Consider the following 57,671-nt stretch of genomic DNA (forward strand, 5'->3'; position numbering starts at 1 on the left):
ATTTGCTTGGTGACAATAGCGTTTTGGACCCACCTGATCCCATGCCGAACTCAGTAGTGAAACGAAACAGCGCCGATGATAGTGTAGCATTTGTTATGTGAAAGTAGGTCATCGCCAGGCTCCAAATAAAGAAAGCCCGACTCATAGAGTCGGGCTTTTTTACGTCTGCAGGAAAGTGAAAAAGTGAGCAAGGTGCAAGGTGGTCAATGTCGCTCAGGCGTTCATCTGAAAGCAATACACCCCCATATATCGGTTGTCGCGATAAATCACGAGCTACATCGTACTGAGTTAATACCAATCTGCATAAAGATTAAGTCAATTTTATCCAATCTCTCATTTTTAACCGTACCAGGAACTGAGATGGATCCATTCCACGCTTGCGATACCTGTTCGACTATTTCTTCATAACCACTAAATACACGATTTGATAGACAGTGTTGCCGTAGCCAACTCCATACTTGCTCCATTGGGTTTAATTCTGGGGAGTAAGGTGGAAGCTTTATCAACGTTATATTATTAAATGGTTGTACAGTATCAATAAATAGTATGTCAACCAGCACCATCAACGATCACAACTACTGACGTCCCGGCTCTGTGGCTTTTGATATTAATTCCATTTATTGATACTGCCGCGTGCTGTATTTAGCCGCTTAGCAATATTCGTTCTGTCTTCGCCCTCAAAGAATAATGAAACAGCAAGCAAGCGTATACGCTGGCATTACATTTATGTCACCACAAAGGAATGCTATTAATACGTTAAGATTATTATTTGTAAATTGCTGATTTTTTTGCTTGTTTAAATTTGACTTTTACTTGTATTTTGTGTTATTTGGCAGAATCTTCTTTTGGGTTTATAATGGCTCTATCAGTGGTTAATAAGGAAAAATAAGTAATCATTTAAGTTATATACCATATCAAATTAATCAAGAAAGGAGGTGCTAACTAAAAATACCTCTAAGTTATCCAATCGTAATGTATCATTTCAATAGCCCACAAGCACAACTCTACTGCAAACAAAAATAAACAATACACGTCAAGGTAACCTTAATGTGGGTTCAGTTGTGCCTTTAAATAAGGAAAAATAATGGAAGAAAAGAATAATAAAAGTAATTATAAAGACTGTGTTTTCGTCACAATTAATACCTATAAGGAAAAACCAGAAGTAAAACAAGAAAGTTCTGATTCAAGTGGTTTTCTTGGTGGATATGAGGTTTTTTGTTCATTGTATTTGAACACATATTTGACTACATATTGGAATTAACATTCAATTGGGTTGGTTTTACTATCTTCCCTCATATAGTGAATTTCTTGATAATTAATATTCCTTTAGAGTATTTAGCAATTCTCCACAATCTGATTGTTTAATATGAAATGTTGGCACTTGTTAATAAAAAGTATCTAATTTTTATTGTAAAAATAATGTTACAAATTAGATGGTAGAAAGCCCTCGCAGTTAAGAGGGCTATTTCTTTCTAACCTAGCTTGAGTCTTTTTACCAAATCATCACTACAAATTCAGGATGATCGACAAATGGATTGCGATTACCTTGATGCTCAAATGCGGCTTGGTTTCTATCTAGTTCAAGTTGACTGACAGGATCACTATTATGCCAATTAACCAACATAGTTACCGCCCAGTTTTCAAACACTTGGTTTGATGTGCCATTAAGTACTGCGTTGCTGTAAGTGGTGTTATTTTGCCAACTACCAATAACGTTCTCATAACGTGTTGCCATATAAAAGTAGGCGCGAGCAAAGTCACCTTTAAATTCATCAATTGGCTCAAATACAGTGCCTGAATAATTTAATGAACTTGAAGCGGTGCCAAGTTTGCTGCCATTGCTTGAGGTATATGTTGCGCTGCCTACATCACCAAATGGAAAGTTACTGCGTTTTGAATTAACGTAACCATCGGTTGCAAAAATATGATGTACATCCGAGTTCATAGGTTCAACTTTACCGCCAAACCAGCTCTTAGGAAAAGAGTGTTCTCGATTGTAGCAATCGCCTTCACTGCGATAAGTTCCGCATTGATTAGTCACTGCTACATAATTAAAGCTATCTTGCCCGGCTGGTTTTTCTGAATAGCGATCGAGAATTGAGTTGTCATTTTCAAAATACTTATCACGAGATGCGCTATCGTAAAAACTCCAAATGGCAGAATAACCCTGTGAGTTATGACCTTTAATAATATTATAAAGCTCAGTTTTTAAAGCGTAGCCTGTAAGTCCCTGTGTAGTCACATAATAGCCTGTAGGGTCAACGGGTGGGGTAACAGGATCGGTATTGCCTAATGTGAAAGGTGTAGCTTGTGAGTGCTCAAAGCTAGCGCCGTTGGCAATGGCTGTTTGTCCTTGGTTTAATGTATAGCTGCCATTGCCAAATGAGCAGCAGATACCATCACCATAGCTGTCAAAAATACTAAAGGTGTAATCACCATCAATAAGGCAGGCTTGTTCGTTATAAGTTGTGTTGCCGGTATAACTGCTACCCGATGCAACCGTAATATTTTGGTGATTGGTAATTTGCCAGCTGGTTTCTTCGCCATAGTTATCGGTTGCGAGTGTTAAATCTACAGTATTATCAGCACAGCCTGGCGGTGGGGGTGTAACCGTTGCGGTTGGTGTGAAGCTATCTACATACACAGTCTCATTGCCATCAAAGCCATTTACATCGTAAAAACGCAGTCCAACAGCAATAGTGGTGTTGCTCGAAGCGGTGTATTGATAACTTATTTCTTGCCATTGGTTTAATAGTGCCGGATTTGAATAGCTTTGATAACCGTTGGCGAATAGGCGCGCTTTAACACCTCCTTCAGTGTGGTAAACCCACGTTGAGAATAAATAACTTTGTCCCGCTTCTACGTTAACTTGCTGTAATAGATCAGTGCTACTTTGGCTGGCGGTTGTGACGACTACTTTAGCAGCTAATACTCCCGAATTAACTACTGAGCTATTCGCTGAAAGAGCAATGCCAGAATCAATTGTACTCCAACCTTCTGGTGCACCGTTTACCCAATTTTCAAAGCCACCATTAGTAATGGTGGCTGCGCTTGATAGTGAAGTACACAATAGTGTACTGGCTAGTATGTGCTTTTTATATGTCCCGTGTGACATGGTGTTTCCTTTTATTTTATTTTTATGTTCTATAACTGAACCAGAATAATATACCTTACAACTTCCATGTTGCATAATTGTTAATGTTCAGCTGTTTGCAAATATAAGTGATTTAATTATGAACTATTTTTGTTACCGCTTTATTTACTATTTATAAGTAAAAGCTTAAATTGCTCAAATTTTAGCTTTTAATCTGTTTTTGAAGGTATTTATATAAGTTCATAACTAAATGGAATAACAAAGCAGATTCTATTCTTTTTTTATTCGCCCATACCCCGTTATTCTTCACACTCAAAGAATCCTCTAAGGCTAGATTGTAGCCATAGAGTTGAGGCAAATTTTAGGCAAAGTGATTAACTTAAATAGTGTCACTTCGCAGATAACTTTCAGGGTTACGGGGAATCAATTCATGTTGTTAGGTCAACTTAATGCGCTAGCAAGTCCGCTATCGCAAGAGCAAGTACAAAAGCTGCAAGGTTTAGTGGCTGAGCTTAATCCAATTCAGCAAGCTTGGGTAAGTGGTTACCTTGCTGCGAATGCCAATACGGCCAACTTAGGTGGTGTTGTAGGTGCTGCGCCAAGTGCAGGTGAGGCGGCAGCGTTGACCATTTTATATGGCTCGCAAACTGGTAACTCAAAAGGCGTTGCAACTAAGCTCAAAGAACAGGCTGAATCACGTGGTTTAGCCGTGAAACTAGTAAGCATGTCTGATTACAAACCAACAGCCCTGAAAAAAGAAAAATTCCTTACGGTCGTGGTTTCAACTTACGGTGAAGGTGAGCCGCCAGAAGATGCGGAAACATTGCATGAATTTTTAGCAACCAAAAAAGCACCTAAGCTTGATGGTGTTAAAATAGCGGTTATTGGTTTAGGCGATTCAAGCTATGAGTTCTTCTGCCAAACGGCAAAAGATTTTGAAGAGCGTTTAAATAAATTAGGTGCAGAGACTATTTATCAGCGCGCTGATTTAGATGTTGATTATGATGATGAAGCGGCAACGTGGATCACGGGTGCACTTGATGCGTTTGAACCTGATTTAAAAGCGCAGCAAGGTGCAACTGGTGGGCAAGTGGTTTCATTTGGTGCACCAGCAATTGCTGCCAGCCAATATACCAAGCAAAATCCATTTGCGGCAGAGCTGAGTTTAGTACAAAAGATTACTGGCCGTGATTCAACCAAAGATGTTCGTCACGTTGAAATTTCATTAGAAGGCTCAGATATTACCTATACGCCGGGTGACTCACTAGGTGTTTACTTCCTAAATGATGAAGCATTAGTTGATGAAGTGCTGACACTGACTCAAATTGATGGCGCAACGAGCGTAAAGTTAGGTGATGTTGAATTAAGTGTTCGTGATGCATTAATCGAGAAACTTGAGCTCACTCAGTCATACCCTGGCTTTGTTGAAAAATATGCAATCGCGACAGGTACGCCTGAGTTATTAAAGCTAGTTGAAGATAAAGCGGCAATGCGTGAATACATTGAACCTCGTCAAATCTTCGACGTGATCCGTCAAAATCCAGCTGTGCTTGAAGCGCAAACATTAGTTGATTGCCTGCGTAAGTTACAAGCGCGTTTGTATTCAATTGCATCAAGCCAAGCTGAAGTAGAAGACGAAGTGCACTTAACGATTGGCCTTGTTGAATTTGATGCATTTGGTAGCGAGCATTTAGGTGGTTGTTCTGGTTATTTAGCACGTCGTGCTGAAGAAGGCTGTAAAGTTAAAGTATTCAGCGAGCATAATGATAACTTCCGCCTACCAGCGAATGATGAAACACCGGTGATCATGGTAGGCCCAGGTACCGGTATTGCGCCATTTCGTGCATTTTTACAAGAGCGTGATGCCCGTGAAGCATCAGGTAAAAACTGGTTATTCTTTGGTAACCCACACTTTACGCAAGATTTCTTATACCAAGTAGAAATTCAAGGTTACTTAAAATCTGGTCTATTAAGCCAAGTTGATGTGGCGTTTAGCCGCGACCAAGCTGAGAAAGTCTATGTACAAGATAAGTTACGTAGTAACAGCAAAGCCGTATTTGAATGGCTAGAAGCCGGCGCGCACTTTTATATCTGTGGTGATGCAAACCGCATGGCGAAAGATGTTCATCAAGCCTTAGTTGATATCATCAAAGAAAATAGTGGCAAAAACGATGAAGACGCTGAACAGTATTTAAAAGATTTACGTAGCGCCAACCGCTATCAGAAAGACGTTTATTAAAGTTAAACGTTGCTTACTTTGTTAAAAGTTAACAGCCGTCACTGTAACTAATTTAGGATTTACCATGAGCGAACAAGATAAAAACGTAAAGCTTTCTGATAACGAGCGTTTGAAAAGAGAAAGTAACTTTTTACGCGGCACGATTGAGCAAGATTTACAAAATGAGATCACCGGTGGCTTTACTGCTGATAACTTTCAGTTAATCCGCTTCCACGGTATGTATCAACAAGACGACCGTGATATTCGTGGTGAGCGCGCCAAGCAAAAGCTTGAGCCACTTCATAACGTAATGCTACGAGCACGTATGCCGGGCGGTATTATTCAGCCAGCACAATGGCTAGCGATTGATAAATTTGCCGATGACAAAACCAGCTACGGCAGTATTCGTTTAACGACCCGTCAAACATTCCAGTTTCACGGTGTATTAAAGCCAAATATTAAAGGCATGCACCAAATGCTTGATAGCGTGGGCATTGACTCAATCGCTACAGCTGGGGACGTTAACCGTAATGTACTGTGTACAACTAATCCAGTTGAGTCTGAGCTTCATCAAGAGGCGTACGATTGGGCTGCGAAAATTTCTGAACATTTATTACCAAAAACTAAAGCCTATGCTGAAATTTGGTTAAATGGCGAAAAAGCACAGACCACAGAAGAGCCAATTTTGGGGTCTAACTACTTACCACGTAAGTTTAAAACTACGGTAACCATTCCGCCAAATAACGAAGTGGATGTGCATGCGAATGACTTAAACTTTGTAGCAATTGCTGATAACGGCAAGCTAGTTGGTTTTAACGTTTTAGTGGGCGGTGGCCTTGCTATGACTCATGGCGATACTGCAACGTACCCACGCAAAGCCGATGACTTTGGCTTTATCGCGTTAGAAGATACGCTAAAAATTGCTGAGCATGTGGTATCTGTTCAGCGTGATTGGGGTAACCGCTCAAACCGTAAAAATGCAAAAACTAAATACACGCTAGACCGTGTAGGGTCTGATGTATTTAAGGCCGAAGTTGAAGCGCGTTCAGGTGTTAAATTTGCACCGAGTCGCCCGTTTGAGTTTACTCATCGAGGGGATCGCATTGGTTGGGTTGAAGGTATTGATGGTAAGCATCACTTAACATTATTTATTCAAAGTGGTCGTATTTTAGATTACCCAGGTAAACCACTTAAAACAGGTTGTCGTAAAATTGCAGAAGTTCACCAAGGTGATATGCGTATGACGGCAAATCAAAATTTGATCATTGCCGGTGTGCCAGCAGATCAAAAAGCAGTGATTGAAGAAATTGCCCGTAACCATGGTTTGATTGACGACAAAGATTCAGAGCAGCGTAAAAATTCAATGGCATGCGTGGCACTGCCAACATGCCCATTAGCGATGGCAGAAGCTGAACGTTACTTACCAAGTTTAATTGAAAAAACCGAAGCGTTACTTGCTAAGCATGGTATTCCTGATGACAGCATCATTATGCGTGTTGTTGGTTGCCCAAATGGCTGTGGCCGCGCAATGCTTGCAGAAGCAGGTTTAGTTGGTAAAGGCCCAGGTAAATACAATGTGTACTTAGGTGGTAACCTTGAAGGCACACGTATTCCTAAGTTGTATTTAGAAAATGTCGGTGAAGATGTATATCTAGAAGCCTTTGATAAATTAATAGGTCAATGGGCGAGTGAACGTAATGACGGCGAATGTTTTGGTGATTTTGTGATCCGCAAAGGCATAGTCGCTGAAGTTAAAGTCTCAGTCACCGACTTTTACGCATAATTTAAAGCCGATGCAACACATCGGCTAAGGTTTGGAATTTACTATGAGTGAATTTAAAAACATTTTAAAGCTTGATAAAGAAAGCCAAGCAGCGATGCTGGCTGACGCAAATGGCATGCTTAAAGAGCTAACTGCTGAGCAGCGTGTAGCGTGGGCACTTGAAAATTTGCCTGACACACAATTTTTATCATCAAGCTTTGGTATTCAAGCCGCTGTGATGTTGCATTTAGTAACCTCGCAAAAGCCAGATATTCCCGTGGTTCTTACTGATACTGGTTATTTATTTCCAGAGACCTATCAGTTTATTGAGCAATTAACCGAGCGTTTATCACTGAATTTAAAAGTGTATAAATCGCACCTTAGCCCAGCATGGCAAGAGGCTAAATTCGGTAAGCTATGGGAGCAAGGTGAAGCGGGTATTAAGCAATATAATCAGCTTAATAAAGTTGAGCCAATGACTCGCGCATTAAAAGATATTGACGCAGGCACATGGTTTAGCGGCTTACGTCGTGATCAAGCATCATCGCGCGCTGATAAGCAAGTGATTGAAATTAGCCGTGGCACAGTGAAAGTTTATCCTATTATTGAATGGTCAAACCGTGATGTGTATCAGTACCTAACTAAGCACGGTTTATCGTATCACCCATTATGGGAGCAAGGTTATGTGTCGATGGGAGATGTGCATACTACACGTAAGTTAGAGCCGGGTATGACTGAAGAAGAAACGCGTTTCTTTGGCTTAAATCGCGAATGTGGTCTACATATTGACGGCGATGGAATTTAATTCTTTTTAATTAGTATTATTTTAAAAACGCAGCACACGCTGCGTTTTTTTGTAAATGTAGTATGCTTAATAACCAGTTTGTTATGTGAATCGCATTTATGAAACAATTCTGTCTGCTTTTTTTCTTACTTATGTCAGCTTCTGCAGTTGCGGATAGTTTTCGTATTGCATTGCCTGATGAAGACTACCCGCCCTATCATTTTGTGGACACGCAGCATAAAGGTATTTTAAACGAGCTTCTGGTTCTTTTTTCAGAGGCTTCAGAGGTAGATATTGAGTATATATTTGCACCGGAAAAACGATCTGCGAAGATGTTACAGCAAGGCTATGTTGATGCGCGGATGGAATCAGAGGTTTGGCTTATCGGTGATGAATCTTATTATTGGAGCCAAGAAATAGCGATAGTCGAAGACGTACTGGTAGTGTCTCATGGCACTAAGCTAATTGACTTTAAAGAGTTGAATAGTTTAAAAGACGGGATATTACTAGGGCGGTTTGGTTATGTTTATCCAAAATATGAATTACTAGTGAATAGTAACGTACTGCATCGTGAGAACTTTTATTCAGATCTAGATATACTGCAAAGTCTCTATAGTGATACACCTATGAGTAAGCGCTTTACCATTATGTCGAGAGATGTGGTGAATTGGTATATCAAAAAACACCCGCACCTATCGCAATTAGTTATAAGTGATTTCAATGTTGGTAAAGCACCACTTCAGTTGCAATTTTCATACACTCCAAAGGGAAGAAAGCTTGTTCGAGAGTTTAATCTTTTTTTAAAAGAGCTGAAAGAAAGTAAAGAGCTTGCTAGTATAATTAGCCGCTACCAGTAAAGGTAGTTTATGAATGGCTTACTTTTAACCCAAAGGATTGATTATGAAATATTTTGCGTACTTAGCAACAATGATCTTGCTAATTAGCATTACAGCCTTATTTTACTTACAGCGCCCAGATGGTGAAACGTGGTTAAATAGTGAAGATATCGGCAGTACATCGAACAATATTAAAGAGCAAATGGTCGCTTTGTCGAGCGGAGCTTTAGATCATGCGGTTGATGCTGTAGTAAAAACAAGTAATCAGGTTGTAGAAAAAATATCAGGTGATAGCACTGAAAAAGCCACTACAATTTACAAATGGCAAGATAAAAGTGGTCAATGGCATTACTCAGATCAACCAAACCCTGATGGTAAAAGTGAGCGATTAGTACTCGATCCTAAAGATATTACAGTCATTGCAGCCGAAGACACATCAATATTAAAAGGGAGTGCAAAAGCTGGTAATTTAACTCTTCCTAAAAGCTCAAATAGTGTTTATGACCCGGTGGTAATTAAAAAGTTATTCGATGATGCAGAGCAAATAAAGACAAAGTTAGAGCAACGCACTCAAGCTTTAGAGTCGAATAATTAAGCCTATAGGCTAGGGTTGGAGTGAGGCTGTATTGTTAGCAAAAAACTGATGATCATCGACGCTAGGAAGATTATACTGAGTTAACCATTGTTGGGTTAATTTATCCAATTCCCCTGAGTGCATCATTCTCATTAGAGCATCATCAAATTCATCTCTAAGGGCTGATTGTTGAAATACAATATATGAGCCGTCATAGTTTAAAATATCGCGATAAATAAATTGCTTAGGGCTTAATTGGGTTAAGTGTGCTGTATTCCAATAAAATACAAGGTAGTCACCTATACGTACATCAATACGATTAGTGTGCAGCTGTTTGTTAAGTGCTTGTTGGTTACCAATCTCTGAGTAATTTATGTTTTTTTGCTGCGTTAGTTTACGGTAATCATTACCAAATAATTGTGACGCACCAATAAAGCTCGCTACAGTGAGATCTTTTAAATCGCTTAAGTTGGTTATGTTTTCCGCCCATTCGGATGAGTGCATAATCACTCTATTCATAAACTTGATTCTAAACCGTGAAGGAAATGCTCCTTTGGGTGGCTGAGCTGTGTAGTTAATGGCAATATCTGCGACTTGATTATCAAAATAACGTTGAATTGCATCGTTATTTAACGGGATGATTTTTAGCTTGGTATAACCTTGCTTATTAAGAACGTCTACGACGACATTATCAAAGAAACCATTACCGATGATTTCATTTTGAATGAAATAAGGGGCGAAGTTTCCAGAAGCGATTGTTAGCTTTTCATGGGCAGCAATGGTATTGGATGAGAGCCCCAGCAGTAATAGACTAATAACTGAGGTGTTTTTAATAAGTCGAAATTTACTCATCTGTAGCATGCTTACTTGTGGGTGCATGTGTTTGGTGTTCAGTTTCTAACTTCATTAGTATGATGGTGAGATAGATTTTTGTTGGTAGAGAAAATAAAACCCCTACCGCAATGCAAATTGCACTAATCATAATGCCGCGGATACTATTTTGTTCGCCAAAAATGTCAGATGTTAATAAATAATGCCCAGCTAAAATAAGGCATATGCCAAGTATGATAAACACCTTAAGTACTTGTATCGTTTTTTGCTCTGTCATACTCGATGCATACCATTGATAACGTGAATTAAGTGTAGCTAATAATTTGTAGGCTGACTTGTTTTACATCAAAGAAATAATAAAGGGCTAAGCAGTCAAGCACTGCAAAGCCCAGTCATCAAAGTGTTTAGTTACTGAGCATATTACGCAGTACATATTGTAAAATGCCGCCGTGTTTGTAGTAATCCCACTCTTTGGGAGTATCAATACGTACATCGGCGCTAAAACTGACTTTTTTACCTTCGTTATTAGTGGCAATCACACACACTTCTTTAGTTTTATCGAACAGGTCTTCAATATCAAACTGCTCTTGACCTGTTAAACCTAAAGACTCGTGACTTTCTCCTGCTTTAAATTGCAGTGGTAGTACACCCATACCAATTAAATTAGAGCGATGAATACGTTCATAACTTTGCGCAATAACGGCTTTAATACCAAGTAATAAGGAGCCTTTTGCTGCCCAATCACGCGATGAACCAGTACCATATTCAGCCCCCGCTAGCACAACTAATGGCACACCTTGTTGTTGATAAGCCATAGCCGCATCGTAAATACTGGCCAATTCATCATCGGGTTGAGTACGAGTTACCCCGCCTTCAGTACCTGGAGCAAGTAAGTTTTTTAATCGAACATTGGCAAAGGTGCCGCGCATCATCACTTCATGGTTACCACGGCGAGATCCGTAGGAGTTGAATTGTGATTTTTCTACGCCATTTTCTTGCAAGTATTCGCCCGCAGGTGCGCTTGCTTTAATTGCGCCAGCAGGGGATATATGATCCGTGGTGACGGAATCGCCAAGTTTAGCTAAACAGCGAGCGCCGCTAATTGCAGGGATACCAGGAGGCTCAATGCTCATACCATCAAAAAATGGTGCTTTTTTAATGTAGGTTGAGGCGTCATTCCAGTCATACAGTTTGCCATCTGGAATTTTTATCTGCTGCCAACGATCATCCCCTTTATAAACATTGCCGTAGCTGGTAGCGAACATTTCTTTAGTGACGGTTTTTTTCACGAGTTCATTTACTTCGCTGACGCTAGGCCAAATATTTTTAAGATAAATATCGTTACCATTAGCATCTTGCGCTAATGGTTCGTTATACACATCAATATCTGTGCGTCCTGCAATTGCATAAGCGACGACCAGTGGCGGCGACGCCAAAAAGTTCATTTTCACATCTTGGTGAATACGCCCTTCAAAGTTACGGTTACCTGATAAAATAGAACTCACTACTAATTTATGTTGCTGAATTGCTTCACTGATTTCATCTGCAAGCGGGCCTGAATTACCAATACAAGTAGTACAACCGTAACCAACAAGGTTGAAGCCTAGTGCATCTAAGTCATCCATTAGATCTGCATTTTTGAGATAATCAGTTACCACTTGTGAGCCTGGTGCGAGCGATGTTTTAACCCATGGTTTAACATTAATACCTAGTTGACGGGCTTTTTTAGCAACTAAACCGGCAGCTAAAATAACACTTGGATTTGAGGTGTTAGTACAGCTGGTAATAGCAGCAATAACACAAGCGCCGTCTTTAAGTTCAAATTCTTGGCCTTTAAAGTTTACCTTTGCAGCGCCCATAAATTGTGCTTCGTTGATTGGCTCGTCAGGATTCGTTGTTGGACCTTCATCTTCAATACGAGCTTGTTGTTCATCACTATTGTCGCGTTTAGCAAGACGTTCATCTTGAAAACCTTTTAAATGCTTACCAATAATATCGCCAGCTTGATCGAGAGCAATTCTGTCTTGGGGACGTTTTGGTCCTGCAAGGCTAGGCACTACATCATTTAATGAGAGCTCTAATGTATCGGTGTAATTGGCTTCATCGCCATCGTTACGCCATAGACCTTGGTGTTTTGCATAATCTTCAATCAGCTTGAGTTGAGTTTCGTCGCGATTGGTTAAACGTAAGTAATTTATGGTTTCATCATCGATAGGGAAAATACCACAGGTTGCGCCGTATTCGGGGGCCATATTAGCTATGGTTGCACGATCAGCCAGTGGTAAATCAGCAAGCCCATCGCCATAAAACTCAACAAACTTACCTACCACCCCATGCTTGCGCAGTATTTCAGTTACCGTGAGTACTAAATCGGTAGCTGTGGTGCCTTCAGGTAAGCGGCCATTGAGTTTCATACCAACGACTTGCGGGATAAGTAAGCTAATTGGTTGTCCAAGCATTGCGGCTTCGGCTTCGATACCACCTACGCCCCAACCAAGTACACCTAAACCATTGATCATAGTAGTATGCGAATCAGTGCCGACTAATGTATCAGGATAAGCAAAGCGTTGACCATTGCGCTCTTCGTTAAATACCACACGAGCGAGATATTCTAAATTTACTTGATGAACAATACCGGTGGCAGGTGGCACGACCTTTAAGTTATCAAAGGCGGTTTGACCCCAACGTAAAAATTCATAGCGTTCTTTATTGCGTTCATACTCAAGTTTGGCATTTAAATCAAAAGAGCCATCTTCGCCGTAACCATCTACCTGTACTGAATGGTCAATTACCAGCTCTGCAGGTGAGAGTGGGTTTATTTTAGCTGGATCGCCACCGAGTCTTTCCATAGCATCACGCATTGCGGCTAAATCAACAATTGCAGGTACGCCGGTAAAATCTTGCATGACTACGCGAGCAGGCGTAAATGCAACCTCAGCGCTGGGCTTGGCTTGTGAATCCCAATTTAGAAGTGCTTTAATATCTTGTTTTTTAATATTAACGCCGTCTTCATTACGCAGTAAGTTTTCGAGTAGTATTTTTAGTGAGAATGGTAGTCGCTTAGCCTGATCGCCTAAACCTTGCAGTGAGTGAATATGAAATTGTTCGCCATTGATTGTGAGTTGTTTTTGGGTGTCAAAACTATTGTTCATTATGTGCCCCTTAATTAGATGAATATCCTTAAATAGTACTTATACCAATCGACTTAAATATTTAACCATTCTAGCGGGCTAAATAAAGCGCTAACTGCGTTATAAATTTTTCATGTAGAACAACTACATGTAAAAATTTCTGCCGTATTTCGCTATAAGTGGTCAGTAACTTAACACGATTGGTATTAAGTGTTATGAGCGTAACCTTTGATTGATTAATTGATTAAAATGCAAAGTGCATACCAGTCTATTTTTGTATTAATTTTATACAAGCAAGTATAGTAGAGATGATGCCGAAAATTGATATTTCAAGCATGAGTGATCAAACCAAGGTGTGCCTCTTAGGCTACTTTATTGTAGCCAAGCTTGTTGTTTGCCTGTGTGGCTCAGCAGTAGCAAAGTAATGGCAATAACGATTACAAATAGTGGCATAAATACGGCGCTGGCACCGAGCAATTCAATACTGTTAATAACGATGAAGTTATAAAACTGTTGAATGAAAATTGCAATAAGTGAAAGTGCAAAAACGTCTCGTGCAATGGCTTTTCTAAGTAATAATAAAATGCAGCCTAGTGCGCCGCCAAATACGGCTACCGCAAAGGCAATCGTTGACCAAAGGGGAATGTTTGAGTAAGCAGCTTGTTGTTCTATAGGCAGTTTACTGATCATATCAGGGGTCATAAATAGCTGCATAATAAACGCAATTACCCCGAGTAAGTTCCAAGCAAGGGCGGCCCAAGCTACGGATTTTAACCAGTCTGGAGGGGTCATAAATTACCTTTTTAATCATTATTCAAAAAGGTAATTTAAGTCGATTACGGCTACTTTTACAAGTCTGGAGTCGATTAACCAAATGAAATAGGACGGCGGCCTGTTTTTTCATCAACCTTTGGTTTTTTAACACGTTTACGTTTGGCTTTTGCGGGGGCATTAGCTGCTTGCTCAGTGTTCTTTTGTGGCTCAGGCTGTGTTGATGGAGCAGAGCGCTCAGCTGGGATTGCAGTTTCACTTAATGTCAGTTGAAAGTGCTCACCATCAAATTCAAGGATGTCGCCACTGTATAATTTTTTCCGCTTGATTGTACAAATTTCATGGTTAACGCCCACGTAGCCCTCAGTGATGAGATTTTTGGCTTGGCCGCCACCTTCGACTAAATCAAGAACTTTTAAGAGTTTGCATAGCTCAATTGGCTCTTCTTCTAATTCAATTTCAATATATTCTTGGTTCATGTTCGATCTCATTAAGGTAGGGCACAGCCTATAGTATAAAGGCTTAGTGTGATTTTTGCATCTAGCTGTCTCAAGTCAGCGAAGCATTAAATAAAATTAATGTGCAACTTTTTAGTGTTTTTCTCTGTCTTTAAGAAAACGGTAGTATTTCACGCGTAGTATCCGCCCGAACAGCTGGCCTGCAATTTGCTATTCGAGTCGAATTCGATATTTAGTTGGCCATTTAATTACAAATGCCGCAGTACTGGAGATTTAAAATGGGCGTTAGATCAGCCATGAAAAAAGAGCTAATGGGCTTGGAAGGTTCGGGATTTATGACCGCTGACGATGTACGATCTGAACTTAGCAAAATTGTAAAAAAAGTGCCTGATAGATCAGATCGTGGTTTTTCTTTAATTTCGCGTTTTAACGACAATCACAGTCAATTGAGTTGCGGTGAAAATAGCAAAGAAAAGCTACTTGAATTTCAGCGGCATCGTTTATTTAAAGACGTTTTGTATACGCGTAAAAGTGTTGATGCGTGGCTTGATAGCCAAGTAAATTAGGTTGCTATAAAAGAGAAACTCAAATAGACTACACTTGTAATCTATTTGAGGTGACTATGAAAAATGGAATTTTAATCGCCATGCTGTTATTACTAACAGCGTGTCAACAACCGACTGTTTATGTATATACGCAAGGCTTAACTGCAATACAAAAGCAGCAACTGACAAAGCAATTACAACTGCAGACATTACCTTATCAATTTACCCAATTGCCTATACCGAAAGAGTTTACTGCGGCTACATTGCTCACCTCACAAGATAAATTACTCACACATGAAACTCAGTCACTTGCTGATATTATGCAGTTGATGGGCTACCAACCACAGCTAAATTATGTATCAGTGGCAAACCATCATTATAGCGATGGTAACATTGGTTTTTACCTACGTGGTGAGCACATTGAGCCGGGCTTTAATATGCCTAAATTAATGCGTACAACTAACTGCTCCGAAGACAGATACAACGATTTACAAGTGACATTTCACGAAAACGTGGTCGCGTTTACATTATTAAATGGTACTCGTGCTCAGTTAGAGTGGGGGCGTTATGAGGACTATGTAATCATCAATTATAGAGGTACTTCGCAGTCATACACGCATTCAACCCCTTTGGTCGCCACACCTTTTGGGGAAAAACCCTCAGATACATTTCGCTATACTGCGCATGTTGGGAGTCCACAATGGCTAAATTGTTCATTACAGATTGTTTATATGGATTAAGGACTGATTGCTTTAGCTTGATCTAATAAACCTATGCTGCGTTTAACGCCTTCGAGCGCAGGTTTAAACTCACTGTTTTTAATTACGCTGGTGACCGGGTATTCAGCCAGCAAACTGGCGTACATTTTTTGTGCGCTGTTACTTATTAGGTATTCAATAAAGCGATTTGCATTATCAGCGTTTGGCGCATATTTGGCGATAGCCACAGTGGTTGTTGATATAGGTGTTAACCCTTGCTGATTTTTAAGCCAGTTGATAGAGAGTTTGCTGGCCATATCGCGATCGCGCTTATTCTGAGAGTTTTGTAACATTGCTAAATAGTAATGATTGGCGAAAGCAAACTGGCATTTTCCCTGCGCTAATGACCTTAGCTGATCTCTATCAGAGCCGCTGGGGCGTTTTACCAATAACTTATTTGCGTGTTGTATCCAAGCTGAGTCTTGGTTGTTATTACTGGCAAGTAGACCAGCAAACAAGGTTTGATTATAACTGTGCTGCCAGTCCCGTACGCAAAATGTTTCTTGGTATTGTGGTTGTTGTAAATCGCCATAGTAGATTGGTGTAGGCACGTGTGTTGTATCGCTGGTAAATAATGCCCGTCCTCGTATTGATACACTTAACCACAGATTATTAGTATCTCGCAGCTGGGTAGGTACATTGATCAGCTGTGCAAAATCGTTGAAAGGTTGTAAAAGGTGGCGATGATTATGCAATTGGGCCAAATCAGCGCTCAGCACTATATCAGCTAAGCTTTGGGCACCATCATTGCTTAAACGACGCAATAGCTCTTGAGATTTACCATTGACTAAATTAACTTTGATTTTAGTGGTTTGTTCAAAATCGTTAAGTAAAGGTGCAATGAGCTCCTGCTTTCGAAAAGAGTAAATGTTAATTTCGCTTTGATTAGCGAACGTAAAATCAGCACTTAGTACCGAAAATAGAAATAAAAGGTAAAGTTTACTTTTAATCATCGCAAATAAGAATTATTATCGTATTTAATTAGTGTACATAATCTAAATGATAAGTCTATATTGTGAAATTAAATATTTTGAAACAGCCTATGCAAATAGGTTACTTACTTTTCGCTTTGTATTTTTTCATGATGCTTTATGTTGGTTCTATATTGCATAGCTACTACCAAAATGAAACGCGGCAAACACTAGAAAAGCAATTAACCACCCATGAGCAGCTTCTAAAGACTAAGTTGTTACATATCTCGCATTTACTTTACTCAATTGACGCCTATCAGCAACTCAATGGATATGAACCTGAATTATTTTTACAACTGGCACAATCACAACTGCAGGGCATTGATGTTCCATTGCGGTTGGAGTCGTATGCGCTAATTAAGCCACAACAACAGCAAGTTTTAACGCAGGCGCTTAAAAAGGCTGGGCATTTTGATTTTAAAATTAAAGGTGTAGAAGCAAATGCCGAGCATATGCTCGTTATAAACCGCGCTGCACCAGTGGCAGAGTATGGCCATACAGTTGGAGAAAGTGTGGCACTTAATAACGCACATGTTGCGCGCTTGCAAGCGAGTAACCAGTTGTATCTTCTCGTCTGGCCAAACCGTGAGAGCAAATGGAGTATTTTGATCGAGCAAGGCGATGTAGATGGTTTTAGACACGTACTAGGGATTAGTTTTTTACTTGATAATCTACTCGATAGTCTTTTTTCAGATGTGTATTTGAGAACAGAGCAGCATTTACAAGTCGCTGTCGCAGACCGTTTGATTTTTAGCTCTGATTGGAAAAATACGTTTTCGTTATCTGAGTTGGCAGCTGGCGCGAGTAGTGAGGTAAATTTTTTTGGTGAGCCTATTAAGCTTACTTTATATAGCAAAGAGCAATTGTCACATTCATTACTCGATGACAGTATTTGTTTGATTATAGCGTTTGAAGTGATTGCACTACTTTGTGGTTTGATGGTGTTACTCCATGTAAGGGCGTTGCTTAATCGTAATGAGCTAGTGAACAAAACAGTGGTTGAGCGTACTGCATGTTTGGCAAAAACGAATCAGCAATTAGAGCGGGAATCCAGTCAGCGGCTTATTGCATTACAGCAGCAACTAGCGGCAGAAAAAAAATATAAAAGTGTGTTTTTAAATAGCCACGAAGGGCTGTTTGTACTAAATGAACATGGCTATATATTGGAGGCTAATCCGGCCTTCCAGCGACTATTATTAAGTAATCATAAGCAATCAACATCAATACGTTTTAGTCAACTAATGGCTGATGAACATTCTCAGCAACAGTGGCTGTCGTATTTACAACAGCAAAGTAATCATCAAGAATTTGAGTGGTTAGGGGTGAATGGTCAAGGCAAGTCGTTGTGGCTAAGGCAAACAGGTAATTGGGCAACACATGATGGGAATCGTCGTTATGAGGGGCGTTTGATTGATATCACTCAGCACACCTTGTTTCATGAGCAATTAAAGTATAAAGCACAGCATGATGGGCTGACCAATTTACTGAACAGGCAAACATTCTTAGATGCGCTTGAAGTAAAAAGAAAAGCCACCCAAGATGATTTTATTTTACTGTATATCGATCTCGATAGATTTAAATTAATTAATGATACTTTAGGGCATATAGCTGGCGATAAACTCCTTATTGAATTTGCCGCCCGAATGCAAATATTAATGGGTTTTTGTAGCTCAATAGCTCGATTAGGCGGGGATGAGTTTGCTATTTTAATTAAAACGCACAAGCTACTACAACCGCTCGAAGGGGTAATGGAGGATTTGCTGGGCGAGATCCGTAGGCCATTTACCTATCAACGGCAGCAATACACGGTGAGTGGCAGTGTTGGCGTGCGACCATTTAAAGCACCCTGTAATGAGTGCACGGCGGAAAAGCTATTGCATGATGCAGATGTTGCTATGTATGAAGCAAAGCGACGCGGTAAAAATGGTTATTATATTTATAGTGATAGTATTGCTGATGAGGTATCACGTAAATTGCAAGTTGAAAAAATGCTGCATGAATCCTCTGTGAGTGATGAGTTAGCATTGCACCTGCAGCCTATGTTTTGTAACCAAGGCCGTAAACTAAATGGTTTTGAAGCGCTATTACGCTGGTATAGCCCAACTTTAGGTCACGTGAGTCCTGCTGAATTTATTCCAATCGCTGAAGAGTGCGGGAAAATAGTTCAACTAGGTCAGTGGGTATTTGAGCGCGCTCTAAGTTTTATTGAGTCACTATCAGGAAATGAAGTATTTATAAGTATTAATGTTTCGCCTATTCAGCTACATAGTCAAGGGTTTTTAGATTGGTTAGAATCACGAATGCAACGGAGCTCTATCAGCTGTCGACAAATAAAAATAGAATTAACAGAGTCGGCAATGATGGCAGAAGAAGACAGTTTAATAGAGCCATTGCTGCGCTTGCATTCGTTAGGGTTTGGTATTTACATTGATGATTTTGGCACAGGCTATAGCAGTTTATCTCGGTTGACATGTTTGCCCGTGACAGGATTGAAGATAGATCGCTCGTTTATTAATGATTTAGAGCACCGTAAAGATTCTTTGCAATTAGTGGAGGCAATTTGTGCGATCGCAAAAAGCTTTAATTTAACAGTAACTGCAGAGGGCATTGAAACTGACAATCAACTTGAAAAAATATCTAAGCTATATTGCCACTACACGCAAGGGTACTTAATGAGCCGACCATTGTCAGAACAATATGCCGAGCAATTATATAACGAGAACTACGCATGTTTGAATATTGCATAAAAAGTATTGACCTCAACTTAGCTTGAGGTTTTAAAGTGTGTGCATACTCTAGATACCCTATATACCTTAAAGGACTAACTATGCCCACTTATATAAAAAACTACCTTGCGACACTATTAGTTAACACGCATGCTCAGCTTGATTTAGATTTAGTCTCACACATGCAAGCCGCGCATTTAGCGCAATACAGCTTTAGCAGCATCAATGCACTACAAGATAAAGTGCTAAGTTTAGAGCCTAAAATATTGTTTGAGCGTTTGATAGAGCAGCGCGAGGGCGGATATTGCTTTGAGCACAATAAAATTTTTCACCTTGCACTAGAGGCGCTTGGTTTTGATGTAAAAATACTTATTGGCCGTGTAATGCTCAATGGCCAAACACAAAACCCACGCTCACATCGTCTCATTCTGCTCACCTTGGATAACAAGCAATATTTAATTGATGTTGGCTTTGGTGTTAGTACACCAATTATACCGCTGCCTATTGATAAATCAGGGTTGCATCAGCAAGGGGTGAATACATACCAAGTAAAACGTACTGATAATTTCATTGAAGTTAAGCAAACTCAGCCAGAGCTCAAATATATTTATCGTATTGAGCTCGGTGAATTTTATGAAAGTGATTGTGAGATTGCTCACTTTTATAGTCATCAACATCAAAGTGCCGCATTTGTAAATAACTTAGTCGTATCGCGTATAGCCGACTCAGAGCGCTTTCTAATTCGTAACAATCAGTATTTTTATTGGAATGAAAAGAACAAGCACAGCACCGAATTAGCCATTACAAGTTCAGCACAATTGTATCAGTTGATTACAGAGGTATTTAAAATTCAGGTACCTGAGACATTCGTTGAGAAGCTGTTTAAATGCAAATTAGCCGCGTGATTCAAGGTAGTCATTTAATTTTGTAATGCGTTCACTCATGCCTTCAATAATACGATCTTTAATTTTTTCGCGGATCACATTAGGTAAGCGAGTCAGTGCTTCAGGTGTAATAGCAAGCACGATAGTGTCGCTTTTGGCGCGTGCACTGGTGCTACGCTCTCGGTTGTTAATAAATGCGCCTTCACCAATAAATTCACCAGGCTCAATTGTGCCTAAGTCAAGTAAGTGGCTGTGTTTATAGACAACAATGGCACCGCTGAGAACAATGTATAAGCGTTTGTCGTTATCAAACTGCTTAAATAAAAAACGGCTTTGGCTAATTAAATATAATTGACTGAATGATTCAAGCAAAACTTGTCGTTCGTTGAGTGAGAACTCTTTAAAAAAATTCAGTCTATTAATAATTTCCATCTGTTTTATGAGAGGAATGTGCTCGATTAACTTCATCAAAAACCAATATTGTTATTTTATGAATTAATATTGCGCTCTTTTAATTTTCTGGTCAATGTATTACGACCCCAGCCAATTTTTACTGCTGCTTCTTGTTTGTGTCCAGCGCAGTTGGCTAGTGCCGTTTTAATCAGGCGGGTTTCTAATTGAGCTTGTACGTTAGGCCAAATATTCTCTTTACCTTGTTTAAGCTCTTGATTCAGCCATTGCTGAAATGCATCGAGCCAGTCACCTTCTTGTTGCGACGCCTCTACTTCGAGAATCTCAGGAGGTAAATCTTGCTCACTGACTAATTCACCCGGTGCCATAACGGTTAGCCAGCGGCAAGTATTCTCTAATTGACGAACATTTCCGGGCCAGTTGAATAAGCGCAGTTGATCGGTTGCTTTTGGGCTAAGAATTTTGCTTTCTACTTGCAAGTCTTTGGCGCTTTTATGCAAAAAGTGTTGCGCTAAGCGTTCTATATCTTCGGTGCGTTCACGTAGCGCGGGAAGGCGTAACCTGACGACGTTTAAACGGTGAAATAAATCATCTCTAAACTTACCCTGCTTAACGAGATCTTCAAGGTTTTGATGTGTTGCAGCAATAATACGCACATCCACTTTAATACTTTGATGCCCACCAACACGGTAAAATTCACCATCTGCTAATACGCGTAATAAGCGTGTTTGCACATCCAATGGCATGTCACCGATTTCATCTAAAAATAAGGTGCCGCCATTAGCTTGTTCAAAACGGCCTTTACGTACGCTATCAGCACCTGTAAAGGCACCTTTTTCGTGCCCAAAGAGCTCTGACTCAACCAGTTCCTTAGGAATGGCGGCCATGTTTAAAGCAATAAATTGATTTTCTTTTCGTGGGCTATGGTTATGCAAAGCACTGGCGACAAGCTCTTTGCCTGTACCAGACTCACCATTAATGAGCACACTCATGCTTGATGCCGATAGTTTACCTATAGCACGAAACACCTCCTGCATAGCGGGGGCCTCACCAATAATGTGCGCACTTTTGGGGGGAGCTTGCTTACGCTTGGTCTTTTTTGTCGCATTCGCACGGCACGCACTTTCAACAAGGCTGACGGCTTCATTTAAATCAAATGGTTTGGCTAAGTATTCAAAAGCACCTTTTTGAAACGCATTGACTGCTGAATCTAAATCTGAATGCGCGGTCATGATAATAACTGGCAGCCCTGGGTTTTGCTCTGCTATTAGTTCTAACAGTGCCATACCGTCCATTCCGGGCATACGTACGTCAGAAATAAGCACAGTCGGTTGGCTAAATTTAAGTGCAGTGAGGACATCTTGTGCATTAGAAAAGCTTTCAGCGTTAAATCCTGCACGGGTGAGGGCTTTTTCAAGTACGAAACGAATTGATGCATCATCATCTACAAGCCAAACTGTTTTCATAGGTGCTCCAAAACCGCTTAATCTACAAACGGCAGATATATATTAAATTCTGTATGACCAGGCCAGCTATCACACTCGATGTAGCCATTGTGTTGGTCGATCAAGGTTTGCGCTATCGAAAGGCCTAGGCCAGAACCACCTTCTTTATTCGTGATCATGGGGTAGAATAGCGTTTCTTTAATGCTAGGATCTATACCTGGTCCATTGTCTGAAATTTGTATCTGCAAGGCCTTTTTAGGGGGTTTTCCGGGGCGTCGTTGGCGCTGGTTGATGCGTGTTTTAATTTTGATTACACCACCGTTCACTAATGCTTGCTGCGCATTACGTACGATATTGAGCACAACTTGCTGAATTTTACCTTGGTCAATAAACACATCGGGTATACTCGGGTCGTAATCTTTTTCTAAACTGATGTTGGCACAGTTGTCGAGAGTACTTAACCTGATAACCGACTCCAAGGTTTGGTGAATATTACCGTATGATTTTTGCGGTAATTGATTCGGCCCTAGTAATCTATCAACCAGTTCTCGCAAGCGATCTGCTTGCTCAATAATTAGCTCAGCGCATTCATCCCGTTCTTGCTGATCAACCTCATACTGCAATAATTGCGCCGCTCCACGAATACCACCTAAAGGATTTTTTATTTCGTGCGCAAGCCCCCTAATTAGGTTACGTGCAGCTTGATATTGGTGCATTTGATTTGAAGCTTGATCGTGGCGGATTTCATCATCCGTTTGCCGACATTCGAGCAAAATATAATAGGCATTTTCTAGCATAACGCGTCGTGCACTAATCGCTAATTTAGCATGGCGAGAATCAACGAAAACTACGTCAGCTCTGTGCTGGTGGCAATCTACACCATCAATTAAAGCGTATTGCGCTATTCGTTTTAAATCAATTGAGTGGTAACTAAATAGGCTATCGAAAGATTGTTTTAAAATACGTTTAGGGCCTAAGCCTAATAGCTCACTCGCACTGTCATTGGCGTACACAAGGGTAAAACGTTCATCAAGTAAAATAACGGCCGTAGTCAGATTTTGCCAAATACTTGCGAGGAGTTCGGGGCGGAAAATATTATTGTTGGGCATGGTTGCACCATTTTAGTGCGTTGATGATATTTAGCAGCTTATCACAGAGTTACGTACAAGAAATGTGTCGTGGTAGAAAAAACACTATTCTTACAAAGACGATGCCCTATGCATAAAAAAAGTGCTGCTTTCACTAACCGAGACCACAGAACCTTCGGAGTTAAATAGTTTCAATTGCAATGTGTGCTCACCGCGGTTTACATCACGAAGTGCAAAAGTACCCGTGTTGCTCGGCTTAGCGAATGCGACACCATCAACGAGTAATTGAATTTTAAAACCGCTCTCAAAGCGTGGAACTATTCTACTAGTAACGTAAACAGACCCTGTATTTTCACGGACAGTTTCTTCATTAGTGGGTGAAGCAATAACAATTTTAAAGTTGACCACCGCAGCGGGCTTGTCTTCATTTAACACGGTAATATCAACAGCGGGCATAGATAAATTTTGGCTTGATAATTTAATTTCTTGGGCTCCTGCTCTAGGGCTGTCAGAAAATACCAGTACGCCATGTTTGTCTTTCCACGAGTAGATTTTTTTGTCACCGCCGTAGCTGTTAATACTAACTAAAGACATGCTTAAAAGTAATAAAATTGTTTTTTTCACTGTACAGTCCTGCATTTTTTGCACTAATTAAACTGTAGTGGATAATGACCAAATTTACCATAAAAAAAGCCCGTAAAACGGGCCTTGAGAACACATATATATTATCTATTAGATAATTTTCTCTACAGCGTTATTAGCAGCTATAGTACATTTCAAACTCAACTGGGTGAGTTGTCATGTTAAGCTTTTCAACTTCCTGACTCTTAAGTTTGATGTAAGCATCAATTAAGTCATCAGTAAATACGTTACCTTGCGTTAAGAACTCACGGTCTGCGCTAAGTGCACAGAGTGCTTCATCAAGTGATGCCGCAACAGTTGGGATCTCAGCTGCTTCTTCAGCAGGTAAGTCGTATAAATCTTTATCCATTGCATCGCCAGGGTGAATCTTGTTTTTGATACCGTCAAGACCTGCCATTAACATTGCAGAAAATGCAAGGTATGGGTTAGCTGTTGGATCTGGGAAGCGTACTTCGATACGACGACCTTTTTCAGACGGAACCACTGGAATACGAATTGATGCAGAACGGTTACGTGCAGAGTATGCAAGCATAACTGGCGCTTCAAAACCTGGTACTAAACGCTTGTACGAGTTAGTCGACGCATTTGCAAACGCGTTGATTGCTTTAGCATGCTTGATAATACCGCCGATGTAGTAAAGTGCATCTTCAGAAAGGCCGCCATACTTGTCGCCTGCGAATAAGTTAACACCGTCTTTAGCTAAAGACTGGTGACAATGCATACCAGAACCGTTATCACCAACAACTGGTTTAGGCATAAAAGTCGCAGTTTTGCCATATAAATGAGCCATGTTATGGATAACATATTTCATCTCTTGGATTTCATCTGCTTTAATTACCATCGTATTAAAGCGAGTCGCGATTTCATTTTGACCAGCGGTTGCTACTTCGTGGTGATGTGCTTCTACTACTTGGCCCATTTCTTCTAGAACGAGACACGTAGCTGAACGCCAATCTTGGAAGTCATCAACTGGAGCAACTGGGAAGTAACCGCCTTTAACACCAGGACGGTGACCTGTGTTGCCATCTGCATATTCTTTATCTGAATTCCAAGCAGCTTGCTTAGAATCAATTTTGTACATTGAACCAGACATATCCGTTTTGTATTTAACATCATCAAATACGAAAAACTCAGGTTCAGGGCCAAATAAAACTGTATCAGCAATACCTGTAGAACGCATATACTCTTCAGCGCGTTTAGCAACTGAACGCGGGTCGCGCTCATAACCTTGTAATGTTGCAGGCTCAACGACGTCACAACGTAAGATTAATGTCGCTTCTTCTGTGAAAGGGTCTAGCTTAGCTGATTCAGCAACAGGCATTAATACCATGTCTGATTCATTAATACCTTTCCAGCCAGCAATTGAAGAACCGTCAAACATTTTACCGTCTTCAAAGAAATCTTCATCAACTTGGTGATGAGGAATAGAAACGTGTTGCTCTTTACCTTTTGTATCAGTAAAGCGTAAATCAACGAACTTAACGTCATTTTCTTTAATAAAATCTAAAACCGATTGTGACATGTGTCCTCCAACTGTTGGGTTTTATTTTTGCTGCATAATTGCTTTTGTTTATAGTAAGCGTTTTCTGTGCCATATTTATAAGTCTTTGTTTATAGGTTTAAAAATTATAGTTCTACGTTATGCTACCTATTGCGTTGCACCAATATGAAGCGTTAAAAGATCATTTTGGTGCGTAACGGGATTTGGTACGACTTGTATGAATTATAAACACAGCTGTAAAACTAACTTACTTATAAAATACTGTCAAAATATGGCATGAAATGTAATGAATGTACAAAATAAGAGTTAATTCAGAAATTAAATTAATAAAAATGTCATATATAAAACAGATACTTATTGGAACTATTAAGAAAGTTTTGAAATATATATTGGATAAACTTTCATCCATGTCATTTATAGGGGATAATATGCGCCCTTTTAAATCCAATGCTGGGACATCTCGTGAAAACGCGGGTGAGAGCGTAAAGCCCCTGCAGGATCATTGAGATTCAATTTCTCTGAGTGAATATATGAGCATCGAAAAGTTAAGAAATATAGCGATTATCGCGCACGTTGACCACGGTAAAACAACACTGGTTGACAAACTACTTGAGCAATCAGGTACATTAGAAACACGCGGCGGTAACGAAGAGCGCGTGATGGACTCAAACGACATTGAGAAAGAACGTGGTATTACCATTTTGGCTAAAAACACAGCCATCTCATGGAACGATTACCATATCAATATCGTAGATACTCCAGGACACGCCGATTTTGGCGGTGAAGTTGAACGCGTACTTTCGATGGCTGACTCAGTATTACTACTTGTTGATGCTCAAGAAGGTCCAATGCCACAAACGCGTTTCGTTACGCAAAAGGCATTCGCACAGGGCTTAAAGCCAATCGTTGTTATCAATAAAGTTGATAAGCCTGGTTCACGTCCTGATTGGGTTATGGATCAAATCTTTGATTTATTCGACAACCTTGGCGCAACTGACGAACAGTTAGATTTTAAAGTAATCTACGCTTCAGCTATCAACGGCTGGGCAACACTAGATTTAGACGAGCCATCAGACAACATGGAACCTATGTTCAAGATGATCGTTGACGAAGTATCACCACCGGATGCAGATCCTGAAGGTGACTTCCAGATGCAGATCTCTCAACTAGATTACAACTCTTATGTTGGCGTAGTTGGTATTGGTCGTATCAAACGTGGTTCTGTTGCTCCTAACCAACAAGTTACTATTATCAGTGCTGATGGCACAACACGTAACGGTAAAATTGGCGCAGTACAAAGCTACCTAGGTCTTGAGCGTATCGAAACTGATAGAGCTTACGCTGGTAACATCGTAACTGTAACAGGTATTGGTGAGCTTAAGATTTCTGATACAGTTTGTTTCCCAGGAAACGTTGAAGCATTACCACCACTAAGTGTTGATGAGCCAACTGTAACAATGACATTCTCTGTAAATAACTCACCTTTCTGTGGTAAAGAAGGTAAGTTTGTAACATCACGTAATATCCGTGAGCGTTTAGACAAAGAATTAGTACACAACGTAGCACTTCGCGTTGAAGATACTGCTAGCCCAGATAGCTTCCGTGTTTCTGGTCGTGGTGAATTACACCTAGGTATCTTAATCGAGAACATGCGTCGTGAAGGTTACGAGCTTTCTGTTTCTCGTCCAGAAGTTATCTTACGTACTGTTGATGGCGTTCTAGAAGAACCGTATGAAACAGTAACTATTGACTGTCAAGACGAGCATCAGGGTTCTGTTATGGAACAAGTTGGCCTACGTAAAGGTGAACTTACTAACATGACTCCAGATGGCAAAGGCCGTATGCGTTTAGATTTCATGATCCCTAGCCGTGGTTTAATTGGTTTCCAAACTGATTTCATGACGCTTACATCGGGTTCTGGTCTTATGTACCATACGTTTGATCATTACGGTCCTCACAAAGGTGGCGACATCGGTGTTCGTAAGAACGGCGTAATGATTGCAAATGCAACGGGTAAAGCACTTACTAACGCATTATTCAACTTACAAGAACGCGGCCGTTTATTCATCGGTCACGGTGTTGAAGTATACGAAGGTATGGTTATCGGTATTCATAACCGCGATAACGACCTTACAGTTAACGCCCTTAAAGGCAAGCAGTTAACTAACGTACGTGCATCTGGTACAGATGAAGCGCAAACGCTTTCTCCGCACCTTAACTACTCACTTGAGCAAGCGCTTGAGTTCATCGATGATGACGAGCTAGTTGAAGTTACACCACTAAACATTCGTATCCGTAAGCGTCACCTTACAGAAAACGAACGTAAACGTGCGGGTCGTGCACCTAAGTCATAATCTATTAATTTAGAATAATGATTTCAAAAGCCGCTGTATTGTAAGATACAGCGGCTTTTTAGTGGGTGAAAACAAGAGTTGTAAGCTATAAGCGGTCAGATTAGAACAAGCGTGGTTGGGTAGATTGGTGTAGGTGAAAGACAACCACATAAAGCTTTACCTAAAACAGATTTAGACACTAAAGCTAACACCATAGGTGGGAATTTACCTCGCGCAGGCGCTAACGTAATTACTTTTTCGGGATAAATCTCGACCTACAGTTTAAGTAACTCAGTAATTTCAAGGTGAATAATAACAGGGCAGAGGTTAAGCTAAAAACTCGGTTTTGGCTTGTCGTGAATGAATCACATTTTGAATGTCGAGTTGTTGGCTTTCTTTTGATGGCTTAACTTCAAAGCCTTCATGGCTGAGTAACCACAATTTACGCTCAATTCCTCCTGCATAGCCTGTGAGTGAGCCATTACTGCCTATCACTCTATGGCACGGTACAATTAAGCTAATAGGATTTCGGCCATTAGCGCCGCCAACGGCCTGAGAGCCTTTGGGCTTATTCACCATTTTAGCGATGTCTAAATACGTGACGACTTCACCATAGGGAATGTTTGATAAGCAGCACCACACTGATTTTTGAAAATCTGTTCCTTTAGGATCAAGGGGCAGGTCAAATTCTTTGCGTGCTTTTGCGAAATACTCATGTAACTGTTTTTTACACTCAGTTGTTATATCGCTGGCTATGACGTGGGTTTTTATTTCCCCAGAAAATATAACTTGAGTAATGCCTTTATCTGATGCTTTAAATTCAACACACCCTAGCGGTGTATCAATATAATCGACAAACATTGCAGTCGTTTCCCTCGTTGAAAAGTTAAGTGGTTTCGCTAAAACGTACATTGTCTGATTCGCTCAGTAATATCGTCGAATGCTCTACAGCTTGTTAATGACTACAATTGCACACTTTCACCTTCATTAAGAATATATAGCGGTACTTGTGAATCCATTTTTTTATACATATGCAATAAACGCAGTAACGCAGAATGGCTGCTGTGATCGCCCATCTGCCAACTTGAGTTGCCATAGCCCCACGGTATCATAACTTTACAATTAAGCTCTTGTGCTGCGTTTAGCGCGTCTTCCGGTGTGGTATGGACATAGCGATACCATTTGCCGTTTTCTTTATGATAGTAAGAAGCGATGGGTATTAGGCATACATCAATATCGCCATATTTTTGCTGAATGTCTTGAAAGTGTTTTGAATAGCCCGTGTCGCCTGCAAAAAATAAAGTTTTACCATTTTGTTCTAGCAACCAGCCATTCCATGAGTCTTTATTGTCATCATCGTAGATGTAGGGAATAAGTACTCTATTGCTAAAATGATGAGCTGGCACTGCGTGGATCGTTAAATCATCAATATTGGTTTTTGAGTACCACGGCATTTCGCTGATGTTAAAACCACCTGTAGGAAAGTTATCCGCCATACCAAGTGGCGTTAAGTAATAGGGCTTATTACCTATGAGTTCTATATCGGCTTTATTGAAATGATCATAATGGATATGTGAATACATAACGGCATCAATATTGGCTAACTCTTGCTCATTTAACCAAGCGCCAGGCTGACGGTAGATGCCTCCTGTAAGTTTAAATGCGATATCAACGGGGGAATCAAACTGCGCTTTTACAGGGTCAAATAATATATGCTGACCGTTTGGGGTATTGATCGAAAAACTAGCGTGACCCAGCCAGCGGACAGTGTAGTTGGTATTTAACTGTGGCAGTGTTTGCCTACCTTGATACTGGCAGTTTTCAGCGCTCGTTTCACACAGCAAATCGGGGTGAGCAGGGTAGCAGTCAGTTTCGCAGGTGGTCGGGTAATTTTGCTTTTTTGGGTATACATTATGGTAGCGACCAGCACGATCACCCTCTTTGTATTGTGCAATAACAGCATCTGGTGCGGTTATCTGGGTCACTTGATTGGGCGTACCACACGCGGCCAATAAGCACGAAGCAATGATTAAACCAACACCGTATACCTTCATTGTTTATTTACGCTTTGTAATTTTAACTGCATAAAAGTGTACCAAAAACAGCCGATTAAAAAACATTTTAAAAGTAACAAAAAATAACAATAAAAAAGCCCATTACAGTGAATGGGCTTAATAGTTTTAGATCCTAGGATTATTATCCTGCTTTATTCATTTGTTCAATAAATTTGTTTGAGTCAGCAATTGACTTGTTCATATCATTCATCAATATTTGAATATCGCGTTTAAGGTTTGTAAATTCACCTTTTATGGCGGTTACAGCCTGCGCATTTAAGTTATGCTTTAAGTACAATACATTATCTTTTAACGATGAAAGTACTGGCTCCATTTTGCTTTCGGCACTTCGCATTGAGCGCAGTAGTTGGTCAAATTGGCGCTTAGTCGAATTAAGTTTTTTGCTACTTTCACGCTTTAAAGATGCACTTTTGTATTGCTCAAGTTCATCTGCCCACTCGTCAAATAACGCGTCCGCAACGTCTTCAACTTTATTGATGTTGGTGGTTACATCTTCAGCAGCTTTCAAGCTTGACTCGTAATCATCATTAAGTTGGTTATAAGCCTCTTGTAACTCGCCACCGTCAAAATTAATTAAAGTGGTTAAGCGTTCTAATGCTGATTGAAATTCTTCTTGCGATTCCTCTTGTGATTCCTTTGCCTCTTCTACACGATCAACGAGTATGTCGCGTTTATGTACACCGACAGACTCCATTGCTGAGTAATAGGCAGATTGGCAACCCGATAAAGCTAGGGTGAGTGCTAAAAGTGGTGCGCTGAGAAATGTACTTTTTTTCATTGAGATCTCTTTTTAAATCCGTTGATACTGCAAATTATGTGGGCGATTGCTATGATAATCAAAATTATTTTGTAAAAAGTTAACTTTATGAACGATAAGGTCACGCACTATAGGCAGCAAGCAGCTTCGTTTATACGTCAACAACCTGGTTGGTGGATGCAGTATATAAATCGTTGCATTGATGACCAAATCACTGTTAATGCAGGTTATTTAGCCTATGTTACTTTGTTATCTTTAGTGCCATTGATAGCAGTTGGCGTGGCAATATTTTCGGCTTTTCCGGGGTTCGAATCTACAAGAATCGAAATAGAAAATTTTTTATTCACCAATTTTGTACCGACTTCCTCTGATGTGATTAAGGAGCATATTAGCTCTTTTGCTGGTAATGCCAATCAAATGACCGCTGTCGGTATCGGTTTTTTAGCCGCAATAGCACTGCTTTTGATCCGCAATGTGGACGCAACACTGAACAGAATTTGGCGCATAAAACATAAACGCCCAATGATGATTTCGTTTGCAGTTTATTGGATGGTATTAAGCTTAGGGCCATTGTTATTAGGCGCAAGTATTGGTGTGACTTCATACATAGTATCTTTAGTGTCGTTTGCTGATCAAGGGATTCCAGGATTCAGTGGGTTTTTACTTAAACTACTGCCTTATTTAATTTCTATGGCTGGCTTTATTATGCTCTATACTTTAGTGCCTAATACGCGAGTATCGTTTAGAGCTGCGATACCGGGTGCTTTTTTTGCGGCGTTACTTTTTGAGCTAACTAAAAAAGGTTTTGCACTTTATATTAGTCACTTTCCTTCGTACGAAGTTATTTATGGTGCGGTGGCTACAATCCCCATCTTATTTGTTTGGGTGTATTTGTCGTGGGTTGTGGTGTTGCTCGGTGCTGAGTTTACCGTGTGCATAAGCCCAAAAGATATCGAAGATACGCCTGAGATCATTCTTGATGAGGAGGAAAACATCCGTTAAATAGCAATGTGTTTTGTTAGGAGCCAGCAATATGCCGTTATATCCGAACATAACCCCCTACCACGATTTTCATTTGAGTGTGGGGGATGGACACCAGATACATGTGCAAGAATACGGTAACCCCAATGGTTTACCCGTTGTGATTTGTCATGGCGGGCCCGGTGTGGGCTTACATGCTGACAACTGCCGCTTTTTTGACCCAACCCGGTACCGCATTATTTTATATAGCCAACGAGGCTGCGGTTTATCAACTCCTCATCACCTTATCGCGAATGAAACGGCTGACTTAATCAAAGATCTCGATTATTTGAGGGCTTACCTAGGCATTACCAAATGGTTGCTATCTGGCGCTTCGTGGGGGGCAACCTTGTGTTTACTTTATGCAATTAAGCATACAGAGCATGTTTTTGGGTTGATTTTACGTGGTACATTTTTAGCTGCACATGCTGATTTAGAGTGGTTATACAGCTCGCAAGGTGCCGGTGCGCAGTTTTACCCTGAGCTATACGCTAAGTTTTCTCATGATTTACCTGATGCAATGAGTATTTTAGCGTTCTACGAACAGCAATTGGCTAGTGAGAATCAAATAAGTGCCAGTCGATTTGCTAAGTTATGGTGCCAGTGGGAGGCTGTTTTAAGTCAAGGGAAGCAGTCGCTACAATGGACGCTTAGTTGCCCGCAGCATGGTTTAAATATGGCGCGTTTAATGGTGCACTACTTTATTAATCACTGCTTTATAGATGATAATCATATAGCGCAGCATGGCGACTGTTTATCTCATTTACCTATTTGGTTTATTCATGGACGCCAAGATTTAGTGTGTCGCTTTAGTGTTGCTCAACGACTTGCAAGTAGCCTGAACTCACAACTATTGATTTTAGATGGTGTTGGGCACGGTGTTGATAATCAGGTATATTTAGCGGCAGCAAGGCGAGCAGCCGATCTTATGTATATCAAATTAACGAGGAATAAATGCAAGGATTAATCCAGCGAGTAAAACACGCAAAGGTAGAGGTAGATGATCAGCTTGTAGGTCAAATAAAACAAGGAATAGTACTGTTATTAGGTGTTGAAAAACATGACGATAAAGACACCACAAATAAACTACTTCATAAAGTGAGTAACTATCGTATATTCAGTGATGAAAACGATAAAATGAATCTCAGCTTGAAAGATATAAAAGGCGAATTACTGGTTGTTTCGCAATTTACACTTGCTGCAGATACAAAAAAAGGTATGCGGCCGAGCTTTTCGTCTGCGGCTACACCTGCTCAGGCAAATGAGCTATACGAATACTTTGTAGGCCAAGCAAAAGCTGCGGGGCTGAACGTTGCAACAGGACGCTTTGCTGCTGATATGCAGGTGAGTTTATGTAACGACGGGCCAGTGACTTTTTTGCTCACTATATAGCTACTCTATCCAACTCACTTCAAGATGCCAAAAGTTGATTTAAAACGATTTATATTGCGTTATTTATTTTAACAAGGGAATAACCATCCTTTACAATCAATGCCTGCCTACATCGCTTTTAATTCCTACATAAACTGATATTTTGGGGACTTGGGTATATATTTTTGCTTATTTATACCCATTAGCTGATTCCCTACTACAATAATAAAAAGTCCGTAGAGCCTAAAAAGTGGCAAGCAAGCTTGAGTAGGGCCTCGCTTCAATAATATTGGTGTTTACAAAGGTAGTGAATCAATAATGCGTAAAAATGAACCCGTAACCCAAAAGAACATCGAGTTACCTTCCTCTGTTAATATTCTCTCGATTACATCTCCCGATAGTAAAATAAAGTATATAAATAAAGATTTTATAGCCATTTCTGGATTTGATGAAGCTGATTTAATTGGTCAGTATCATAATATTGTTCGTCACCCAGATATGCCTCCTGCTGCGTTTGCTGACCTTTGGCAATGTGTGCAATCAGGTAAATCGTGGATGGGAATAGTTAAAAATCGCTGTAAAAATGGTGACCATTATTGGGTCGACGCTTATGCAAGCCCTTTAAAGACAGCGACAGGTCAAATTGAATATCAGTCGATTAGGGTGAGGCCAAAAGACTCCGTTAAAAATAGAGCTGAAAATTTATACAAAAAATTACAAAGCGGAGGGGAATTTAGAATCCCTTGGTGGGAGAAGGCTTCTGCGACAATGTTTATGGTGTGTGGGGTTTTATTTTGTTATTTATTAACAGCCTTTTTGATTTTTAATTTCACTCAAGCCTCTTTAGGTAGTGCACTAGGGTTACCGCTTATCCCTATGTGTTTATTATTGACCAGTTTATTATGGCAATCAAAGCAATGGCATAAAGTAATCGAAAAAGCACAATCGATAGTAGATGATCCATTAGCTACCTATATTTATACGGGAAATAATAATGCAGCGAACAAGGTGTTACTGGCGCTGGAGGTGTTAAGTAAAGAAGCTGGAGCGATTGTAGGGCGTATAAATGATGCATCAGTGAATATGGGCGATGCATTAAATAGTTTAGAGCATGAGTTGTCACAAAATCATTCTCGTGTGTCGATGCAATATCAGCAAACAGACTCCATGGCATCGGCAATTACTCAAATGTCTGCAAGTTTTAATGAAGTATCGAGTAATGCACATGCAACATCAAGCGCAGCAAAATCGACACATGAGTATGCTCAACAAGGTTTATTACAGGTTGAAGAAGCAGTTAATAATATGAACGAGCTAAGTAATGATGTTAACAATGCAGCAAGCGTTGTAGAGCAATTAGAAAAAGATGGTGCAGCTATTAATGATGTAGTTGCTGTTATACGTTCGGTTGCAGAACAAACTAACTTATTAGCCTTAAATGCAGCAATTGAGGCTGCAAGAGCAGGTGAGCAAGGTCGTGGTTTTGCTGTTGTTGCAGATGAGGTTCGTACTTTGGCTAATAGAACCCATCAGTCCACAGAAGAAATTGTGAAGACAATAGAGAAGATAAATCAAGGTACAAAATCCGCTGTTGCCGCAATGGAAAAAGCACAGCAACGCGTATCGAGTAGTGTGGATTCAACGACCCAAGCTAAAACATCAATTGAGTATATGAGCACGGAGATGAATCATATTCTGGATCTTAATATTCAGGTTGCGACTTCAGTTGAGCAGCAAGTGAAAGTTGCGGAAGAGATAACTGAAAATGTTACAAAAATTAAGGATTATAGTGAAAGCGGTTTACAATCTTCTGAGCAAAATATTGCTAAATGCGCAGCTTTACAAACGCATTCAACTGCTCTAAATAGTATCGCGCAACATTTTTGGGCGCAAAAATCAAAGTAGAGTAAATAGACCGTTATTTTTTCAACAGTACAATATGGTTTGCATAACCAGAGATGTGCTTTATGGTGGGTTGTATTGAAAATGTACTAAGTAATATCGATTCGAGTTGTTTTAATTGAGAGTCATGTTGGGAAAGGAAGTTAATAAACAGGCAGCCATTTTTTGATAGTTTTTTATAGATTTTTCGATAAAACTGCTGCTTGTATAAAAATAGTGGAACATCGAGTTTGCTAAATAAATCAAGTATAATCCAGTCATATACCTGCTCTCTTTCAAGCTCTATTTCAGCATCTAAACATCGTAAATTTGAGTCACTTTTTTTATCAAAAAAATGTGTGTAGCAATGAATTATGTCCGGGTTTTTTTCTATCGATATTAGATTGCAATTAGGGTAGGTGAGTCGTAGATAGTTATGTATAGCACCACCGCCTAGGCCAAGCTCCAATATGCTTTGTGGAACTGGAATTGACTGCCATAACTTTGCCAAGTGCTGTAAGTGAGGAAAGTGTAGCTGACTGGGATCGTCCGTTGTTACCACTGATTGAAGTGTGTCGTTGATGAGTAACCAACGAAGTTGTTTATACTCACGCACTTGAATGCAATCAGCGCCGCATTTTTGCCAATATAGTAATTGCCCTATACGGTGACAGTCTTCAACAAAACACTGTTTTACTGTCCCGTTTGCTTTTAATAAATATTCCATTACATGAGAATAGATGAGTCAAGGTAAAGTGCCAGCTTGTCCGCTAGGTTTTACAGGTAACAATAGTTATTTCTCTTGGCTAACCAAAGTCGTATTCCAAGTGTTTATCAAATCGAGTATGGTAGTTTGCAAATAATAACAGACCGCATTCTTATTAAATAAACCGCTCGCGTGTGTAGATGTTTTAATTTAATGAGTTGTTTATGGCGGCCTTGATTGCAACAGGAGTGATTATGTTTCAGGTGACAACACCACAAAGTAGCGAAGATTGGCAAGCTTATTATCAATTACGTTGGCAGGTACTGCGCGCGCCTTGGAATGAACCGCGTGGCTCTGAGCAAGATGATTTAGAGCAAGATGCTGAACATCGTTTTATAAAGAATAAAGCAGGTGAAGTGTTAGGTGTTGCACGGCTTCATTTTAATAATCACCAACAAGCACAAGTCCGTTATATGGCCGTGGCTGAAGGTAATCGAAATCAGCATATTGGCAGTCGCTTATTACATGAACTTGAAAAATTAGCATGGACACAAGATGCAGGTGAGCTTGTGTTGTATGCGCGTGAACGCGCATTGGATTTTTATAAGCGCCACGGCTACGAATTAAAAGAAAAAGCCCATTTAGCCTATGACGATGTACAGCATTGGAAAATGATAAAGCAAAAGCCGTCTGAGCCAGGCTGGTTTCGTCATCCAAATTGGACTCAAGTATTGCAAAATACATGGCGTGAGTCGATCCCGATCAGCGATGCAATGGGTATTAAAGTGGAGAGCTACACCGATTGGCAATTCACGACCAGTGCAGACTTGGATGCTAATTTAAACCTGCACAATACGATGTTTGCAGGATCTATTTATAGCTTAGCGACATTAACTGGGTGGGGAGCGACTTACTTAGCGCTTAAAGAAGCGCAGCTTGAAGGTAATATAGTGTTGGCCGATGCTAATATTAAATATTTAAAGCCGTTGAATAATGAGCCTCGTGGGAGTGTTGATTTAAGTGGCTGTAAAGGAAAGCTAGCCGAGCTTGAAAGTGAAGGTAAAGCCAGTTATTTAGTGCCTGTTGAAATATACGATGGCGATGTGCTGGTCGCTGAATTTGAAGGGCAATTTATTATTAAAAAATAGCGCTGTTATATGCTAAATAAAAAGCCAAGTGAATACTTGGCTTTTTAAATAGTGCTTATAGAAGATCAGTCAAGAGTATACCGATGCCGATGCGCTCTATATCTGCGTTGTAGTCAATTAAACTTTCACCGTAGCCGTTAAAGTATTGCCCGTAGCCGCGTAGCCTACCCCATAAAGGAAAAGACCAATCTAATTGAATAGCACCACGATTATCTGAATTTAAATTATTGCGGGTCATAAAACTAAATTCGTGTTCGTTCCAGCGATATGCGCCTGAAAATTCAAAGTACCCCATATATTTATGGATATCAGGGTTGTCATCGCCTTTTGCTACCATAGGGTCTTCTTTTCTTTCTTCTGAAATGCGGTACCAAGGTTTAAAGCTAAAAACAAATCCTTCATTTTCCCAGATGAAATCAGCATAAATGCGGTTCCATGATCGCGAGTTGGGTTGGCTTCGACCATTTGATTGGTGTACTGCGCCAATTGAAATTGCCATTTCATCACCCCAAAGCACATGTTCAGGATCGAGGAAGTTAACCCAAAAGATCTCCGGTTCGTAATTTGTTTCGCGAAATGGAGATGAGATTTCTTTGTTATAAAGCTGCCAAAATGATTGCAATGTAAAGCCAAAATATACAGCCTGATCTTCATCATCAAAGTCGTTATATAAAGGAACTTTGATTGATAGTTGATACTTTGCTTCAAGATTATCAAGTGGTTCGCCGTCACTGTCTTGGGTTAATTCATTTAAGCCATCAAACGGGCGTACATTTGGGTTTGATACATATGACAAAGGCAATATGTAATTACGTTTGTGCGGAGTTATGACATTGCGGTTTTTCTGGCTTACTTGTTCACGGGCTTGACGTTTATCAAGTGCTGTAATTTGTTTACTTTCATCAAGTGCTGAACACTTTTTACGAAGTTGGTCTAGCGTTTGGTTGCCATCACCAGCAATAGCTTCATTTAAAATACATTGCTTTACGAGTTCAATATTGCTGCTTTGTTCGTTCTTTTTTTCGATTTGTGCTTGTTGTGCAATTGCAGTGCTGGACAACAATGTAGTAAATAGAATCCCGTAGCGCCAAGTCATTATTATTCCTTTGAGAAAAACCGTGTGTTGTTAAAAGTATACCGTGTTTTTAACTTAATGATGGTGAACTTTTACTGAACTTATCTATTTGAATTGATTTTATACTATGCAAAAAGAGAAAAAGCGGCCGTAGCCGCTTGTTCAATGCAATATTACCCTAAGGTGATATTGCTCTCACGCAATGAGATGGGAGTGAGCTTTACACAAAAGTTAAAGCTCAAATACGTTAGTAAAAAATTTATACAGTTCAGTGCCTTGGTTTACACTCGCTGATGCAAAGTGCAAAATTGCGATGGCATCACAATCAAGTGTGAGTGTTTGCAAAGGCTGCTCACTTAAATAACGCTCCATGCGCAGTACTTTTGCAATTGGCTCACCCGCTTTGATGTGACCCCCCAATGGCGCAATATATTCGACCATGCCGCCCATTGGTGCGTAATAGGCAAGGTAGTCATTTAAATTGCAGCCATAGCGAGTTATCGCTTTTGGCAGGTGAGGTGCATCAAGTAATACTTGTTTATGATTTAGATAGCTTAAAATACTATTGGCATCATCAAATGCTGCACTCAAATCAATTTTTTCTTGGCTACCAAGCTCCACGGTAAACGCTTCAACCTGCACGGCAAACTCACGACCTTGTTTGGCAAGTGCGTCTGTTAATTGCCACCATGGGCAAAAACTGGCTTCGTCCATTGCACCATCAAAGTCATTTGGGATAAATAACACATGGGGAATATTAAAGTAGCTGGCGCTGGCTTTCGCATAATCAGGGCAATATAAATGCTGGCTAGAGATTGGCCCCGTGTGTAAATCCAAAACAATATCTGCTTGGTGGGCGAGCTTTTGCAAATTAAGAGCAATGCGTTTACCTGTGGTTAGGCGGTACGCGGGGCCCGTTAATTGCTGATCGACTTCATCGATCAGCGCGGCTTTAAATGCGCTTTTTAAAGTGTGATCATCTGCATCTGCGTATTGCTCGGCAAATTGCACCGCTAAGTTACTGTTGCAGTGATACATACGGTTCCAGTTGGTGCCCGTTATTGGATCAAAGCGACCGAGGGTAAATTCCCCTGATTTTTGATTGCAACCAATAGGATTCGCGTAAGGGACTAAAGTGATATCGCCTTTGAGTTTAAGGCACTTAAGCTGCTCAAGTAATTGGAAGATAACGGCATTACCTTGCACTTCTGCGCCATGCATATTTGCTTGCACGTAAACGCTAGGGCCGCTGCCATCGCCTTTAATTCGATACACTGGAATCGTGAGCGGTAAACCATTGGCGACTTCACCGACTACAATGTTTTCTTGGCTAATGGGTGTTGTAGTACTCATATTAATTACCTCAGGTAGTAGCTAGCATCTTCAGCTTGACGTACACAGGTTAATTGGCCATTTTGTAACGTGTATTCGGCGGCTAATTCATGGCATAAAAAGTACGGCATGCTTTCGGTAAATCCGTAGGCGCCACACTGACTAAATACCAGCCAGTCATGTTCATTTAAATCCTTAGGTAAATGGTGTTCGCCTAAGCAATCAAGCGCAGTGCACAGTGGGCCATATAAACTCATTGCTTGCGTTGTTGCGTTTGACTCACGCAATAGTCGTACAGGGAAGTCTTGGCTGGTTACCGCTGGGCGTAATAAGTGGTTTATTCCACCGCTTAAAATCACTTGTTGTTGGCCATAGTTTAATTTACTTTCAACGACAGGCGTTGCGTAATGACCACACTCACCTACGGCATAACGACCAAGTTCCATCCATAATTCATCTACGCCAGCATCGCGTTTAATTTTTGCAAGTGCATCAATCAGTGCACCCCAGCTTAGAGTGGGCGCATCTAACGTGTATGGAATACCTAAACCACCGCCTAAATCGAGTACTTTTAAATTAATGCCTAAGTCGTCGGCAAGTTGCGTTAGCGGCGCAATCATTTGTGACCAGAGCTCTGCGAGTTTGTCACTGCTGAGCATATTGCCCCACTGAAAAATATGCAGGCCGTCAAAGTTTAGCGCAGGGTAGTCGCGAGTATTTAGCGCCTGCCATTCATCACAACCGAGCCCAAACGGCGTTAAGCTATCGCCACCTAGTGGGTTTTTTTCGCCTTCGGGCCAGCGTAATTGTACGCGCAGCAATACTTGCAGCTGACAGTTTAGTAAGCTTGCTTGCTCATTGAGCCAGCGTACTTGATTGAGGCTTTCGGCAACAAATATGCGTACTCCGCGCTCAATAAAGTGTTTAATTTGTTTCGGGCTCTTTGCAGGCCCGGTGTTGAGCACGCGCTCGCTGTTAATACCTTGAGCAAGTACTTGCTCAAGTTCGCCCTTGCTTGCAACATCAAAGTTAAAGTCTGCGCTATCTAAGCTTTGAATCACTTTAGATAGGGGATTAGCTTTAACGGCATACCAAAGCTTTACCTGTGTTTGCGTTACTAAACGCGCTAAGTGTGCGTTTAGGGTATCAAGGTCATACACAAAAAATGGCGTATCAAGCTGGCTTGATAACTCATCAATGGCGGTTTTAACTGGCGTGCTCAAAAAGGTCATTAACGTAAAACCTCTTCAAGAAGTAATGACGCATCGCTTTGTTCGTCGCGGTATTTTACGATTAACGCGCATGACATGCTTAAACCTTGCTCGCGTGCCCATGCGTTTGATGCAGGACGAGAACCTGGTATAACAATCGCGTATTCTGGAATAGGTTCGCCTTTATCAAGCTGACGCTCATTTACGCAGTCATATACAGGGATAGTGGCTGATAAACGTACGCCAGGGGCAAGTACTGCGCCTTTTTTAACGACTACGCCTTCAACAATCACACAACCTGCGCCAATAAATGCGTCGTCTTCAACGACTACAGGGCTTGCGCCAATTGGCTCAAGTACGCCGCCTAATTGTACTGCAGCGCTTAAATGTACATTTTTACCTACTTGCGCACACGAACCAACCAAGGCGTGGCTATCAACCATAGTGCCTTCGTCAATAAATGCACCAATGTTTACATACGCTGGTGGCATGATAATCGTGCCTTTAGCAACATGTGCACCGCGGCGAACACTTGAGCCACCTGGTACCATACGCACACCATTTTCAGCAGTGAATTCTTGTGGTGCTAGGTTATGTTTATCTACAAAACCACCAGCGAATTCAGTATTAGTGCCGTTTTTAAACGCTTCTAAAATACCTTTTTTTACTTCAACGTTTGCATGCCATTGGCCGTTATCGTCTTGTGTTGCTGCGCGTACGGCGCCCGATTCTAAATTATTTAATAGTTCTAACCAGCTCATTATAAAAACCTGTATTTAATGCCAAGATAAAATGGTGTTATTTGCATTACTGATACAATCAGTTTGCGTTAACTCAAGGTGCGTTAAAGGTGGGCGCAAATACGGGCTAGTAATACGCCCTTGTAAATGCATCAATACTTTAACGGGAATAGGATTTGCCACGGTGAACAAGCTTTGAATCGCTTGTGACCAATCGGCAAATAAATTGGGGTGTTGGCCGCTAAGGCTACGTTTTACAAATTCATGGGTTTGTGTCGGCCACGCATTGGCTGCAACAGACACTAAACCTTTTGCACCCGCTTGGGCAAAGTAAGGCATAAGTGCGTCATCACCACTAAAAATAGCTAACTGTGGTGCGGCATTTCTAAAACCTTCAAACTTGGCGATGTCGCCACTGGCTTCTTTTAGCGCCCATAAATTTTTATGATTTTTTAAATTGCTAATTACGGCAGGTGGAATATCAACAGCGCTGCGCCCTGGGACGTTATAAAGCATGCATGGATGAACACTGGCATCGAGTAGGTTTTCAAACCAGTGGGTTTGACCAATCACGCCTGGCTTTGCGTAAAGAGGAGAGCCAAGTAAGTAGCCGTGAATAGGCAGTTTATTGCAGTATTCAACCCAAGCAATTTGTTGTTTGAGGTTCATACCGCCAACAGCAACCATAAGCGGTACGGTCGGATTTAATTGGCATACATGTTCAACAATGGCTTGTTGCTCTTTAAGCGTTAAGGCAAGGCCTTCGCCTGTGCTGCCAAGCAGTAAAATGCCGTTATTTGCTGCTTGCTGTTGCGCAACTAATTGATCAAGAATCGCATAGTCGACTTCGCCAGCGTCAGTAAAAGGCGTTACAAGTGCTGTCCATAAAGGATAGTTGTTTAAATCAAAATTGTTTTTCATCTACAACGAACTTATAGAGTGTTCGATGAGTATGCTGTGGGGTACGTGAAAGTGCGCCGCATCGTAGTCATTCGAACTAATATAATCCGAAGAGCGAATGGGCTTAATATAATAGGGCGCAATGGCCTTATCATGCTAAGACCAGAAGCTCTCCACCAAAAAATTTAACAGCAGCGCTGTTATTGGTGACAGTCGCTGGGATTCAACCCAGTCGCCCGAAGTAACCCTTCACAAAAAATGTTACTTCTCGGCGTTAATTCCCCTCACGTATGATCATTGGAGTGTGTGCTCCTCACATACGTTACCTGAATAACGCACCTCTTCTAGCCCACAGTGTAAGTTTCATTAAATAAAAAACTTACACCTTAAATAGGGGTAATGGCAGTGATTAAAGCATTTTAGCCGTCTAGGTGTCAAGTTGGCTTTTGAGCGATCGCTTCGAGAGGGTGGTTACGTATTAATGTTTTTTTTCGTACACTAGCAAACAAAGTCGGTTTAAGGGTATTCAGTAATGGAAAAATTTCAGGAAATTTATCAGCGAGCAGCGCAGCGTAAAGGCAGTGAAGCGATGCTTGAGCAATTGCTTTACGCGCCGCTTTCTAATAAGCAACTAAAATGCTTGCCTGATGATGCATGGCTTGAAGAATTTACCCGTAAGGTATTTCAAAGCGGCTTTTATTGGTCGGTTATTAATAGTAAATGGACAGGCTTTAGAGAGGTTTTTTGGGACTTTAATGTAGAAAAATTACTGATGATGCCACCTGATATGCTAGAGCAAAAAGCAACTGACGAACGTATTATTCGCAACTTTAAAAAAGTACAAACTATTCCAGAAAATGCATATATGATTCACGACGTTGCTCAGCAGCATGGCAGTTTTAGTCAGTTTGTGGCTGATTGGCCAAGTGACGATATAATTGGTTTGTGGGCGTATTTTAAAAAGCACGGTGCACGTTTAGGGGGTAACACAGGCCCGTACACACTGCGCGCATTAGGCAAAGATACCTTTTTGTTGTCGCGTGATGTTGAGGCTTATCTTCGTGGGCATAAAATTATTGATGGTGGTTTGCAAACTAAAAAATCACTAAATAGCGCACAGCACTTTTTTAATGAATTACAGCAGCAAAGTGGCTTAAGCCTCCAAGTGCTGAGTTTATTAGTGGCATACAGCGTGGGTGATAACCGCGTTGGCATACAAACAACCGAAGCCTAAGGAATCCAATGAAACTTGTTAGTCGCTATACTCATATTGCAGAAGATTTTGCAGTCCCTGATTTACCTAGCCCTGTTGTTGCACCAACTTTATTACTTTGGAATGAGGCGGTAGCTAAACAGCTCGATATTCAAGCGAGTCCGTCAGAGCGCGCATCCATCTTTAGCGGAAATACCAGTAACAGCACTGTTGCGGCCGTTGCATTGGGGTATTCAGGGCATCAATTTGGGCATTTTTCACCACGCTTAGGAGACGGCCGCGCGCATTTATTGGGTGCCGTATCTGATCAACATCAACAGCTGTGGGATATTCAGTTAAAAGGGTCCGGTGCTACGCCATTCTCTCGTGGTGGTGATGGGCGCTGTGCTATTGGCCCTGCGATACGTGAATACATTATGAGTGAAGCAATGCATGGCTTAAGTGTTCCGACTACACGCTGTTTAGCCGTGGTTGCCAGTGGAGAAACGGTTTATAGGCAACCACCACAGCAAGGTGCGATAGTAACGCGTGTTGCAAGTAGCCATATTAGAGTGGGGTCTTTTCAGTATTTAGCAACTCAAGGGGACGTGTCAGCGTTACAGGCATTAGCTGATAGTGCAATTGCGCGCCATTACCCTGAAATTCAATCCACAGGGTCAGATCGTTACTTAGCATTTTTAAAAGCTGTTATTGAAAAGCAAATCACTTTGGTCGTAAGTTGGATGCGGGTTGGTTTTATTCATGGCGTGATGAATACAGATAATACACTGATAAGTGGTGAGACGATTGATTACGGCCCATGTGCGATGATGAATCAATTTGATTTTGATACTGTGTTTAGCTCAATTGATCGACAAGCGCGGTACGCATTTGGCAGTCAGCCTAACATAGCTAACTGGAATTGTGCGCGTTTGGCTGAGAGCTTGCTGCCACTCATACACGAAGATGATGAACAAGCCGTCGAATTACTTAGCCCATTAATAAATGGTTTTGCTGAGCAGTTTAACCAAGCGTTTACGCAAATGTGGGCTCAAAAACTCGGTTTTGCAGGTCACCATACAGATGATGCGCAGTTAGTTGCTGAGTTATTGGCGATATTAAAAGACCACAAATTAGATTATACCAATACCTTTGATGAGCTTACCAAGTCACTGCAGGGTGAGCAGGTAATATCTCAGCCACTAAAAGCGTGGTCACTAAAGTGGCTAAAACGCACCGACCAACATAGTTTTGCGATAATGCGAGCGGCAAACCCAATGATGATCCCACGTAACCATATTGTTGAAGCTATTATTGAAGAATTTGAGAATAAAGGTTCAAGTGAGGTATTGGCTGCATATTTAGTTGCACTGCAAAATCCGTATAAGTTAATGATAGAGAACGCACAATGGCTACAACCACCTGCCGATGGCGGTGCGCAATATAAAACCTTTTGTGGTACCTAAATTGATGAATTTATAGATGTATTTCGGACCTATAATGGGTTAATTATTAAAGGTAATAATCAAGCTACAGCATTTATCATGATAAAAGGAATTTTTCATGATTATTTCTTACTTATTATATGAAATAAATGCGTTTTCTACTTGTTGATTTAAAATTAACCAATATAATGCACACCACTAGGATTAGTGAAAAAAGGCCTTGTTCCTTAAGATGTTATTCAACTGTAAATGGTTGTCATCTATTAACTAACTAATCCAGTACGAGATTTAAGTAGGTTAGGTAAAGTTTTTTATCTGAACTATAATGTAGGGCGCTTTATTTTTAATAAATACTTTATTTTGTAAAAAAATACAATTTAAGTGTTTTCGTTAAGTAATGATTAACAAAAGATTCGGTACTCTGGGCACACTTAATGAGCTAGGACTACTTAGCTACAGTTTTAATTGTTAAAATGGGAAGAAAACAATGAAATTAAAATCACTTACAATTGCATTAGCACTAGCTGCAACTAGCGCTTCAAGTTTCGCTGCTGAGAAAGAAGGTTTCTTTATTGGCGCATTTGGCGATTATTACGATGCTTCATGGGAAAATGTACGTGGCAGCGCTGGTACTAACGTTGATGATTCAACAGGATGGGGTGCTGAACTAGGTTATCGTTTTAACGATTACTGGAGTGCACGTCTTGAGTACGCTGATATGGATTTTGATATCTCAAATGCAAATCCTGCTATGACAAAAACAAGTATGGGCGGCGATCGCTTAGGTATCGATGGTCTTTACCACATTGACGGCGGTCCATTTTATGGCATCTTCGGTCTTAAACAGATCGATGTTATGGAAAAACTTACTTTTGCAAACGTAGGTGCTGGTTACCAACATTACTTTACAGATAACTTTGCATTTAATGCTGAAACGTCTATCTACCAAGGCCTTGACCGTGGTTACACAGATGTTGCTGGTAAATTAGGTTTAAGCTACTTATTTGGTAATCAAACTTCGTCAGCTGCGCCAGTTAAACCTGCGCCAGTGACTGCTGCTGTAGTACCTGTTGCTGTAGAGCCTACTGATAGCGACAACGATAATATTGCTGATGCAAATGATAACTGCCCTAATACACCAATGGCTGATGCAGTTGATGCTAACGGTTGTACTTTGTATAAAGATACTAAAGTAACAACTAGCTTATTAGTTACTTTCCCGCATGATTCTGCAATGGTTAAGCAACAGTACTTCGATGATATTGCTTCAGTATCAAAGTTCTTAAAAGAGCATACAGATACAACAGTATTACTTGAAGGTCATGCTTCAGCTGTGGGTGACGCAAGTTACAACAAAAAACTTTCTAAGAAGCGCGCAGATGATGTTGCTGATGAGTTAGTTAAAGATGGCATCTCAAGAGACCGTATCACTACTGTTGGTTTCGGTGAAGAGCGTCTTAAAAATACAGCTAACACACGAGCTGCACACGCAGAAAACCGTCGTGTTGAAGCACATGTATCAACTGTTGAGCGTGTAAAAGTTAAACGTTAATAGTTATAGTATTTAAAAACCCAGCCAAGTGCTGGGTTTTTTTATGTCTGATAATAATGATTCGCAATTGGTATTCATGTGAATAGTGACTTCTTTAAGTTGTATTCATTTTATTTATAGTGGGTATTGCGGTTAGCTTTACTGTATGGGCTTTAATCTATACTTAAAAGCTCTATAATTAATTGTCAAAATTCTATAAGTATTTGGTAAGTTTCGTGAAAGCGCGCACTGCTGACTACTTTAACGTCACCAAGAGGGCAAATATTGTGCTACAAGATTATCGTACACACGTCGAAGAGCGTGCTGCGTTAGGTATCGTACCAGCGCCATTGGATGCTCAGCAAACGGCTGATCTTATCGAATTAGTAAAAACTCCACCTGCAGGTGAGGAAGAGTTTATTCTAAATTTATTAGTAAATCGTGTGCCACCTGGAGTGGATGATGCTGCTTACATTAAGGCTGGTTTTTTAGCGGCGGTTGCTAAAGAGGAAGCCATTTCACCACTCATATCAAAAGAAAAAGCAGCTGAATTATTAGGCACCATGCTAGGTGGCTATAATATTGCGCCAATGATTGATCTACTTGATGACGAAACATTAGCGCCAATTGTAGCTAAGGGCCTTGCAAACACATTATTAATGTTTGATGCATTCTATGATGTTGAAGAAAAATCAAAAGCGGGTAATGTTTTTGCTAAGCAAATCATCGAATCTTGGGCAAATGCACAGTGGTTTATGACTAAGCCAGCGGTTGCTGAAAAAATTTCAGTGACTGTATTTAAAGTAACGGGTGAAACAAATACTGATGATTTGTCGCCAGCACCAGATGCATGGTCTCGTCCTGATATCCCATTGCATGCTTTAGCAATGTTAAAAATTGAACGTGATGGGATCACACCCGATAAAGGCGGCGAAGTTGGCCCCATTACACAACTTGAAGAATTAAAAGCAAAAGGTTTGCCACTTGCATATGTAGGTGATGTTGTAGGTACGGGCTCTTCACGTAAATCTGCGACTAACTCTGTGCTTTGGTTTATGGGCAATGATATTCCGTTTGTACCTAACAAGCGTGTTGGTGGTGTATGTTTAGGTAATAAAATTGCGCCAATCTTTTTCAACACAATGGAAGACTCGGGCGCATTACCAATCGAGTTAAATGTTGATGAACTCAATATGGGCGAGCAAATCGACATCTATCCATACGAAGGTGTTGTTAAGCGCCACGGTACTGATGAAGTTATCTCTACTTTTGAACTTAAATCTGAGGTGATTTTAGATGAAGTGCGTGCAGGTGGTCGTATTCCGCTGATTATTGGTCGCGGTTTAACTGATAAAGCGCGTGCATCACTTGGTTTAGGTGCAACAGATGTGTTTAAAGTACCTGCGGTTACGGAAGCATCTGACAAAGGCTTTACCTTGGCTCAAAAAATGGTTGGTAAAGCATGCAACGTTGTAGGTATTCGCCCAGGTCAATACTGTGAGCCTAAAATGACCACTGTGGGTTCGCAAGATACAACAGGCCCAATGACGCGTGATGAACTTAAAGATTTAGCCTGTTTAGGTTTCTCAGCAGATTTAACAATGCAGTCTTTCTGCCATACATCGGCTTACCCTAAACCTATTGATGTAAACACACATCACACGCTCCCTGATTTTATCATGAACCGTGGAGGCGTTTCTCTTCGCCCTGGTGATGGTGTAATTCACTCATGGTTAAACCGTATGCTATTACCAGATACCGTAGGCACGGGCGGAGATTCACATACACGTTTCCCATTAGGCATTTCATTCCCCGCAGGTTCAGGAGCCGTTGCATTTGCAGCTGCAACCGGTGTAATGCCACTTGATATGCCAGAGTCTATTTTGGTTCGTTTTAAAGGTGAAATACAACCAGGTATCACGTTACGTGACCTTGTACATGCAATCCCTTACTACGGTATTAAAGAAGGCCTATTAACCGTTGAGAAAAAAGGTAAGATCAACGAGTTTTCTGGTCGCGTACTAGAAATTGAAGGCGTTGAGCACTTAACTGTTGAGCAAGCGTTTGAATTATCTGATGCGTCGGCAGAGCGTTCAGCTGCGGGTTGTGCGGTTAAACTTTCTAAAGAGTCTATCGCTGAATATCTTGAATCTAACATTGTAATGCTTAAGTGGATGATCTCTGAAGGCTACGGCGATGTGCGTACTATTGAGCGTCGAATTACAGCAATGCAAGACTGGTTAGCAAATCCTGAACTAATGGAAGCTGACGCAGACGCAGAGTATAAACACGTACTTGAAATTGATTTAACTGACATTAAAGAACCCATACTTTGTGCGCCAAATGATCCTGATGATGCACGTTTATTATCAGATGTTACGGGTGAGAAAATCGACGAAGTATTTATTGGTTCATGTATGACTAATATTGGTCACTTTCGTGCAGCGGGTAAACTACTCGATGGCTTTGAAGGTCGCATTCCCACGCAGCTGTGGGTTGCTCCGCCAACTAAGATGGATAAAGACCAACTCACAGAGGAAGGCTACTACGGTATTTTTGGTCGTGTTGGTGCACGAATCGAAACCCCTGGGTGTTCATTATGTATGGGGAATCAAGCACGTGTAGCAGATAAAGCCACAGTGGTTTCTACCTCTACCCGTAACTTCCCAAATCGTTTAGGTAATGGCGCAAATGTATTCTTGGCATCAGCTGAGCTTGCAGCAGTAGCGGCTATTTTAGGTAAGCTACCAACGGCTGATGAATATCAAGAATATGCAGCGAAAATCAATGCAACAGCAGCAGATACATACCGTTATTTAAATTTCCATCGCATGCCTGCTTATACTAAAAAAGCAGACCAAGTGATCATTCAGCAAGCAGTTTAAATATTACTTAATCGTTAGATAAAAGCCTGCACTGCAGGCTTTTTTATTTCTTATATCTAACTATTGCAGCTACCAATTCAGGAGAGTCTAATTTGTTTGGTTATTTAATTTGATTTTTAGTTATTTAGAGCAATATTAATGTTAACTATTTTTTCTTTGTGTCGATATAAAATCAATTATCTACTGAGTTTGCATTAAAATCCTCGCATTATTCTATGGGTTAATCCTCTTATTTTTAGGCGAGATCTTTATGACAGCATTAAACAACCAAAACCTCCTACAACTTCGTTTTGTAAACCAAGCTCATATCGAGGCGGTAAAGCCATCATTTGCTAATCTCCCAGCTAATCCTTATGCCGATGGTGCGTTTCGTAAACGCCGTTATTCAGTGATTAAAGTCCAAAATGATGAACTAGTATTACAAGCTGCAAAAGCATTTGTACAAGATGATTCAATTAATACTTTTCAAGGTAATGTAGAGCGCACTTATGAAAATCTAGAGCCGAGCTTATTAGCAAGCAATGGTATGAAAAGCATCGTGAATGAGTTTCGTGCTATTACAGGTATAAGCGAAGAACGTGATATTGAAATTCATCAATTTCGCATGCTTGCAATTGAAAGCAACACACCGCCAGCGCCCGAAGGTATTCATCAAGATGGTTTTGACCATGTGTGTATTTGTGGTGTCTCACATGAGAATTTAGAAGGTGGCGAGCTACTTGTGTATGAAAACAAACAAGCTGAGCCGTGTTTCAAAATGGAAATTAAAGACGGTATGTTTGCGCTTATTAATGACCGTGAAGTGTGGCACAACGCGACTCCAATGAATAAAATTGATGCGAGTAAAGCAGGCTACCTTGATTGTTTTGTGTTGACGGCTTAAGGAATAACGATGAATTTAACTAAACTACGACGTCAATTTCCAGCATTAATGCAGCAAGTAGCAGGAAAGTCGCCCATATTTTTAGATGGCCCTGGTGGCTCGCAAGTCCCGCAATCAGTATTAAGCGCCATGTCGGCTTATTTAGGTTATTACAACTCTAATTTAGGTGGTGCTTTTTTCTCAAGCGATAAAACCGTTGAACTAATGACTAATGCTCGTCAAGCGGCTGCTGATTTACTCAATGCGCCATCGAGCGATCAAATCGTATTTGGCGCAAATATGACGAGTCTAACGTTTAGTTTTAGCCGCGCGATTTCACGGGACTGGCAAGCAAGTGATGAGATCATTGTTACTAATGCAGATCACTTCTCAAATGTATCATCATGGCAGCAAGCAGCAGAAGATAAAGGTGTTAAAGTTAATACCGCCCTTATTAACGAAGCTGATTGCAGTTTAGATTTAGCGCATTTTGAAAGCTTACTAAACAACAATACTAAGTTAGTTGCTGTGACCTATGCATCAAATACAACCGGCTCTATTAACGATATTAAGCGCATTGTTGAGCTTGCACACGCTGTAGGTGCATTGGTGTATGTAGATGCCGTGCATTATGCGCCGCATGAACTGATTGATACTCAAGCCTTAGATTGTGATTTTTTAGCCTGTTCAGCTTATAAATTTTTTGGCCCACACTTAGGTATGGTTTACGGTAAGCGCGAACACTTAGAAGGGTTTACGCCTTATAAAGTAGAGCCAGCAAAAGACGTGATCCCAGGTCGCTGGGAAACGGGCACGCAAAATTTTGAAGCACTCGCAGGTTTGATTGCTGCAGTGGAATACATTGCTGCAATAAGTGAATTAGATGACAGCCACCCACGCCGTGAAAAATTGGCCGTGGCATTTACTAAAACAAAACAGCACGAAATGGCATTAAGTGAGTACTTCCTAACCCGCTTAGTTAATTACCCTAATATTAAGCTGTTTGGAATTGATGATTTAGATCGCTTAGCTGAGCGCACTCCCACTTTTGCTTTAACCTTTGAAGGACTCGCACCACGTGAAGTGTCCGAATTTTTAGGTAAGCAGCATATTTGTGTATGGGATGGTAATTTCTATGCACAAGGCTTATGTAAGCAGTTAGGTGTATTAGATTCCGGTGGTGTTGTGCGCATCGGTTGTATGCATTACAACACCATCGAAGAGCTAGATAAGTTGTTTGATTTGTTTGATCAATTACTTTAGAGCTATAAGTCATAAGCTGTAAGTTTTAAGCTATAAGCTATAAGCTATAAGCTATAAGTTTTAAGCTGCCCGAGTCCTGTTTAAGTGTTGGCATAATAATTGGCAACACTCAAACTTTTTGGCTTACCGCTTACCGCTTACCGCTTACCGCTTACTGCTTACGATTGTGGTTGCCCATATATTTGCTCGGCGCGGTTAAACAACACCCACGATGTGAGAATATATTTATCATTTGAAATGGGTTTATTCCCTCTATGTGTATGGGTAAAGTAACCAGGAGCAATCACCATGGTACCTTGTTTTGGTGATATTTTACGTTCTTGATAGTAAAACTCAGTTTCACCACCTTCTTGCACGTCATTTAAATAAAACATAAATAACAGTACGCGATGCAAAGCCTCATTATGGCCAGTCTGAGGGTATACTTCACTGTGCCAATATGGGTAGCCACCTTTATTGATTTGATATTTTTGTGCTTGGATATTACCTAAGCGAAAAATTTGCTGGACAAGTAGTGGTAGCTGAGGTTTTCCCACTTCTTCAAAGTTCGCTTGCGTCAAGTCAGTGGGTACGCCAGTTTTTGGATGATACACTTTTAAACCAAATGCACCTATCATCATAAAAATATGTTCTTCAAGGTATTTAAATACGTAACCGGCCGTTGTTTGTTGAATGTGTTTTAGTTGTTCGGTGTATTCAGGGTAGTTACTGAGGTGTAAGTCATGGCTGTCTTTTTTATTTAAATCGATACCGCCCGATGTCATCCCTTGCTTAAGATGCGGGCTTTGTTCAAACTCAGTAATAAAGTTATTGCAAAAATCTTTGCTCAGGGCGTTATCGTAAACGCGAATAAAGTCCGTCATGGGCTGCCTTTATATAATTATTATTGGATTATTATGTTTATTGAAAAAATTATGCCGCGCTTTAGTGAAACAGATGTGCTCGGACACATTAACAATACCGTACTCCCCGTATGGTTTGAAGCCACGCGGGCACCTATTTTTAGATTTTTTACGCCAGATCTCAATCCACATGATTGGAAATTGATCATAGCTAAAGTAGAGGTGAGTTTTTTGGGGGAATTATTTTATGGTCATGAGGTTGAAGTAAAATCAACCGTTGAACATATTGGTTCAAGCTCATTTGTTATTCGTCAAGAGGCATATCAGCAAGGTAAATGCTGTGCAGTAGGGAAAACAGTCATGGTGCGATATGATTTTATAAATAAAAGTTCTACCCCATTATCGCAAAATGAAAAAGCAGCGTTAACGGATCATTTAGTCGATAAGTAATACGCTGAAGTGGTTGCGCTTCAGCGTATTGGTTGGTTGCATCACTGTAAGAAAATATCACTGCCAATAAGGCATTGTTGGGCGGCGGGCAGTGTGGTTAGTACTTCACTACTTGCATTAACAGTCGTTGCGTCCACAGTGGCTGCTTGGCTAGGTAGCACTATGCTCGCCAGCATTAAAGTTGCAAAAATAGTGAGCATAGAAATTGCCTGTTTATCTGTTCTATTCATTATTGTTGACCTGCGATATCTAGCTGAGTAATTGTGTAGCCTTGCTCTGTTAATAGCGATAGTAAGTTATGCTCACCAACCAAGTGCGCTGCTCCTACAAGGACGAGCTCTTGTTGCTCATTACCAAACATGGCTTCTACTTTAGGTAACCAATTGTAATTGCGATCTTTTAAAAGCTTTTTGAATGTATCAGGATCATCTTTGAGTAAAGGTAATACCACTAATTCATTGAGCAACTCAGTATCGCCGCTGCGCCACGCTTTCATCATGCTATTAAATAAAGTGCTGTAATCATTGAGTTGGTCTAAGTTAGATTGAATGAATTTATTCTCGTTGTTTTCACCCATTTCTTTAAATAACCGCAGCTGGAATGCAATATCTTCTAAATACTGCTGTGGTTTATTATCAGCACTAGCCCGTTTTGCAAAATACGCATCGACACCTTCACCAATTAAACTTTGCTTTTGTAGCTCCATTGACATTAAAACAACACTGACCATAAATGGTCTAAAGCTATTAAGCTCATTCAAACTAGTACCAAATTGTGCCAGTTTAGCTTCAAGTTCCTTCTTTACTTGTGGCGTCAGCTTTTCACTGAGCGTTTCATCATTTTTATATGACAATGTTTGTATCATATTCATTTGTGCTTGAGCATCCGTTGGATCAGGCATTTTAGCTTCTAAAATAACGGTATCGCTTTGCTGATAAGCAAATTCAAACTCAGCAGGCAGTGGCATTTGGCTGCTAGGTAAAATATGTAAAGTGCCGCCGATATACACTGTATCTTCACCTTTCTTAACTTGCCAAACAGAAGTTTGGGCGGCGGCACTTAAAGTTAGCAAAGAGCAGCCTATAAGTAGGCTTTTATTTAATAAATTTTTGCGAAAATTGAACATCCCTCATTCCTTATTGTTTGGTGATTAAAAACGATATTAATTAAACAAGCTTGCTAATTTTTCTGCAATTGTTTGGTTTATTTTTTGAATTGAACTATCAATCTTTTTGTTGATTGCAGCATCAATTTGATTTAATTGGTTTTCAATTGAAGCGTTAAAGTCACTCGTGAAATCATATTCAACTGTTGTTACTTCCTTTACTTGTACTGAGGCTGTTACAGGAGTAATAGTGTGTGTTTCAATGTCATTCTCTGCTGCGTTTACACTAAATAAAGTTGCTGCAAGCGTACTTGCTAAAACGGTTTTTGTTGCGATTTTAGTAAATGATTTCATGATTTATTCCTTTATTATTTAGTCTGTATTACTACCAATATGTGATGTGGTAAGTAATGTTAAGTTAAAAAATGTTATCGCTAAGCGGTAGCGATGAGTGAATATTAAGGGGTGATAGGGAATAAGTCGCTTATCTAGATATGAGCAATTTAATTATAAGGTTTTAGATTTTAAATTTATTTATAATCAATAGTTTATCGTTAAAGGTTATGATGCAAGATAAGGTTTTATTGTGTGTTTTTATCAAGGTTAGTATCGGTAAAAGGATAATATGAACAAAATGAAAAGTTAATTTTGCATCTGCATGATGTTTTCAATCGACAATTAACTGAAAGTTCTTTTTGATTGAGTTAGAATGCGGGCGAATTATCATATTGCTTTTTAGCTACTAAATACAAATGAGTTACTAACCAGATGTTGTTAATGATCGATAACTACGATTCGTTTACCTATAACCTAGTGCAATACTTTCAGCGTTTAGATCAGGATGTGTTAGTAAAGCGTAATGATGAAATCACCGTAAGCCAAATTGCACAGTTGAACCCTCAACATATAGTGTTATCTCCTGGGCCATGTACACCCGATCAGGCTGGTATCTCATTAGATGTTGTTGACAAATTGAAAGGTGATTTTCCTATATTAGGAATATGTTTAGGCCATCAAACAATTGCACAAGCATTGGGTGCTAAAGTGGTAAAAGCAAAGCAAGTGATGCATGGTAAAACTTCTGCTATTTGCCATACAGGAGAAGGCGTGTTTAAAGGATTGGCTAATCCACTAACGGTGTGTCGTTATCATTCGTTAGTTGTCGAAAAAAACAGTGTGCCTGCTGAGCTATCGATCACTGCATGGAGTCAGACCAGCGATGGTCAGTTTGATGAGATTATGGGCTTAGTGCATAAAAGCTTAGCGTTAGAAGGGGTACAGTTCCACCCTGAAGCAATATTAACGGAGCAGGGGCTTGAATTACTTGCCAACTTTATAACTCGGTTCTAGGCTTAAACTGGTTTGATTTTACTTAAAGAAAGATATTAATGAATGACTGATGAAATGCGCGAACACAGAACGGCAAAAGTACTTGAACAGCGAGCTCATGATCTGCTGCTTGGTCACAGTTTTGCGCAACGTCAAATCGGCTATATTCATACTTTAGAAATTGATTATGGCGCGCCAATGAAGCAGCGCACTTTACTTGAAGTTGAAATGGCTGCGCAAAAAAAGCGACAAAAATCCAGTACGGCTCATCATAAGTATCGCGCTCAAGCAAGCCAGCAATTACATCAAGTGATCGAAACCGCCATGAATAAACAATTGGCAGATATAGACACGGTATTGCATGAAACAATAGGTATAGAGGATAACGTTCCTGCAATTTTAGAAGTTTTAGCCGTTAAATCTGCGTCGGTAGGGCGTTTAGAGCCCCTAGTAAATGATTTAAGTTGGTTAGGTCGAGAACTGGTCTCTTTTGTGAATCTGCCTTATTACCGTAAGCAGCGTAATAAGCACACATCAGTAAAAGTTGATAACCCATCTTTGGCGCTGCGTTATATTGGCTTAGATAACTTGCAGTTTGTAGTCCCCACCTTTGCGGTACGCCACTGGATGCCACACAGTACTGAACCTTTCCCATTATTAAAGCGTCGCTTACGTGATAACTCGATGGCCTGCGCTATTGCTGCACAAGAGTTGGCTAAGGTAAATGGTATGAATGAAATGCATGCTTTCACGCTGGGGATGCTATTAGATGTGGGTAAAATTGCTTTAGTTAGGCTTTACTTACGAACTTTTGAACTTGTTTGGCAGCGTAAAGTGTCTATCGCGCGCGAAGAGCAACATAAAGACTTACATACGGCTTTACTGGAACTTAAACCAGATCCGTTGTTTTTAAGCACGCTACTCAGCCAGCATGCATTAAAAGTAACTGCAAAAGTGATTGAGAAAATGTCATTTCGTTATTTGCCTTTTAATACAGTAATGGAGCAACTAACGGCACCGCTTCCTAAAGGCGAATCTTTATTGCCATTAACGGTATTAATGCAGAAGGCTCGCTGCTATTCACAATATATCACTCTGGAAGAGCATCAACTGATCGAAGCTGATGAAAAAACTGTTTGGCTAAAGCACCTCAACTTTACGCAATCTGAGCTAAATCTACTCGAAAAAACTAATTTTCAACACTTTCATATTAAAATTGACTAGTTTTATAAAATAATTGTTAATTTTTTTTGCGACTATTCATTCATCATTAAGCTCACCAGTAGCGCTGTATTTTAGTTCAATAGCTCTGCTGGGCATGTTATAGGCTGCAATTTAGAACAAATTTACTGTGATTTTCTTTTTCAAATAGTTATTCACTATCTCTGAAATAATATCTCAAACCCTTTATTTACAAGGGCTGTATGAAAGTATTCTAAGAGACAGATGACTAAAATTCTGAAATAATGCGTGTCTGAAAATTGAACCAGAGAGTATTTTTTGGCAATTTAAGCTATGCTCATCTACGCCAAAGAGAATGGTATTTTATACCATCATTTCGATATTCACACTCTCTGTGTGCTCACAATTAAGAGGATATAAAATGACAGTTAATCGCGATTTATTTGATCAAGTAATGGTTCCTAACTACGCACCTTCAAGCATTATTCCAGTTCGTGGCGAAGGCTCACGCGTATGGGATCAGCAAGACCGTGAATATATCGATTTTGCCGGTGGTATCGCTGTTAATTGTCTAGGCCATTGTCATCCTGCATTAGTTAAAGCATTAAAAGAGCAGGGTGAGAAGATCTGGCATTTATCAAATGTTATGACGAATGAGCCAGCACTGCGCTTAGCTAAAAAGTTAGTAGATGCGACATTTGCTGAAAAAGTATATTTTGCCAACTCTGGTGCAGAAGCAAACGAAGCAGCCCTTAAACTTGCGCGTCGTTTAGCACTTGAAAACTTTGGTGCCGAAAAATCACAAATCATCGCATTTAACAAAGGCTTCCATGGCCGTACATTTTTTACCGTAACAGTAGGTGGTCAAGCTGCTTATTCTGACGGTTTTGGTCCAAAACCAGGCGATATCGTACATTGTGATTACAATGATTTAGCGGCATTTGAAGCGCTTATCTCAGATAAAACATGCGCAGTAATGATGGAACCTTTGCAAGGCGAAGGCGGCATTATTTCACCAACGGATGAATTTGCTAAAGGCGTTCGTGAGTTATGTACTAAGCACAATGCGTTGCTTATTTTTGATGAAGTACAAACCGGTGTTGGCCGTACTGGTGATTTATACGCATACCAAGGTTTGGATGTAACACCTGATATTTTAACAACAGCTAAAGCGCTTGGTGGCGGTTTTCCAATCGGCGCGATGATCACAACGACTGAAATTGCTAAGCATCTTAAAGTGGGAACTCATGGTTCTACTTATGGCGGCAACCCATTAGCGTGTGCCGTTGGTGAAGCAGCATTTGATACTGTTAACACATCAGAAGTACTTGCCGGCGTGAAAGCGAAAGAAGCGTTATTCCGTGAATTACTAACGGCAATCAACGATAAATACAACGTATTCTCTGAAATTCGTGGTAAAGGTTTGCTTATTGGTGCTGTTGTTAACGAACAATTTAAAGGTCGCGCTAAAGAATTTTTAGTCGCGGGCACAAGTGAAGGCGTAATGTCGTTAGTTGCGGGTGCTGATGTTGTACGTTTTACCCCATCATTAGTAATTCCTGAAGCGGATATTCGCGAAGGTATGGCACGCTTTGAAAAAGCAGTA

51 protein-coding genes, 1 rRNA gene, 1 pseudogene and 1 riboswitch (1 of these 54 running past the window's edge) are annotated in these 57,671 nt (G+C 40.4%); of the genes and pseudogenes, 27 read left to right on the forward strand and 26 right to left on the reverse strand.

The window, feature by feature from the left end; all coding sequences use genetic code 11:
• Nucleotides 1–5 precede the first annotated feature (5 nt).
• A 5S ribosomal RNA gene (gene rrf / locus HJP15_RS13870) occupies nucleotides 6–120 on the forward strand.
• A gap of 146 nt (nucleotides 121–266) precedes the next feature.
• Here the strand turns inward: rrf and HJP15_RS13875 are convergent.
• A pseudogene (locus tag HJP15_RS13875) lies at nucleotides 267–521 on the reverse strand (transposase); the annotation flags it as partial.
• A 563-nt stretch (nucleotides 522–1,084) separates the two neighbouring features.
• Between HJP15_RS13875 and HJP15_RS13880 the strand changes: the two are divergent.
• Complete coding sequence (locus tag HJP15_RS13880) at nucleotides 1,085–1,261, forward strand: hypothetical protein (RefSeq protein WP_161803869.1); 177 nt, start codon at nucleotides 1,085–1,087, stop codon at nucleotides 1,259–1,261.
• A 231-nt stretch (nucleotides 1,262–1,492) separates the two neighbouring features.
• Here HJP15_RS13880 and HJP15_RS13885 read toward each other — a convergent pair whose 3' ends face one another.
• Nucleotides 1,493–3,115, reverse strand: coding sequence for an endonuclease (locus HJP15_RS13885; RefSeq protein WP_170174019.1), 1,623 nt, complete (start codon nucleotides 3,113–3,115; stop codon nucleotides 1,493–1,495).
• Nucleotides 3,116–3,524: 409 nt separating this feature from the next.
• Between HJP15_RS13885 and HJP15_RS13890 the strand changes: the two genes are divergently transcribed.
• The 5 genes from HJP15_RS13890 (at nucleotide 3,525) to HJP15_RS13910 (ending at nucleotide 9,289) form a co-directional block, all read left to right on the forward strand.
• Nucleotides 3,525–5,333 carry an assimilatory sulfite reductase (NADPH) flavoprotein subunit gene (locus HJP15_RS13890; RefSeq protein ID WP_054206909.1) on the forward strand — a complete coding sequence of 603 codons (1,809 nt, stop codon included), beginning with the start codon at nucleotides 3,525–3,527 and terminating at the stop codon, nucleotides 5,331–5,333.
• Between the two features lie 64 nt (nucleotides 5,334–5,397).
• Nucleotides 5,398–7,095 (forward strand): assimilatory sulfite reductase (NADPH) hemoprotein subunit, encoded by a 1,698-nt coding sequence (gene cysI / locus HJP15_RS13895; RefSeq protein WP_054206908.1) that lies wholly within the window; start codon nucleotides 5,398–5,400, stop codon nucleotides 7,093–7,095.
• Between the two features lie 43 nt (nucleotides 7,096–7,138).
• Entirely contained in the window at nucleotides 7,139–7,879 is a 741-nt protein-coding gene (locus tag HJP15_RS13900; RefSeq protein ID WP_054206907.1) for a phosphoadenylyl-sulfate reductase, read from the forward strand.
• A 98-nt stretch (nucleotides 7,880–7,977) separates the two neighbouring features.
• The gene (locus HJP15_RS13905) at nucleotides 7,978–8,715 is read left to right on the forward strand and encodes a substrate-binding periplasmic protein (protein WP_082379081.1); all 738 of its coding nucleotides are present in this window, start codon (nucleotides 7,978–7,980) and stop codon (nucleotides 8,713–8,715) included.
• A gap of 43 nt (nucleotides 8,716–8,758) precedes the next feature.
• Nucleotides 8,759–9,289, forward strand: coding sequence for a DUF4124 domain-containing protein (locus HJP15_RS13910; protein WP_170174020.1), 531 nt, complete (start codon nucleotides 8,759–8,761; stop codon nucleotides 9,287–9,289).
• A gap of 9 nt (nucleotides 9,290–9,298) precedes the next feature.
• Here the strand turns inward: HJP15_RS13910 and HJP15_RS13915 are convergent, their stop codons facing one another.
• The 5 genes from HJP15_RS13915 to HJP15_RS13935 all read right to left on the reverse strand — a co-directional run bounded on the left by HJP15_RS13915 (nucleotide 9,299) and on the right by HJP15_RS13935 (nucleotide 14,480).
• Nucleotides 9,299–10,120 (reverse strand): type 2 periplasmic-binding domain-containing protein, encoded by an 822-nt coding sequence (locus HJP15_RS13915; protein ID WP_170174021.1) that lies wholly within the window; start codon nucleotides 10,118–10,120, stop codon nucleotides 9,299–9,301.
• A complete protein-coding gene (locus HJP15_RS13920; protein ID WP_054452915.1) occupies nucleotides 10,113–10,376 on the reverse strand; it encodes a hypothetical protein in 264 nt (87 codons plus the stop codon). Before HJP15_RS13920 ends, HJP15_RS13915 begins: the two co-directional genes overlap by 8 nt.
• A 127-nt stretch (nucleotides 10,377–10,503) precedes the next feature.
• Entirely contained in the window at nucleotides 10,504–13,251 is a 2,748-nt protein-coding gene (acnA, locus tag HJP15_RS13925) for an aconitate hydratase AcnA (protein WP_054206902.1), read from the reverse strand.
• 351 nt (nucleotides 13,252–13,602) lie between these two features.
• Nucleotides 13,603–14,022, reverse strand: a complete 420-nt coding sequence (locus HJP15_RS13930; RefSeq protein ID WP_054206901.1) for a hypothetical protein — start codon at nucleotides 14,020–14,022, stop codon at nucleotides 13,603–13,605.
• A gap of 74 nt (nucleotides 14,023–14,096) precedes the next feature.
• Nucleotides 14,097–14,480, reverse strand: coding sequence for an RNA-binding S4 domain-containing protein (locus HJP15_RS13935; protein WP_170174022.1), 384 nt, complete (start codon nucleotides 14,478–14,480; stop codon nucleotides 14,097–14,099).
• Between the two features lie 257 nt (nucleotides 14,481–14,737).
• On the opposite strand from HJP15_RS13935, the gene HJP15_RS13940 reads away from it, so the two are divergent.
• Both HJP15_RS13940 and HJP15_RS13945 read left to right on the forward strand, forming a co-directional pair.
• Nucleotides 14,738–15,025, forward strand: a complete 288-nt coding sequence (locus HJP15_RS13940; RefSeq protein ID WP_054206899.1) for a hypothetical protein — start codon at nucleotides 14,738–14,740, stop codon at nucleotides 15,023–15,025.
• Between the two features lie 56 nt (nucleotides 15,026–15,081).
• Nucleotides 15,082–15,744, forward strand: coding sequence for a hypothetical protein (locus tag HJP15_RS13945; protein WP_170174023.1), 663 nt, complete (start codon nucleotides 15,082–15,084; stop codon nucleotides 15,742–15,744).
• Here HJP15_RS13945 and HJP15_RS13950 read toward each other — a convergent pair.
• A complete protein-coding gene (locus HJP15_RS13950; RefSeq protein WP_170174024.1) occupies nucleotides 15,741–16,715 on the reverse strand; it encodes an extracellular solute-binding protein in 975 nt (324 codons plus the stop codon). The genes HJP15_RS13945 and HJP15_RS13950 overlap by 4 nt on opposite strands.
• Nucleotides 16,716–16,777: 62 nt before the next feature.
• Between HJP15_RS13950 and HJP15_RS13955 the strand changes: the two genes are divergently transcribed.
• Nucleotides 16,778–19,480 (forward strand): putative bifunctional diguanylate cyclase/phosphodiesterase, encoded by a 2,703-nt coding sequence (locus HJP15_RS13955; RefSeq protein WP_349304634.1) that lies wholly within the window; start codon nucleotides 16,778–16,780, stop codon nucleotides 19,478–19,480.
• 80 nt (nucleotides 19,481–19,560) lie between these two features.
• The gene (locus HJP15_RS13960; protein ID WP_054206896.1) at nucleotides 19,561–20,364 is read left to right on the forward strand and encodes an arylamine N-acetyltransferase family protein; all 804 of its coding nucleotides are present in this window, start codon (nucleotides 19,561–19,563) and stop codon (nucleotides 20,362–20,364) included.
• Here HJP15_RS13960 and HJP15_RS13965 read toward each other — a convergent pair.
• The 5 genes from HJP15_RS13965 to glnA all read right to left on the reverse strand — a co-directional run bounded on the left by HJP15_RS13965 (nucleotide 20,353) and on the right by glnA (nucleotide 25,451).
• Nucleotides 20,353–20,811 (reverse strand): cyclic nucleotide-binding domain-containing protein, encoded by a 459-nt coding sequence (locus HJP15_RS13965; RefSeq protein WP_054452909.1) that lies wholly within the window; start codon nucleotides 20,809–20,811, stop codon nucleotides 20,353–20,355. The genes HJP15_RS13960 and HJP15_RS13965 overlap by 12 nt on opposite strands.
• Nucleotides 20,812–20,831: 20 nt before the next feature.
• The gene (gene ntrC, locus HJP15_RS13970) at nucleotides 20,832–22,220 is read right to left on the reverse strand and encodes a nitrogen regulation protein NR(I) (protein WP_054206894.1); all 1,389 of its coding nucleotides are present in this window, start codon (nucleotides 22,218–22,220) and stop codon (nucleotides 20,832–20,834) included.
• A 17-nt stretch (nucleotides 22,221–22,237) separates the two neighbouring features.
• Nucleotides 22,238–23,308 (reverse strand): nitrogen regulation protein NR(II), encoded by a 1,071-nt coding sequence (gene glnL, locus HJP15_RS13975; RefSeq protein WP_054206893.1) that lies wholly within the window; start codon nucleotides 23,306–23,308, stop codon nucleotides 22,238–22,240.
• 90 nt (nucleotides 23,309–23,398) lie between these two features.
• The gene (locus HJP15_RS13980; protein WP_231659121.1) at nucleotides 23,399–23,911 is read right to left on the reverse strand and encodes a DUF4124 domain-containing protein; all 513 of its coding nucleotides are present in this window, start codon (nucleotides 23,909–23,911) and stop codon (nucleotides 23,399–23,401) included.
• A 133-nt stretch (nucleotides 23,912–24,044) separates the two neighbouring features.
• Nucleotides 24,045–25,451: a glutamate--ammonia ligase gene (gene glnA, locus HJP15_RS13985; RefSeq protein WP_054206891.1), complete on the reverse strand. Its 1,407-nt coding sequence runs from the start codon at nucleotides 25,449–25,451 to the stop codon at nucleotides 24,045–24,047.
• A gap of 509 nt (nucleotides 25,452–25,960) precedes the next feature.
• On the opposite strand from glnA, the gene typA reads away from it, so the two are divergent.
• The gene (gene typA / locus HJP15_RS13990; RefSeq protein ID WP_169328167.1) at nucleotides 25,961–27,784 is read left to right on the forward strand and encodes a translational GTPase TypA; all 1,824 of its coding nucleotides are present in this window, start codon (nucleotides 25,961–25,963) and stop codon (nucleotides 27,782–27,784) included.
• Between the two features lie 306 nt (nucleotides 27,785–28,090).
• Here typA and HJP15_RS13995 read toward each other — a convergent pair whose 3' ends face one another.
• From HJP15_RS13995 to HJP15_RS14005, 3 genes are all read right to left on the reverse strand, one after another.
• Nucleotides 28,091–28,624 carry a methylated-DNA--[protein]-cysteine S-methyltransferase gene (locus tag HJP15_RS13995; protein WP_170174025.1) on the reverse strand — a complete coding sequence of 178 codons (534 nt, stop codon included), beginning with the start codon at nucleotides 28,622–28,624 and terminating at the stop codon, nucleotides 28,091–28,093.
• 101 nt (nucleotides 28,625–28,725) lie between these two features.
• Nucleotides 28,726–29,817, reverse strand: a complete 1,092-nt coding sequence (locus HJP15_RS14000) for an MBL fold metallo-hydrolase (RefSeq protein ID WP_170174026.1) — start codon at nucleotides 29,815–29,817, stop codon at nucleotides 28,726–28,728.
• 142 nt (nucleotides 29,818–29,959) lie between these two features.
• Nucleotides 29,960–30,616 (reverse strand): DUF2959 domain-containing protein, encoded by a 657-nt coding sequence (locus HJP15_RS14005; protein WP_054206886.1) that lies wholly within the window; start codon nucleotides 30,614–30,616, stop codon nucleotides 29,960–29,962.
• 87 nt (nucleotides 30,617–30,703) lie between these two features.
• Between HJP15_RS14005 and HJP15_RS14010 the strand changes: the two genes are divergently transcribed.
• The 4 genes from HJP15_RS14010 (at nucleotide 30,704) to HJP15_RS14025 (ending at nucleotide 34,891) form a co-directional block, all read left to right on the forward strand.
• Entirely contained in the window at nucleotides 30,704–31,597 is an 894-nt protein-coding gene (locus HJP15_RS14010; RefSeq protein ID WP_054452905.1) for a virulence factor BrkB family protein, read from the forward strand.
• Between the two features lie 31 nt (nucleotides 31,598–31,628).
• Nucleotides 31,629–32,582, forward strand: a complete 954-nt coding sequence (locus HJP15_RS14015) for an alpha/beta fold hydrolase (protein ID WP_170174027.1) — start codon at nucleotides 31,629–31,631, stop codon at nucleotides 32,580–32,582.
• Complete coding sequence (gene dtd / locus HJP15_RS14020) at nucleotides 32,570–33,007, forward strand: D-aminoacyl-tRNA deacylase (RefSeq protein WP_170174028.1); 438 nt, start codon at nucleotides 32,570–32,572, stop codon at nucleotides 33,005–33,007. The genes HJP15_RS14015 and dtd overlap by 13 nt, the downstream gene beginning before the upstream one ends.
• A gap of 297 nt (nucleotides 33,008–33,304) precedes the next feature.
• Nucleotides 33,305–34,891, forward strand: coding sequence for a methyl-accepting chemotaxis protein (locus HJP15_RS14025; RefSeq protein WP_054206882.1), 1,587 nt, complete (start codon nucleotides 33,305–33,307; stop codon nucleotides 34,889–34,891).
• Nucleotides 34,892–34,904: 13 nt separating this feature from the next.
• On the opposite strand, the gene HJP15_RS14030 is transcribed toward HJP15_RS14025, so the two are convergent.
• Nucleotides 34,905–35,594: a spermidine synthase gene (locus tag HJP15_RS14030; protein WP_054206881.1), complete on the reverse strand. Its 690-nt coding sequence runs from the start codon at nucleotides 35,592–35,594 to the stop codon at nucleotides 34,905–34,907.
• 233 nt (nucleotides 35,595–35,827) lie between these two features.
• On the opposite strand from HJP15_RS14030, the gene HJP15_RS14035 reads away from it, so the two are divergent.
• The gene (locus HJP15_RS14035; protein ID WP_054206913.1) at nucleotides 35,828–36,721 is read left to right on the forward strand and encodes a bifunctional GNAT family N-acetyltransferase/hotdog fold thioesterase; all 894 of its coding nucleotides are present in this window, start codon (nucleotides 35,828–35,830) and stop codon (nucleotides 36,719–36,721) included.
• Between the two features lie 55 nt (nucleotides 36,722–36,776).
• Here the strand turns inward: HJP15_RS14035 and HJP15_RS14040 are convergent, their stop codons facing one another.
• The 5 genes from HJP15_RS14040 to dapA all read right to left on the reverse strand — a co-directional run bounded on the left by HJP15_RS14040 (nucleotide 36,777) and on the right by dapA (nucleotide 42,000).
• Complete coding sequence (locus HJP15_RS14040; RefSeq protein WP_054206880.1) at nucleotides 36,777–37,817, reverse strand: phospholipase A; 1,041 nt, start codon at nucleotides 37,815–37,817, stop codon at nucleotides 36,777–36,779.
• 210 nt (nucleotides 37,818–38,027) lie between these two features.
• Nucleotides 38,028–39,149: a succinylglutamate desuccinylase/aspartoacylase family protein gene (locus tag HJP15_RS14045; RefSeq protein WP_054452897.1), complete on the reverse strand. Its 1,122-nt coding sequence runs from the start codon at nucleotides 39,147–39,149 to the stop codon at nucleotides 38,028–38,030.
• Nucleotides 39,150–39,154: 5 nt separating this feature from the next.
• Nucleotides 39,155–40,360, reverse strand: a complete 1,206-nt coding sequence (locus HJP15_RS14050) for a PLP-dependent decarboxylase (RefSeq protein ID WP_170174029.1) — start codon at nucleotides 40,358–40,360, stop codon at nucleotides 39,155–39,157.
• Nucleotides 40,360–41,100 carry a 2,3,4,5-tetrahydropyridine-2,6-dicarboxylate N-succinyltransferase gene (locus HJP15_RS14055; RefSeq protein WP_054206877.1) on the reverse strand — a complete coding sequence of 247 codons (741 nt, stop codon included), beginning with the start codon at nucleotides 41,098–41,100 and terminating at the stop codon, nucleotides 40,360–40,362. The genes HJP15_RS14050 and HJP15_RS14055 overlap by 1 nt, the downstream gene beginning before the upstream one ends.
• 15 nt (nucleotides 41,101–41,115) lie before the next feature.
• Nucleotides 41,116–42,000, reverse strand: a complete 885-nt coding sequence (dapA, locus tag HJP15_RS14060) for a 4-hydroxy-tetrahydrodipicolinate synthase (protein WP_170174030.1) — start codon at nucleotides 41,998–42,000, stop codon at nucleotides 41,116–41,118.
• A gap of 137 nt (nucleotides 42,001–42,137) precedes the next feature.
• Nucleotides 42,138–42,331: riboswitch (Lysine riboswitch) on the reverse strand.
• A gap of 180 nt (nucleotides 42,332–42,511) precedes the next feature.
• Between dapA and HJP15_RS14065 the strand changes: the two genes are divergently transcribed.
• The 6 genes from HJP15_RS14065 (at nucleotide 42,512) to HJP15_RS14090 (ending at nucleotide 51,157) form a co-directional block, all read left to right on the forward strand.
• A complete protein-coding gene (locus tag HJP15_RS14065) occupies nucleotides 42,512–43,213 on the forward strand; it encodes a DNA-3-methyladenine glycosylase I (RefSeq protein WP_170174031.1) in 702 nt (233 codons plus the stop codon).
• A gap of 8 nt (nucleotides 43,214–43,221) precedes the next feature.
• Nucleotides 43,222–44,637, forward strand: a complete 1,416-nt coding sequence (locus HJP15_RS14070; protein WP_170174032.1) for a protein adenylyltransferase SelO — start codon at nucleotides 43,222–43,224, stop codon at nucleotides 44,635–44,637.
• Between the two features lie 466 nt (nucleotides 44,638–45,103).
• A complete protein-coding gene (locus HJP15_RS14075; RefSeq protein ID WP_054204552.1) occupies nucleotides 45,104–46,168 on the forward strand; it encodes an OmpA family protein in 1,065 nt (354 codons plus the stop codon).
• Nucleotides 46,169–46,434: 266 nt separating this feature from the next.
• Nucleotides 46,435–49,032: a bifunctional aconitate hydratase 2/2-methylisocitrate dehydratase gene (acnB, locus tag HJP15_RS14080; RefSeq protein ID WP_054204562.1), complete on the forward strand. Its 2,598-nt coding sequence runs from the start codon at nucleotides 46,435–46,437 to the stop codon at nucleotides 49,030–49,032.
• 250 nt (nucleotides 49,033–49,282) lie between these two features.
• Entirely contained in the window at nucleotides 49,283–49,915 is a 633-nt protein-coding gene (locus HJP15_RS14085; RefSeq protein WP_082355588.1) for a 2OG-Fe dioxygenase family protein, read from the forward strand.
• A gap of 9 nt (nucleotides 49,916–49,924) precedes the next feature.
• Nucleotides 49,925–51,157: a cysteine desulfurase-like protein gene (locus HJP15_RS14090; RefSeq protein ID WP_170174033.1), complete on the forward strand. Its 1,233-nt coding sequence runs from the start codon at nucleotides 49,925–49,927 to the stop codon at nucleotides 51,155–51,157.
• A 158-nt stretch (nucleotides 51,158–51,315) separates the two neighbouring features.
• On the opposite strand, the gene HJP15_RS14095 is transcribed toward HJP15_RS14090, so the two are convergent.
• The gene (locus HJP15_RS14095) at nucleotides 51,316–52,020 is read right to left on the reverse strand and encodes a 2OG-Fe(II) oxygenase (protein WP_170174034.1); all 705 of its coding nucleotides are present in this window, start codon (nucleotides 52,018–52,020) and stop codon (nucleotides 51,316–51,318) included.
• A 33-nt stretch (nucleotides 52,021–52,053) separates the two neighbouring features.
• Between HJP15_RS14095 and HJP15_RS14100 the strand changes: the two genes are divergently transcribed.
• Nucleotides 52,054–52,449: an acyl-CoA thioesterase gene (locus HJP15_RS14100; protein ID WP_054204549.1), complete on the forward strand. Its 396-nt coding sequence runs from the start codon at nucleotides 52,054–52,056 to the stop codon at nucleotides 52,447–52,449.
• Between the two features lie 41 nt (nucleotides 52,450–52,490).
• Here HJP15_RS14100 and HJP15_RS14105 read toward each other — a convergent pair whose 3' ends face one another.
• The 3 genes from HJP15_RS14105 to HJP15_RS14115 are packed head-to-tail and all read right to left on the reverse strand — an operon-like array spanning nucleotide 52,491 to nucleotide 53,908.
• Nucleotides 52,491–52,679 (reverse strand): hypothetical protein, encoded by a 189-nt coding sequence (locus HJP15_RS14105; RefSeq protein WP_054452883.1) that lies wholly within the window; start codon nucleotides 52,677–52,679, stop codon nucleotides 52,491–52,493.
• On the reverse strand, nucleotides 52,679–53,575 hold the full coding sequence (locus HJP15_RS14110; protein WP_170174035.1) for a TraB/GumN family protein: 897 nt from the start codon (nucleotides 53,573–53,575) through the stop codon (nucleotides 52,679–52,681). Before HJP15_RS14110 ends, HJP15_RS14105 begins: the two co-directional genes overlap by 1 nt.
• A 36-nt stretch (nucleotides 53,576–53,611) precedes the next feature.
• Nucleotides 53,612–53,908, reverse strand: a complete 297-nt coding sequence (locus HJP15_RS14115; RefSeq protein WP_054452879.1) for a hypothetical protein — start codon at nucleotides 53,906–53,908, stop codon at nucleotides 53,612–53,614.
• Nucleotides 53,909–54,322: 414 nt separating this feature from the next.
• Between HJP15_RS14115 and HJP15_RS14120 the strand changes: the two genes are divergently transcribed.
• The 3 genes from HJP15_RS14120 to HJP15_RS14130 form a co-directional block, all read left to right on the forward strand.
• The gene (locus HJP15_RS14120; protein WP_054204545.1) at nucleotides 54,323–54,904 is read left to right on the forward strand and encodes an anthranilate synthase component II; all 582 of its coding nucleotides are present in this window, start codon (nucleotides 54,323–54,325) and stop codon (nucleotides 54,902–54,904) included.
• A gap of 42 nt (nucleotides 54,905–54,946) precedes the next feature.
• Nucleotides 54,947–56,107, forward strand: a complete 1,161-nt coding sequence (locus tag HJP15_RS14125) for an HDOD domain-containing protein (protein WP_054204544.1) — start codon at nucleotides 54,947–54,949, stop codon at nucleotides 56,105–56,107.
• A gap of 379 nt (nucleotides 56,108–56,486) precedes the next feature.
• Nucleotides 56,487–57,671 carry the 5' portion of an aspartate aminotransferase family protein gene (locus tag HJP15_RS14130; RefSeq protein ID WP_054204543.1) on the forward strand. Its footprint extends 21 nt past the window's final position, so 1,185 of the gene's 1,206 nt are visible here — the first part of the coding sequence; the start codon lies at nucleotides 56,487–56,489; its stop codon lies beyond the right edge, outside the window.

It is taken from the genome of Pseudoalteromonas sp. NEC-BIFX-2020_002 (assembly GCF_013002825.1).
Lineage (GTDB): Bacteria > Pseudomonadota > Gammaproteobacteria > Enterobacterales > Alteromonadaceae > Pseudoalteromonas > Pseudoalteromonas neustonica.

Bases quoted from the DNA above. Each gene is read 5' to 3' on its own strand.
- HJP15_RS14105 (WP_054452883.1), bottom strand. From the start codon at position 52,679: ATGAATAGAACAGATAAACAGGCAATTTCTATGCTCACTATTTTTGCA.
- HJP15_RS14035 (WP_054206913.1), top strand. From the start codon at position 35,828: ATGTTTCAGGTGACAACACCACAAAGTAGCGAAGATTGGCAAGCTTAT.
- HJP15_RS14000 (WP_170174026.1), bottom strand. From the start codon at position 29,817: ATGAAGGTATACGGTGTTGGTTTAATCATTGCTTCGTGCTTATTGGCC.
- HJP15_RS14050 (WP_170174029.1), bottom strand. From the start codon at position 40,360: ATGACCTTTTTGAGCACGCCAGTTAAAACCGCCATTGATGAGTTATCA.
- HJP15_RS14055 (WP_054206877.1), bottom strand. From the start codon at position 41,100: ATGAGCTGGTTAGAACTATTAAATAATTTAGAATCGGGCGCCGTACGC.
- HJP15_RS14070 (WP_170174032.1), top strand. From the start codon at position 43,222: ATGAAACTTGTTAGTCGCTATACTCATATTGCAGAAGATTTTGCAGTC.
- HJP15_RS13945 (WP_170174023.1), top strand. From the start codon at position 15,082: ATGAAAAATGGAATTTTAATCGCCATGCTGTTATTACTAACAGCGTGT.
- typA (WP_169328167.1), top strand. From the start codon at position 25,961: ATGAGCATCGAAAAGTTAAGAAATATAGCGATTATCGCGCACGTTGAC.
- HJP15_RS13930 (WP_054206901.1), bottom strand. From the start codon at position 14,022: ATGACCCCTCCAGACTGGTTAAAATCCGTAGCTTGGGCCGCCCTTGCT.
- HJP15_RS13960 (WP_054206896.1), top strand. From the start codon at position 19,561: ATGCCCACTTATATAAAAAACTACCTTGCGACACTATTAGTTAACACG.
- HJP15_RS14085 (WP_082355588.1), top strand. From the start codon at position 49,283: ATGACAGCATTAAACAACCAAAACCTCCTACAACTTCGTTTTGTAAAC.
- HJP15_RS14125 (WP_054204544.1), top strand. From the start codon at position 54,947: ATGACTGATGAAATGCGCGAACACAGAACGGCAAAAGTACTTGAACAG.
- HJP15_RS14120 (WP_054204545.1), top strand. From the start codon at position 54,323: ATGTTGTTAATGATCGATAACTACGATTCGTTTACCTATAACCTAGTG.
- dapA (WP_170174030.1), bottom strand. From the start codon at position 42,000: ATGAAAAACAATTTTGATTTAAACAACTATCCTTTATGGACAGCACTT.
- cysI (WP_054206908.1), top strand. From the start codon at position 5,398: ATGAGCGAACAAGATAAAAACGTAAAGCTTTCTGATAACGAGCGTTTG.
- HJP15_RS14095 (WP_170174034.1), bottom strand. From the start codon at position 52,020: ATGACGGACTTTATTCGCGTTTACGATAACGCCCTGAGCAAAGATTTT.
- HJP15_RS14040 (WP_054206880.1), bottom strand. From the start codon at position 37,817: ATGACTTGGCGCTACGGGATTCTATTTACTACATTGTTGTCCAGCACT.
- glnA (WP_054206891.1), bottom strand. From the start codon at position 25,451: ATGTCACAATCGGTTTTAGATTTTATTAAAGAAAATGACGTTAAGTTC.
- HJP15_RS13885 (WP_170174019.1), bottom strand. From the start codon at position 3,115: ATGTCACACGGGACATATAAAAAGCACATACTAGCCAGTACACTATTG.
- HJP15_RS14010 (WP_054452905.1), top strand. From the start codon at position 30,704: ATGAACGATAAGGTCACGCACTATAGGCAGCAAGCAGCTTCGTTTATA.
- HJP15_RS13905 (WP_082379081.1), top strand. From the start codon at position 7,978: ATGAAACAATTCTGTCTGCTTTTTTTCTTACTTATGTCAGCTTCTGCA.
- acnA (WP_054206902.1), bottom strand. From the start codon at position 13,251: ATGAACAATAGTTTTGACACCCAAAAACAACTCACAATCAATGGCGAA.
- HJP15_RS14110 (WP_170174035.1), bottom strand. From the start codon at position 53,575: ATGTTCAATTTTCGCAAAAATTTATTAAATAAAAGCCTACTTATAGGC.
- dtd (WP_170174028.1), top strand. From the start codon at position 32,570: ATGCAAGGATTAATCCAGCGAGTAAAACACGCAAAGGTAGAGGTAGAT.
- HJP15_RS14115 (WP_054452879.1), bottom strand. From the start codon at position 53,908: ATGAAATCATTTACTAAAATCGCAACAAAAACCGTTTTAGCAAGTACG.
- ntrC (WP_054206894.1), bottom strand. From the start codon at position 22,220: ATGAAAACAGTTTGGCTTGTAGATGATGATGCATCAATTCGTTTCGTA.
- HJP15_RS14065 (WP_170174031.1), top strand. From the start codon at position 42,512: ATGGAAAAATTTCAGGAAATTTATCAGCGAGCAGCGCAGCGTAAAGGC.
- HJP15_RS13900 (WP_054206907.1), top strand. From the start codon at position 7,139: ATGAGTGAATTTAAAAACATTTTAAAGCTTGATAAAGAAAGCCAAGCA.
- HJP15_RS13920 (WP_054452915.1), bottom strand. From the start codon at position 10,376: ATGACAGAGCAAAAAACGATACAAGTACTTAAGGTGTTTATCATACTT.
- HJP15_RS13995 (WP_170174025.1), bottom strand. From the start codon at position 28,624: ATGTTTGTCGATTATATTGATACACCGCTAGGGTGTGTTGAATTTAAA.
- HJP15_RS13890 (WP_054206909.1), top strand. From the start codon at position 3,525: ATGTTGTTAGGTCAACTTAATGCGCTAGCAAGTCCGCTATCGCAAGAG.
- HJP15_RS13950 (WP_170174024.1), bottom strand. From the start codon at position 16,715: ATGATTAAAAGTAAACTTTACCTTTTATTTCTATTTTCGGTACTAAGT.
- HJP15_RS13910 (WP_170174020.1), top strand. From the start codon at position 8,759: ATGAAATATTTTGCGTACTTAGCAACAATGATCTTGCTAATTAGCATT.
- HJP15_RS13915 (WP_170174021.1), bottom strand. From the start codon at position 10,120: ATGAGTAAATTTCGACTTATTAAAAACACCTCAGTTATTAGTCTATTA.
- HJP15_RS14005 (WP_054206886.1), bottom strand. From the start codon at position 30,616: ATGAAAAAAAGTACATTTCTCAGCGCACCACTTTTAGCACTCACCCTA.
- glnL (WP_054206893.1), bottom strand. From the start codon at position 23,308: ATGCCCAACAATAATATTTTCCGCCCCGAACTCCTCGCAAGTATTTGG.
- HJP15_RS14045 (WP_054452897.1), bottom strand. From the start codon at position 39,149: ATGAGTACTACAACACCCATTAGCCAAGAAAACATTGTAGTCGGTGAA.
- HJP15_RS13965 (WP_054452909.1), bottom strand. From the start codon at position 20,811: ATGAAGTTAATCGAGCACATTCCTCTCATAAAACAGATGGAAATTATT.
- HJP15_RS13940 (WP_054206899.1), top strand. From the start codon at position 14,738: ATGGGCGTTAGATCAGCCATGAAAAAAGAGCTAATGGGCTTGGAAGGT.
- HJP15_RS14025 (WP_054206882.1), top strand. From the start codon at position 33,305: ATGCGTAAAAATGAACCCGTAACCCAAAAGAACATCGAGTTACCTTCC.
- HJP15_RS14030 (WP_054206881.1), bottom strand. From the start codon at position 35,594: ATGGAATATTTATTAAAAGCAAACGGGACAGTAAAACAGTGTTTTGTT.
- HJP15_RS13935 (WP_170174022.1), bottom strand. From the start codon at position 14,480: ATGAACCAAGAATATATTGAAATTGAATTAGAAGAAGAGCCAATTGAG.
- HJP15_RS14090 (WP_170174033.1), top strand. From the start codon at position 49,925: ATGAATTTAACTAAACTACGACGTCAATTTCCAGCATTAATGCAGCAA.
- HJP15_RS13880 (WP_161803869.1), top strand. From the start codon at position 1,085: ATGGAAGAAAAGAATAATAAAAGTAATTATAAAGACTGTGTTTTCGTC.
- HJP15_RS14015 (WP_170174027.1), top strand. From the start codon at position 31,629: ATGCCGTTATATCCGAACATAACCCCCTACCACGATTTTCATTTGAGT.
- HJP15_RS14075 (WP_054204552.1), top strand. From the start codon at position 45,104: ATGAAATTAAAATCACTTACAATTGCATTAGCACTAGCTGCAACTAGC.
- HJP15_RS14100 (WP_054204549.1), top strand. From the start codon at position 52,054: ATGTTTATTGAAAAAATTATGCCGCGCTTTAGTGAAACAGATGTGCTC.